The 56,864-nt window shown below is 70.8% G+C and carries 46 protein-coding genes, 2 tRNA genes and 1 riboswitch (2 of these 49 running past the window's edge); of the genes, 22 read left to right on the top strand and 26 right to left on the bottom strand.

Annotated elements, in window-relative coordinates:
- The 3 genes from purD to ACS5Q7_RS11775 all read right to left on the bottom strand — a co-directional run.
- Positions 1-1,124, bottom strand: partial view of a phosphoribosylamine--glycine ligase gene (gene purD, locus ACS5Q7_RS11765; RefSeq protein WP_478339496.1) — the 5' portion only. Its footprint begins 145 nt before the window's first position; 1,124 of the gene's 1,269 nt are visible here — the first part of the coding sequence; it begins with the start codon at positions 1,122-1,124; the stop codon falls past the left edge of the window.
- A gap of 96 nt (positions 1,125-1,220) precedes the next feature.
- Entirely contained in the window at positions 1,221-1,520 is a 300-nt protein-coding gene (locus ACS5Q7_RS11770; RefSeq protein ID WP_478339497.1) for a hypothetical protein, read from the bottom strand.
- A gap of 72 nt (positions 1,521-1,592) precedes the next feature.
- Complete coding sequence (locus ACS5Q7_RS11775) at positions 1,593-2,819, bottom strand: oxalate decarboxylase family bicupin (protein WP_478339498.1); 1,227 nt, start codon at positions 2,817-2,819, stop codon at positions 1,593-1,595.
- Between the two features lie 143 nt (positions 2,820-2,962).
- Between ACS5Q7_RS11775 and ACS5Q7_RS11780 the strand changes: the two genes are divergently transcribed.
- A complete protein-coding gene (locus ACS5Q7_RS11780; RefSeq protein WP_478339499.1) occupies positions 2,963-4,240 on the top strand; it encodes an efflux RND transporter periplasmic adaptor subunit in 1,278 nt (425 codons plus the stop codon).
- 6 nt (positions 4,241-4,246) lie between these two features.
- On the opposite strand, the gene ACS5Q7_RS11785 is transcribed toward ACS5Q7_RS11780, so the two are convergent.
- The 4 genes from ACS5Q7_RS11785 to ACS5Q7_RS11800 all read right to left on the bottom strand — a co-directional run bounded on the left by ACS5Q7_RS11785 (position 4,247) and on the right by ACS5Q7_RS11800 (position 9,138).
- Positions 4,247-5,182 (bottom strand): dihydrodipicolinate synthase family protein, encoded by a 936-nt coding sequence (locus ACS5Q7_RS11785; protein WP_478339500.1) that lies wholly within the window; start codon positions 5,180-5,182, stop codon positions 4,247-4,249.
- Positions 5,183-5,343: 161 nt separating this feature from the next.
- Positions 5,344-7,599: a xanthine dehydrogenase family protein molybdopterin-binding subunit gene (locus tag ACS5Q7_RS11790; protein ID WP_478339501.1), complete on the bottom strand. Its 2,256-nt coding sequence runs from the start codon at positions 7,597-7,599 to the stop codon at positions 5,344-5,346.
- A 10-nt stretch (positions 7,600-7,609) separates the two neighbouring features.
- Entirely contained in the window at positions 7,610-8,650 is a 1,041-nt protein-coding gene (locus ACS5Q7_RS11795) for an FAD binding domain-containing protein (RefSeq protein ID WP_478339502.1), read from the bottom strand.
- Positions 8,647-9,138 (bottom strand): (2Fe-2S)-binding protein, encoded by a 492-nt coding sequence (locus tag ACS5Q7_RS11800; protein WP_463849532.1) that lies wholly within the window; start codon positions 9,136-9,138, stop codon positions 8,647-8,649. The genes ACS5Q7_RS11795 and ACS5Q7_RS11800 overlap by 4 nt, the downstream gene beginning before the upstream one ends.
- A gap of 144 nt (positions 9,139-9,282) precedes the next feature.
- Between ACS5Q7_RS11800 and ACS5Q7_RS11805 the strand changes: the two genes are divergently transcribed.
- Together ACS5Q7_RS11805 and ACS5Q7_RS11810 are read left to right on the top strand one after the other, a co-directional pair.
- Positions 9,283-9,534, top strand: coding sequence for a type II toxin-antitoxin system ParD family antitoxin (locus tag ACS5Q7_RS11805; protein WP_478339503.1), 252 nt, complete (start codon positions 9,283-9,285; stop codon positions 9,532-9,534).
- Complete coding sequence (locus tag ACS5Q7_RS11810) at positions 9,531-9,845, top strand: type II toxin-antitoxin system RelE/ParE family toxin (protein ID WP_478339504.1); 315 nt, start codon at positions 9,531-9,533, stop codon at positions 9,843-9,845. Before ACS5Q7_RS11805 ends, ACS5Q7_RS11810 begins: the two co-directional genes overlap by 4 nt.
- 5 nt (positions 9,846-9,850) lie before the next feature.
- Here the strand turns inward: ACS5Q7_RS11810 and ACS5Q7_RS11815 are convergent, their stop codons facing one another.
- The gene (locus ACS5Q7_RS11815) at positions 9,851-10,111 is read right to left on the bottom strand and encodes a hypothetical protein (protein ID WP_478339505.1); all 261 of its coding nucleotides are present in this window, start codon (positions 10,109-10,111) and stop codon (positions 9,851-9,853) included.
- Positions 10,112-10,264: 153 nt separating this feature from the next.
- Here ACS5Q7_RS11815 and ACS5Q7_RS11820 point away from each other — a divergent pair, with 153 nt between their 5' ends.
- The 3 genes from ACS5Q7_RS11820 (at position 10,265) to ACS5Q7_RS11830 (ending at position 13,325) form a co-directional block, all read left to right on the top strand.
- Entirely contained in the window at positions 10,265-11,518 is a 1,254-nt protein-coding gene (locus ACS5Q7_RS11820) for a sensor histidine kinase (RefSeq protein WP_478339506.1), read from the top strand.
- A 200-nt stretch (positions 11,519-11,718) separates the two neighbouring features.
- Positions 11,719-12,129 (top strand): hypothetical protein, encoded by a 411-nt coding sequence (locus tag ACS5Q7_RS11825; protein ID WP_478339507.1) that lies wholly within the window; start codon positions 11,719-11,721, stop codon positions 12,127-12,129.
- Between the two features lie 44 nt (positions 12,130-12,173).
- Positions 12,174-13,325, top strand: coding sequence for a hypothetical protein (locus ACS5Q7_RS11830; protein WP_478339508.1), 1,152 nt, complete (start codon positions 12,174-12,176; stop codon positions 13,323-13,325).
- Between the two features lie 270 nt (positions 13,326-13,595).
- Here ACS5Q7_RS11830 and ACS5Q7_RS11835 read toward each other — a convergent pair whose 3' ends face one another.
- From ACS5Q7_RS11835 to ACS5Q7_RS11855, 5 genes are all read right to left on the bottom strand, one after another.
- The gene (locus ACS5Q7_RS11835; protein WP_478339509.1) at positions 13,596-15,239 is read right to left on the bottom strand and encodes a DEAD/DEAH box helicase; all 1,644 of its coding nucleotides are present in this window, start codon (positions 15,237-15,239) and stop codon (positions 13,596-13,598) included.
- On the bottom strand, positions 15,239-16,051 hold the full coding sequence (gene cobF, locus ACS5Q7_RS11840; protein ID WP_478339510.1) for a precorrin-6A synthase (deacetylating): 813 nt from the start codon (positions 16,049-16,051) through the stop codon (positions 15,239-15,241). The genes ACS5Q7_RS11835 and cobF overlap by 1 nt, the downstream gene beginning before the upstream one ends.
- Before the next feature lie 65 nt (positions 16,052-16,116).
- Positions 16,117-17,238: a DSD1 family PLP-dependent enzyme gene (locus tag ACS5Q7_RS11845; RefSeq protein ID WP_478339511.1), complete on the bottom strand. Its 1,122-nt coding sequence runs from the start codon at positions 17,236-17,238 to the stop codon at positions 16,117-16,119.
- A gap of 25 nt (positions 17,239-17,263) precedes the next feature.
- Positions 17,264-18,403 carry a threonine synthase gene (locus tag ACS5Q7_RS11850; RefSeq protein WP_478339512.1) on the bottom strand — a complete coding sequence of 380 codons (1,140 nt, stop codon included), beginning with the start codon at positions 18,401-18,403 and terminating at the stop codon, positions 17,264-17,266.
- Between the two features lie 192 nt (positions 18,404-18,595).
- Positions 18,596-19,855 carry a D-amino acid dehydrogenase gene (locus ACS5Q7_RS11855; protein WP_478339513.1) on the bottom strand — a complete coding sequence of 420 codons (1,260 nt, stop codon included), beginning with the start codon at positions 19,853-19,855 and terminating at the stop codon, positions 18,596-18,598.
- 183 nt (positions 19,856-20,038) lie between these two features.
- A riboswitch (glycine riboswitch) is annotated at positions 20,039-20,141 on the bottom strand.
- 134 nt (positions 20,142-20,275) lie between these two features.
- Between ACS5Q7_RS11855 and ACS5Q7_RS11860 the strand changes: the two genes are divergently transcribed.
- The gene (locus ACS5Q7_RS11860; protein WP_478339514.1) at positions 20,276-20,743 is read left to right on the top strand and encodes a DoxX family membrane protein; all 468 of its coding nucleotides are present in this window, start codon (positions 20,276-20,278) and stop codon (positions 20,741-20,743) included.
- Positions 20,744-20,746: 3 nt separating this feature from the next.
- Here the strand turns inward: ACS5Q7_RS11860 and ACS5Q7_RS11865 are convergent, their stop codons facing one another.
- Positions 20,747-21,355, bottom strand: coding sequence for a glutathione S-transferase (locus tag ACS5Q7_RS11865; RefSeq protein WP_478339515.1), 609 nt, complete (start codon positions 21,353-21,355; stop codon positions 20,747-20,749).
- A 227-nt stretch (positions 21,356-21,582) separates the two neighbouring features.
- Here ACS5Q7_RS11865 and ACS5Q7_RS11870 point away from each other — a divergent pair, with 227 nt between their 5' ends.
- Together ACS5Q7_RS11870 and ACS5Q7_RS11875 are read left to right on the top strand one after the other, a co-directional pair.
- Positions 21,583-22,212: a L,D-transpeptidase gene (locus ACS5Q7_RS11870; RefSeq protein WP_478339516.1), complete on the top strand. Its 630-nt coding sequence runs from the start codon at positions 21,583-21,585 to the stop codon at positions 22,210-22,212.
- A 132-nt stretch (positions 22,213-22,344) separates the two neighbouring features.
- Positions 22,345-22,575 carry a hypothetical protein gene (locus tag ACS5Q7_RS11875; protein WP_478339517.1) on the top strand — a complete coding sequence of 77 codons (231 nt, stop codon included), beginning with the start codon at positions 22,345-22,347 and terminating at the stop codon, positions 22,573-22,575.
- Positions 22,576-22,582: 7 nt separating this feature from the next.
- On the opposite strand, the gene ggt is transcribed toward ACS5Q7_RS11875, so the two are convergent.
- Complete coding sequence (ggt, locus tag ACS5Q7_RS11880) at positions 22,583-24,355, bottom strand: gamma-glutamyltransferase (protein ID WP_478339518.1); 1,773 nt, start codon at positions 24,353-24,355, stop codon at positions 22,583-22,585.
- Positions 24,356-24,412: 57 nt separating this feature from the next.
- Complete coding sequence (locus ACS5Q7_RS11885) at positions 24,413-25,423, bottom strand: 1-aminocyclopropane-1-carboxylate deaminase (RefSeq protein ID WP_478339519.1); 1,011 nt, start codon at positions 25,421-25,423, stop codon at positions 24,413-24,415.
- A gap of 142 nt (positions 25,424-25,565) precedes the next feature.
- On the opposite strand from ACS5Q7_RS11885, the gene ACS5Q7_RS11890 reads away from it, so the two are divergent.
- The 12 genes from ACS5Q7_RS11890 to ACS5Q7_RS11945 all read left to right on the top strand — a co-directional run bounded on the left by ACS5Q7_RS11890 (position 25,566) and on the right by ACS5Q7_RS11945 (position 39,041).
- Positions 25,566-26,045: an Lrp/AsnC family transcriptional regulator gene (locus ACS5Q7_RS11890; RefSeq protein ID WP_478339520.1), complete on the top strand. Its 480-nt coding sequence runs from the start codon at positions 25,566-25,568 to the stop codon at positions 26,043-26,045.
- Positions 26,046-26,338: 293 nt separating this feature from the next.
- Positions 26,339-27,268 (top strand): glycosyltransferase family protein, encoded by a 930-nt coding sequence (locus ACS5Q7_RS11895; RefSeq protein ID WP_478339521.1) that lies wholly within the window; start codon positions 26,339-26,341, stop codon positions 27,266-27,268.
- Positions 27,265-28,191 (top strand): glycosyltransferase family 2 protein, encoded by a 927-nt coding sequence (locus ACS5Q7_RS11900; protein WP_478339522.1) that lies wholly within the window; start codon positions 27,265-27,267, stop codon positions 28,189-28,191. Before ACS5Q7_RS11895 ends, ACS5Q7_RS11900 begins: the two co-directional genes overlap by 4 nt.
- Before the next feature lie 20 nt (positions 28,192-28,211).
- Positions 28,212-28,979: a glycosyltransferase family 2 protein gene (locus tag ACS5Q7_RS11905; protein WP_478339523.1), complete on the top strand. Its 768-nt coding sequence runs from the start codon at positions 28,212-28,214 to the stop codon at positions 28,977-28,979.
- On the top strand, positions 28,976-29,689 hold the full coding sequence (locus tag ACS5Q7_RS11910) for a TVP38/TMEM64 family protein (protein ID WP_478339524.1): 714 nt from the start codon (positions 28,976-28,978) through the stop codon (positions 29,687-29,689). Before ACS5Q7_RS11905 ends, ACS5Q7_RS11910 begins: the two co-directional genes overlap by 4 nt.
- Positions 29,689-31,110 (top strand): DUF2142 domain-containing protein, encoded by a 1,422-nt coding sequence (locus tag ACS5Q7_RS11915; RefSeq protein ID WP_478339750.1) that lies wholly within the window; start codon positions 29,689-29,691, stop codon positions 31,108-31,110. Before ACS5Q7_RS11910 ends, ACS5Q7_RS11915 begins: the two co-directional genes overlap by 1 nt.
- Before the next feature lie 59 nt (positions 31,111-31,169).
- Positions 31,170-31,613, top strand: a complete 444-nt coding sequence (locus ACS5Q7_RS11920; RefSeq protein ID WP_478339525.1) for a DUF4864 domain-containing protein — start codon at positions 31,170-31,172, stop codon at positions 31,611-31,613.
- 74 nt (positions 31,614-31,687) lie between these two features.
- Positions 31,688-33,100, top strand: coding sequence for a threonine synthase (thrC, locus tag ACS5Q7_RS11925; RefSeq protein ID WP_478339526.1), 1,413 nt, complete (start codon positions 31,688-31,690; stop codon positions 33,098-33,100).
- A 7-nt stretch (positions 33,101-33,107) separates the two neighbouring features.
- Complete coding sequence (locus tag ACS5Q7_RS11930; protein WP_478339527.1) at positions 33,108-34,400, top strand: M16 family metallopeptidase; 1,293 nt, start codon at positions 33,108-33,110, stop codon at positions 34,398-34,400.
- A 277-nt stretch (positions 34,401-34,677) separates the two neighbouring features.
- Positions 34,678-37,575: an EAL domain-containing protein gene (locus ACS5Q7_RS11935; RefSeq protein WP_478339528.1), complete on the top strand. Its 2,898-nt coding sequence runs from the start codon at positions 34,678-34,680 to the stop codon at positions 37,573-37,575.
- Between the two features lie 69 nt (positions 37,576-37,644).
- Positions 37,645-37,989, top strand: coding sequence for a hypothetical protein (locus ACS5Q7_RS11940; RefSeq protein WP_478339529.1), 345 nt, complete (start codon positions 37,645-37,647; stop codon positions 37,987-37,989).
- A 119-nt stretch (positions 37,990-38,108) separates the two neighbouring features.
- On the top strand, positions 38,109-39,041 hold the full coding sequence (locus tag ACS5Q7_RS11945; protein ID WP_478339530.1) for a ferredoxin reductase domain-containing protein: 933 nt from the start codon (positions 38,109-38,111) through the stop codon (positions 39,039-39,041).
- 148 nt (positions 39,042-39,189) lie between these two features.
- On the opposite strand, the gene ACS5Q7_RS11950 is transcribed toward ACS5Q7_RS11945, so the two are convergent.
- The 7 genes from ACS5Q7_RS11950 to ACS5Q7_RS11980 all read right to left on the bottom strand — a co-directional run bounded on the left by ACS5Q7_RS11950 (position 39,190) and on the right by ACS5Q7_RS11980 (position 55,267).
- Entirely contained in the window at positions 39,190-44,451 is a 5,262-nt protein-coding gene (locus ACS5Q7_RS11950; protein WP_478339531.1) for an alpha-2-macroglobulin family protein, read from the bottom strand.
- A 394-nt stretch (positions 44,452-44,845) separates the two neighbouring features.
- Entirely contained in the window at positions 44,846-46,873 is a 2,028-nt protein-coding gene (locus ACS5Q7_RS11955; RefSeq protein ID WP_478339532.1) for a protein meaA, read from the bottom strand.
- 283 nt (positions 46,874-47,156) lie between these two features.
- The gene (dnaE, locus tag ACS5Q7_RS11960) at positions 47,157-50,675 is read right to left on the bottom strand and encodes a DNA polymerase III subunit alpha (RefSeq protein ID WP_478339533.1); all 3,519 of its coding nucleotides are present in this window, start codon (positions 50,673-50,675) and stop codon (positions 47,157-47,159) included.
- 535 nt (positions 50,676-51,210) lie between these two features.
- A complete protein-coding gene (locus ACS5Q7_RS11965) occupies positions 51,211-51,924 on the bottom strand; it encodes an ABC transporter ATP-binding protein (RefSeq protein ID WP_478339534.1) in 714 nt (237 codons plus the stop codon).
- 10 nt (positions 51,925-51,934) lie between these two features.
- Positions 51,935-53,185 (bottom strand): lipoprotein-releasing ABC transporter permease subunit, encoded by a 1,251-nt coding sequence (locus ACS5Q7_RS11970; RefSeq protein ID WP_478339751.1) that lies wholly within the window; start codon positions 53,183-53,185, stop codon positions 51,935-51,937.
- 83 nt (positions 53,186-53,268) lie between these two features.
- Entirely contained in the window at positions 53,269-54,594 is a 1,326-nt protein-coding gene (gene proS, locus ACS5Q7_RS11975; RefSeq protein ID WP_478339535.1) for a proline--tRNA ligase, read from the bottom strand.
- A 475-nt stretch (positions 54,595-55,069) separates the two neighbouring features.
- Positions 55,070-55,267 (bottom strand): hypothetical protein, encoded by a 198-nt coding sequence (locus ACS5Q7_RS11980; RefSeq protein ID WP_478339536.1) that lies wholly within the window; start codon positions 55,265-55,267, stop codon positions 55,070-55,072.
- Between the two features lie 174 nt (positions 55,268-55,441).
- Between ACS5Q7_RS11980 and ACS5Q7_RS11985 the strand changes: the two genes are divergently transcribed.
- Positions 55,442-55,723, top strand: coding sequence for a hypothetical protein (locus ACS5Q7_RS11985; protein ID WP_478339537.1), 282 nt, complete (start codon positions 55,442-55,444; stop codon positions 55,721-55,723).
- 131 nt (positions 55,724-55,854) lie between these two features.
- Here the strand turns inward: ACS5Q7_RS11985 and ACS5Q7_RS11990 are convergent.
- From ACS5Q7_RS11990 to ACS5Q7_RS12000, 3 genes are all read right to left on the bottom strand, one after another.
- A tRNA-Asn gene (locus ACS5Q7_RS11990) sits at positions 55,855-55,930 on the bottom strand.
- A 171-nt stretch (positions 55,931-56,101) separates the two neighbouring features.
- Positions 56,102-56,175 (bottom strand) — tRNA-Cys (locus ACS5Q7_RS11995).
- A gap of 105 nt (positions 56,176-56,280) precedes the next feature.
- A protein-coding gene (locus tag ACS5Q7_RS12000; RefSeq protein ID WP_478339538.1) for an urease accessory protein UreD crosses the window boundary here: on the bottom strand, positions 56,281-56,864 show its 3' portion. Its footprint extends 265 nt past the window's final position; only the last 584 of its 849 coding nucleotides appear in the window; its start codon lies beyond the right edge, outside the window — the gene reads right to left on this strand; its stop codon occupies positions 56,281-56,283.

Consider the following 56,864-nt stretch of genomic DNA (forward strand, 5'->3'; position numbering starts at 1 on the left):
CCGCCATCGGCGAGGATCCGGTCGCCCTCGGCGCGGGTGCCCGCCTGGAAGACATGGACGCCCTCGCCCTCGGCGGCCTCGATGCCCCGGATCACCGAGCCGCGCACCACCGCGCCGGGATAGCCGGCGGCCGCCATCACCACGGTGAGGGCGGTGTGGCTCGGATCGGATTCCAGCGTCACGCCGGTCAGGTCGCCGTCGCAGGCCGAGAGCAGGGCGGGCACGAGGTCGGAGGCGAGGCGCGGCATCAGCACCTGCGCCTCGGGGTCGCCGAAGCGGGTGTTGTACTCGATGAGCTTCGGGCCGTCCTCGGTGAGCATCAGCCCGGCATAGAGGATGCCCGTGAAGGGGCAGCCCTTGGCGCGCATCCCGGCGAGCGTCGGATTGATGATCTCGGTCATCACCCGCGCCTCGATGGCGGGCGTCACCACCGTCGCCGGGGCGTAGGCGCCCATGCCGCCGGTATTGGGGCCGCGATCGCCGTCGAAGACGCGCTTGTGGTCCTGCGCGGTGCCGATCGGGATGGCGCGGGTGCCGTCGCACAGGGCGAAGAAGCTCGCCTCCTCGCCGAACAGGCATTCCTCCACCACCACCTCGGCGCCGGGCTCGGCGAAGAGGGCATTCAGCGCGTCCTCGGCCTGCTCGACGCTCTCGGCCACGGTGACGCCCTTGCCGGCGGCGAGGCCGTCCGCCTTCACCACGATGGGCGCGCCGCGCTCGCGGACATAGGCGAGGGCCGGGTCGAGGGCGGTGAAGCGCGCGAAGGCGGCGGTGGGGATGCCGTATTCGGCGCAGAGGTCCTTGGTGAAGCCCTTCGAGCCTTCGAGCCGCGCGGCGTCGCGGGTCGGGCCGAAGGCGCGGATGCCGGCCTCTTTCAGGTCGTCCACGAGGCCGGCCACGAGGGGCGCCTCCGGGCCGATCACCACGAGGCCGATCCGTTCGGCATGGCAGAAGGCGGCCACCGCCGCATGGTCGGCGACCTTGAGGTCCGGCAGGTTGGTGCCGTGGCGGGCCGTGCCGGGATTGCCGGGGGCGGTGAAGAGCTGGGCGCAGAGGGGGCTCTGCGAGAGGCGCCATGCGAGCGCATGCTCGCGGCCGCCGGAACCGATCAGGAGGATTTTCATGTGCGAGCCATCATCGCACCCGGTTCTGAACCGATCGCGCCGGCGAGGGAAGGGAAAATCGCGACTTGTCCCGTCCCGCGCCGGACAGGCCCGGCCTCAGCAGCCGGTGCAGATGCTGGTGTTGAGGCCGTGCCGTGCCTTGAACGATCCATGGCCCCGCCGAACGAGCGGGTAGCCGCCGGTGAACGGGGCGGGCGGCGCGAACTGGACGTTGCGCTGTGCCTGTATGCTGGCGATGCTGGACTCCGCGCTGCTCCGAAGGTTCAGGGTGCGGAACTGGCTCTGCAGGGCGAAGGACTCGTTGGCGGCGTTGGGGTTCGATTGCTGGACCTGCGCGAGGGCCGGTCCGGCCATGAGGCCGAGACAGGCGGCGCCGAGGATGAGGCGGAGGCGCATGGGAGTCTCCCGTGAAGACCGTGCGTTCATGCAGGGACGACGCCGCCGCGTCGCCCCCGGTTCCGGGGCGCGTCAACCGGGCACGACCGGGTGCTTCTGCGTGGGCAGGCCATCGATCTGCGCCCGGTCCATCTTCGTGTGCGCCTGAACCAAGGCGTGCGGGGTGAGCGCCATCCACTGGGTGAGCGAGACGTCAGCGTAGCGCGGGCTCTTGAACATTTCCAGGAAGGTCAGCGTCTCGCTGCCGGTGTTCTCGATGTAGTGGCCCATGGCGAACGGGACATAGCCGACATCGCCCGCCTGATAATCGAAGGTGCGCGCCTTCGATTCCGAGCCGAACACCGTCATGCGGCCCTTGCCCGACAGGTAGTACTGCCACTCGTCGCCGTTCGGGTGCCAGTGCAGTTCGCGCATCCCGCCCGGCTCGATCTCGACCAGCGCCGCCGCGATGGTGGCCGAGGCGGGGAAGTTCGACGTATCGGTGATGCGCACCGTGCCACCCTTGGTGCGGATCGGCTCCTGCGCCAGCATCCGGTGGCTGAACGACTTCGGGATCGGCCCCGCGCCGCCGAGCTTGTCGTCGGCCAAGGGGCCGGGCTTCGGGCCGGGGAAGATGTAAAGCTCTTTCTCAGGAATCCCGTCGAACGCATTCTCCGGCAAACCGAAATTCTTTGCGAGGATGTCGCGCGGGGTATGCGCCAGCCAGTCGGTGATGAGGAAGGTCGAATCCTCCGAGAAGCCGCCATCGTCGAAGACGAGCAGGAACTCGCACCCGTCCTCCGGCCCGTCCAGGCCCTGGATCGAGTGGGGAATGCCGGAGGGGAAGTACCAGAGGTCGCCTTCGCCCACGTCGTCGGCGAAGGTGCGCCCGTCCTGGTCGATGGCGGTGATCCGGGCGCGGCCCTTGATCATGTAGGCCCACTCGGCCTCCTTGTGCCAGTGCATCTCCCGCACGGCATTGGCCTTGAGGCGCATGTTGACGCCCGCCATCGCCTTCGAGACCGGCAATTCGCGGATCGTCGTCTGGCGCGCCCAGCCGCCGTTCTCCAGCCGCATGTGGCTGTCGGCGAAGGACCATTTCAGGTTCGGCATGGTGCCGTGGTCCGTGGCGGGCGGGGCGACCGTGTAGGGGTCCTCGGCCTCCCGTGGCCCATTCTTCGGCCCGAGGATGTTCGCGCCCTTGCCCCCGCGCTCCGGCACGGGCGTTGCGGGGGAGGGCGCCTGCGCGCCGGCCGGGCCGGCGGCCAGGGCGGTTCCGGCCGCGGCGGCGATGAGGCCGCGTCGGGACAGGTTGGTCATGGAATATCCGTCATTGTTCTGCGGGAGGCCCCGGAAACGGCCGAGCGCCCGGCCTGGTTCGGCGCCGGGGAAATTCGTCGCGGACACCGCGTGGAAACACGCCTGCCCTATCTATGCATCTTGGATTCAAACCGGCGGGAACGATGGCGGACCAGGGGGCAGCCGGGGGAGGGGCAGCCGGAGCCGGGACAGGAACTTGGCGCGGCACGTCGTGGCTCGTCCTCATCGCCCTCGCCGGGGCGGGCTTCGTCGGCTACCGGACGTGGTCCGAGCCGTCCCGGGCGGACGTGCGGCCGGACGCAGCGCCGCGCGGCCCCGTGAGCCTGCGGGTCGCAACCGCCAAGCGGGCGGGCGACAGCCTCGACCTCACCCAGACCGGCACGACCCAGGCCTTCGACATCGCGAGCCTCTATCCGCGCGCCACCGGCTACATCGCCGAGCGGCGGATCGATATCGGCTCGCGGGTGCGAAAGGGTGATCTGCTGTACCGGATCAGCGCCCCGGACCTCGACCAGCAATTGGCGCAGGCGCAATCGCAGGTCGTGCAGTTGCAGGCCGCGCTGACCCAGACCCAGGCGATGGTCGATCAGGCCGAGGCGAACCGGCACCTCGCCGACGTCACCAACAAGCGCACCTCGACGCTCGCCGGCACGGGGGTCGCCACGGCGCAGAACGCCGACACGGCGCGGGCGGGGGTGCTGACGCAGGCCGCCAACCTCGCCGCCGCCAAGGCCAACGTGAAGGTTGCCGAAGCGAATATCGCGGCGCAGGAGGCGCAGGTCGCCCGGCTGAAGGTGCTGACCGGCTTCGAGGAGATCCGCGCGCCCTTCGACGGGGTCATCACGGCGCGCACCGTGGATGTCGGCGACGCCGTGACCGCCGACACCAACACCGGAACGCCGCTGGCCACCCTGGCGCGGGACGACGTGCTGCGCATGGCGGTCAACGTGCCGCTCTACGCCGCCGACGGCGTGCGCGACGGGCTCCCGGCCCGGATCGAGGTGGCGCAGATCCCCGGGAAGGTCTTTCCGGGCACGGTCTCGCGCTCCTCCTCGGCGCTGCTCTACGCCTCGCGGATCCTCGTGACGCAGATCGACATCCCGAACCCGACCCACGACTTGCAGCCCGGCCTGTACATCACGGCGACGCTCTCGATCCCGCGGCCCGCCCCCGTGGTGAGCGTGCCGAACGATTGCCTGATCTTCGACCAGCACGGCACGCGGGTGGCGGTGCTGGAGCCCACGGGCCACGAGGCCTTCGTGGTGCGGATGCGCCCGGTGACGATCGTCCGCCAGGGCGACAGCGGCCTCGAACTGAATGCCGGGCTGGAGGGCGGCGAGCAGGTCGTCGTCGCTCCGCCCGCGTCGCTGCGCGACGGCGACCCGGCCAAGCCCCGCCAGGAGCGCAAGGCCGGGACCTGAGCCCGCCTAGCGCGGCAGCCGCGCCCGCTCGTCCGTCCGTGCGAGCCGCGCGAGCAGGAACTCGACCTCCTCCTTCGCCACCGCGCTGAGCGCCTGCGATGGCTTGCGCTGCGCGTCCGAGGCGAAGATACCCCGGCGCATGAACACGTATTTGCGCACGGCCAGCCCCAGCGGACCCTGCTGCTGCTCGTAGCGCAGGTAGGGCAGGTGCGCGTCGAACAGGTCGTGCGCCTCGTCCCGGCGGCCCGCCTTGGTGAGGCGCACCACGTCCACCAGCATCTCCGGGAAGGCATAGCCGGTGTTGGCACCGTCGACCCCGCGCTCGGCCTCGAAATCGAGGAACAGGCCGCCATTGCCGACCAGGATCGCGATGCGCCGCATCGCGCCCTCCGCCTCGAACCCGCGCAGGGTCGAGACCTTCTCCAGCCCCGGCCAATCCTCGTGCTTGAGCATCACGCAAGTTGGGTTCTCGGTGACGATCCGGCGGATCACGGCGGGCGTCATCACCACCGAAAAGGTGAGCGGATAATCCTGAAGCACGAAGGGAACATCCGGCCCTAACGCCTCGGCCGCATTGCGAAAATAGCCGGCGACCAGATCGTCGGTGCGGAGCGTGTTGGGTGGCGCGACCATGACGCCAGCCGCGCCGATCGCCATCACCTCGTGGGCGAGGGAGCGCATGGCCGCGAAGCCCGGTGCCGTCACGCCGACGATGACCGGCCGCTTGGTCCGCCCGATCACCCGCCGGGCGACGGCGATGCCCTCGGCATGGTCGAGCTTCCCGGCCTCGCCGAGTTGCCCGAGGATCGTCAGCCCATCGACCCCCACGCCCTCGAAGTAGTCGACCATCCGGTCGAGGGACGTTTCGTCGATCCGCCCGTCCGGGTGGAACGGCGTCGGCGCGATCGGCACGACGCCGCTGATGTCGCTGGTGAGGGGCATGAGACGCAAGCCTTCCGGGGGCACGGAGGAGAGGTCTTAGCAGGCCTCCGACCGTCTTTGCGAGCAACGCGAAGCAATCCAGGGACACGGATCGTCCGGAGACGGCCCGCTAACCCTGGATTGCTTCACTCCGTTCGCAATGACGGGGGAGGGGGCGCCCCCTACCCCAACAGCTTGTCGAGGGTGATCGGGATGTCCCGCACCCGGATGCCGGTGGCGTGCCACACCGCGTTGGCGATGGCGCCCGCCGTGCCGGTGATGCCGATCTCGCCGACACCCTTCACGCCGAGCGTGTTCACCACCGAATCCTGCTCGGGGATGAGGATCGCCTCCATCGGCGGAATGTCGGCGTTCACTGGCACGTGGTACTCGGCGAGGTTGTCGTTGAGGAACCGGCCGGTGCGCGGGTCCATCTCCGCCTTCTCGTGCAGGGCGAAGGAGATGCCCCAGATCATGCCGCCGTAATACTGGCTGCGCACGAGGTGAGGGTTGATGATCCGGCCCGCCGCGAAGGCGCCGACGAGGCGGCTCACCCGCACCTGCCCGAGATCGGGATCGACCTTCACCTCCGCGAAGACCGCCCCGTGGGCGTGCATCGCGTAGGATTTCTGCGCGGCGGCATCCGCCCCGGCCTTGCCCTTGCCCTCGATCTTCGCCCGACCGGCCCGGTTGAGGATCGCGGAGAAGGTTTCGCTCCGGCTCGGATCGTCCCGGCGGGTGAGGCGACCGCCCGCAGCGGTCACGCCCGCATTGCCCGCGCCGAACAGCGGCGAGGCCTGGTCGTTCACCGCCAGCTCGGTGAGCTGGCCGATCACGTCCTGCGCCGCCGCGTGGATCGCGTTGCCGGCGGTGGCGGTGTGGCCCGAGCCGCCCGCGATGCCGGCATTCGGCAGATCGGAGGAGCCCATGTTGAAGGTCAGTTCCTCCATGCCGAGGCCGAGACCGTCGGCGGCGATCTGCGCCAGCGCCGTCCAGGCGCCCTGGCCCATGTCGAGGGCGCCGATCTCCACCGTGCCGGAGCCGTCGGCCCGGATCTCGGCCCGCGCCATGCCTTCGAAGATCATCGCGGGGAAGGTCGCGGTGCCGACGCCGGCGCCGACGAGGAACCCGTCCTTGTCACGGGTCTGGCGGGGCTTCAGCGGGCGCCCGGCCCAGCCGAAGGCCTGCGCGCCCTGGGCGTAGCATTCCCGTAGGGCCTTCGAGGAGAAGGGCTTGCCGGAGAACGGCTCGACCTCGGCATAGTTGGCCAGCCGGAACTCCAGCGGGTCCATGTTGAGGTCGAAGGCCAGCTCATCGAGTGCGCTCTCGATGGCGACGCTGCCCGACGCCTCGCCGGGGCCGCGCATGAAGAGCGGCGTGCCGGTATCGAGCCGCACCGCTTCGTGGCGGATGGCGGTGGCCTTGCTGGCGTAGAGGGTGGTCGTCACCCGGCCCGCCGGCTCGAAGAAGTCGTCGAAGCTGGAGGAGGCGGTGAGGATGTGGTGGTCGAGCGCCGTGAGCTTGCCGGCCTCGTCCGCGCCGAGGCGCAGGGTCTGCCGGGTCGGCCCGCGATGGCCCATCGGCCCGTACATCTGCGAGCGGGTCGGTACGAGCTTCACCGGCTTGCCGGTGAGCCGCGCCGCCATGCAGGCCAGCACCTGCGGGCCCGCCGGCACACCCTTCGAGCCGAAGCCGCCGCCGAGATAGGGGCTGTCGATATGGATGTCGGTGGGCTTGATGCCGAAGAGCCCCGCGAGCCGCCCCTGCGCGATGGCGAGCCCCTGCGTCGGCATGAACAGGTGGAGCTTGTCGCCGTCCCAGCTCGCCACCGCCGCGTGCGGCTCCATGGCGTTGTGGTACTGGGCGGGCGTCTCGTAGGTGCCGGTGAAGGTCTTCGAGGCCGAAGCGAGGCCCGCCTCGACGTCGCCGTCGACCTGCTCCGGCGGGGCGCCGACGCCGACCGAATCCGGGGTGAACACCTCGCCGGCATCGAGGCCGATGCGCGGGGCTTCCTCCTCGTAGGTCGGGGCGAGCAGGCGCGCGCCCTCGGTCGCCGCCTCCAGCGTCTCCGCGATCACCACGGCGATGGGCTGGTTGGCGTAGCGGACCTTGTCGTTCTGCAGCACGTCGATCCGGAAGGTGAAGGGCACGTCCTTCAGGTCCGGGTCCTTGGAGAGCTTCGGCGCGTTCTCCGGCGTCATCACCTTGACGACGCCGGGATGGGCCTCGGCCGCCGCGACGTCGAGGCTCTTCACCCGGCCGCGGGCGATCTTCGCCACGCAGAGGGCCGCGTGTAGGGTGCCCGGCGGCAGGTTGTCGGCGGCGAAGCGCGCTTGGCCCTTCACCTTCAAGGGACCGTCCCGGCGGGTGAGGGGCTGGCCGATGCTCGATCCGTGGCGGACCGGTTCGATGGTCGAAGGCTCTTGGGTCGAGGTCATGATGCGATCCTCAGACGATGCCGAAGGGGGAGGCGGGAAGCGCCGGGAGACGCGCGGGCGTTCCGGCAGCCGCCAGGGTGAGGGCCCGCACCGCCACTCGGCGGGCGAGTTCGATCTTGAAGGCGTTGGCCTCACCGGTCGGCTTGGCGCCGTCGAGCGCGATCCGCGCGGCCTCGGCGTAAGCCTCGGGGGAGGGCGCCTTCCCGGCGAGCGAGGCTTCCGCTTCCGTGACCCGCCAGGGCTTCAGGGCGAGTCCGCCGAAGGCGAGGCGGGCCTGCCCGATCTTGCCGCCGTCGAGGATCATGGCGGCGGCGGCCGAGACGACCGCGAAGGCGTAGGAGGTGCGGTCGCGGACCTTGAGATAGCGGGCGTTGCCCGCGAACCGTGCCGCCTCGGCGGGGAGGGTGAGGGCGGTGATCAGCTCGCCCGGCTCCAGCACCGTCTCCCGCTCCGGGTGGTCGCCCGGGAGCAGCTGGAACTCGGTGAGCTTGACGCTGCGCGTGCCCCCCTGCCCCTCGATCTCGACGGAGGCGTCCAGAGCCGCCAGCGGCACGCAGAAGTCGGAAGGGTGGGTGGCGATGCACTGCTCGCTCCAGCCCTGGACGGCGTGGATGCGGGTCGCGTGGCCGAGCGCCGCGCAGCCGGAGCCCGGCTGGCGCTTGTTGCAGGGGGACACTGCGTCGGTGAAGTACTGGCAGCGGGTCCGCTGCATCAGGTTGCCGCCCACCGTCGCCGCGTTGCGCAACTGCGCCGAGGCGCCGGCGAGCAAGGCTTCGGCCACCATCGGGTAGGTCTTGGCCACGTGCGGATCGTCGGCGACGTCGCTGTTGCGGACCAGCGCACCGATGCGCAGGGAGCCGTCCGGCTTGGCTTCGATCCCCGACAGGCCGGGGAGGCGGGTGATGTCGATGACCCGCTCGGGGTTGGTGACGCCGCCCTTCATCAGGTCGACGAGGTTGGTGCCGGCGGCAAGGAAGGCGGCGCCGGGCTGGCGGCCGGCGGCGAGGGCGTCGGCGACGGTCGCGGCGCGGGTGTAATCGAACAGAATCACGCGGCGTCCTCCCGTTGCTCCATGCGGCCGCTGGCGTCCTTCACGGCCTCCAGGATGCCGGCATAGGCGCCGCAGCGGCAGATGTTGCCGCTCATCCCCTCGCGGATGCGCTCGGGGTCGGTCCCCGCCTTGCCCTCGCGAATGAGGCCGACGGCGCTCATGATCTGGCCCGGCGTGCAGAAGCCGCACTGGAACCCGTCATGGGCGATGAAGGCGGCCTGGACCGGATGGAGGGCGTCGCCCTCGGACAGGCCCTCGATGGTGAGCACCTCGGCGCCGTCGAGGCTCACGGCGAGCTGCAGGCAGGAATTGATCCGCTTCCCGTCCACCAGGACAGTGCAGGCGCCGCATTGGCCCCGGTCGCAGCCCTTCTTCGCGCCGGTCAGGCCGAGGCGCTCGCGTAGGAGGTCGAGGAGGGTGATGCGGGGATCGTCGAGGTCGATGGCATGCGGCTTCCCGTTCAGGGTAAGCCTGATGGGTATCGTCATGATGCGGATCCGCTGGCCTGCAGGCTGGAACCGTTACAGGTAGAAAAGCCAGCCGAGCCGGCGAGCCCGCTTGTCCGAGGAATGTGCGTTAGATCACCGGAGGGGGGATCTGATACGATCCCGGAGGGTAGGGGAGATCGATCCATGGATGTCCTGATCGGGGAACGCTGGGAAGGGTTCATCGCCCGCGTCGTCCGGGACGGTCGCTACGGTTCCGCCAGCGACGTCGTCCGCGAGGGGTTGCGCCTCGTGGAAGAGCAGGAGGCCAAGCTCCAGGCACTGCGGACGACCCTCGACGCCGCCATCGCGGCCGGCGGCGCCTTCGACGATTCGGAGATCGACGCGGCGCTCGCGGCCAAAGCCGAAGAGCTAGAGGCCCGCGGTCACCGGGGATGAGGCGCCTCGTCTATCTGGCGGCCGCACGCGGCGACCTCCTCGACATCCTCGTCTCGGTCACGGAGATCAGCGGAAGCGTCGCCACGGGCCGGCGCTACGTCGAGGGGATCAGGGCGCAATGCCGCAAGCTCGCGGCCCTGCCGGGCCTCATCGGCCGGCCGAGGCCGGAACTGCGCCCCGACATCCGCAGCGCGGCCCATCGGTCCTACGTGATCTATTTCCGCTACGTCGGCGAGACGTTCGAGGTGGTCAGCGTCCTGCACGCCCGGCGCGACGTTACCTCGGTGTTCCGGTCGCGCGAAGGAGCCTGACGCGCTCAGCGCCCCACCGCCCCGCGCAGCGCCTTCACCATGGTCTCGACCGCCTCCTGCGCCTCGTCACCGAGTTCGATCTCGGTCTCGCCGGCCTGGGCGAGGCCGCGCTCGGTGAGTTCCTCGACGCCCTTCGGGTCGGCCTCGTGGCCGGCGCCGTCCTTGCGGATGACGGAGGTCACGCGCTCGCCGCTCACCAGCCGGTGATAGGCCGCGAAGGCCAGGATCGAGAGTGCGTGGTCGGACAAGCCCTTCACATCGGCCATCGTGGTCGGGATCCCCGGTCGTTTGATCGAACCGGCTGAACGTCCGCCCCGGCTCGCGGGTCCCGGCCAGGACGAAACGCCGCGTGGCGCGTGAGTTCGCGGCCGTTCCGCGATATCGCTCGCGCCCCGCCCTGCTGCTACCGTCACGCTGTCATGTCCGCGCGCCCCGAAGAGCCCCGTATCGAAGCCACGCCGGAGGCCGTCCCGCCTCTCCCGACTCCCGTCGATATCGAGGCGAGGCTGCGCCAGCAGGCGATCCTGTCCGAGTTCGGCGTCGAGGCCCTGCGCGGCAAGGATTTCGACCTGCTGCTCCAGCGGGCCACCGAATTGTGCGCGGAAGGCATGGGCGCCGAGTACTGCAAGGCGCTGGAATATCTGCGCCGGGAGGACACGCTTCTCGTGCGGGCGGGGGTCGGCTGGAAGCCCGACGTGATCGGCCGCGCCACGGTGGGGGCCGATCTGGCCTCGCCCGCCGGCTTCGCCCTCAAGACCGGGCGGCCGGTGATCTCCAATCATCTCGCCGCCGAGACGCGGTTCCGCACGCCGCAGCTCATGGCCGACCACGGCATCCGCCGGGCGATCAACGTGCTGATCGAGAACCGCGACGGCGCCTTCGGCGTGCTCGAGGTGGACGACAGCCGCGAGGGCATGTTCGAGGAGGCGGACATCGCCTTCATGCAGGGCTTCGCCAACCTCCTCGGCAGCGCCATCGAGCGCCACCGCACCGAGGAATTGCTGCGCGCGTCCCTCGCCCGGCAGGACCTGCTCGCCCGCGAGATGAGCCACCGGGTGAAGAACAGCCTCGCCATCGTCGCGAGCCTGCTCGCCCTCCAGGCGCGCTCGGCCGAGGGCGAGCCCGCCGTGCTCGCCGCTCTGCAGGACGCCCGCAGCCGGGTGGAGGCCATCGCCACCGTCCATGACCAGTTGTGGCGCCAGGGCGATATCGCGGATCGCGACGGGGCAGGGGAGGCGGTGCCCGGCGAGATCGACCTCGCCACCTTCCTCGACAAGCTGATCCTCAACCTCGCGAGCGGCGCCCCGAGCCACCGCCTGACCTGCGAGGCCCTGCCGCAGAAGCTCTCGGCCGACCTCGCCATCCCCATCGGGCTTCTGGTGAACGAGCTTGTGACCAACGCCCTGAAATACGCCTACCCGATCGACCGCTTTCCCTCCGGCGGCGACATTCGCGTGCGGGCCGGGCGGGAGGCCGAGACGCTCACCGTCGAGGTGGCCGATGACGGGATCGGCCTGCCGGACGGGTTCGAGATCGGCCGCGCCTCGAAGAGCCTCGGGATGCGGGTCGTCGGGAGCCTCGCGCGGCAGCTCGGCGGCACGCTGAACCTGCCGCCGACGGGGCAGGGGACGACCTTCAGGCTGGTCGTGCCGCTGGAGAAGGGGATCGGCTGATTCGCGCCGGCTTCCGCCTCGTAGGCCATGTGGGGATTGTAAATTAAACTACTGGTCGTGTTGCGCTTTTCGCCTCGCGTCGAGATGGCGATTTTCACGCTTTTTTCGTGCCGGGGAGGGGACTTGGGCGCGCGGAATCTGGCGGCGCCCCGATGCGGGCGGTATCGGAGGGCCTCCCGTCCGAAGAGGCATCGCGCATCATGATCCGGCTCGCCGCCGCCCTCGCCACGACGTTCGGCGCGATCCCGGCCGACCCACCTCCCCCGCCGGCCCAGACCGTCTTCAACCTCGAGCGGACGGTCCCGCGCGAGGAGGCGCGCGCCATCGCGTTCTATTCGTCGCTGTTTCCCGATTGCACGTCGCAGGGGCCGGTGGTGATCCGCCTGCTGTCGCCGCCGCGCCACGGGAAGGCCACGATCGAGGCCGCCCAATCCTTCCCGCAATACATCGCGTCCTCGCCGCTGGCGGAGTGCAACGCCCACAAGGTGCCGGGCCAGCGGATCGTCTACCAGGGCGAGGAGGGATACGAGGGGTTGGATTCGTTCCGCATCCTGGTCATCAACGCCGACGGCTCCGGCTACGAATCCGAGATCAAGGTATCCGTGCGCTAGCGGTCCCGCACTGGACAACACATCCCGGACACCCGAAGGACGCGGTGAGACACGCGGAACGGATGACCGGGATGGACCATGCGGCGGCCGCCTCCCTCGCGGAGCGGCTTCACGGCTTCCGCAGCCTGGGGGACAATTGCGAGTTCGGCTTCGTGCAGCGGTACGGGGGCGTCGAGCCCTCCGGCCTGCTGCGCTTCGCCTACACCCCGATGGAGGATCTGATCCGGGGCCTGCGTTGCGGCTTCGCGGATCTCGGCGCGCCCGGTGATCTCCACCTCTCGGTGAGCCAGGGCGGCGCCTATTACTGCCACAGCCGGGCCTACAACATCTGGGCCAATACCGGGCAGGCGCCGGGCTCCGTGGAGCCGGAGGCGCTGCTCGCGCGGGAATACGGCCGCCTCGCCCATCTGAAGCGCAAGATGCTCGACGAGCTGGCCGAGGGCGCGACGATCCTCGTGCGCAAGGTCGCCGACGACGAGCCGGACGGCGACTTCGCGCGCCTCGCCGAGGCCGTCTGGGCGCACGGACCCTCGACCCTGCTCAAGGTCACGCAGGCCGGACCGGGCTGGCGGCCGGAGCCGGTGCGGCGGGTCGGGGAACGCCTGATCGAGGGGAGGGTGCGCCGCTTCGCTCCGACGGAGCAGGCCTGGGAGGTGGATCTGGAGCCCTGGATGCACCTCGTGGACGAGGCCTGGGCGCTGGTGCGGGGCGGGGCGCGCACGCACCTGGGGGCGGGGGCCTTCCCGCAGGCCCTGCCCCTGCCCGGCGGGCTGCGGCGCCATGCCGGACGGCGGCCCGAGGCCGGCTTCAACGGCTTCACCCGCACGGTCGACCCGGCCGTCTTCGACCCGCACGGGATCTACGTGTTCTCGGGCTGGGTCTGGATCCCGGCGGAGTTCGGGGGCGCGCGCATCCTCGCCGCCGCCGGCTATGCGCGCCTCGCCGGTCGCGACGCCGACCTCACCCGGCGCGAATGCTGGCAGCCCGTCTGGGCCTCGGGCCGCCTCACCCATGCCCAGCGCGAGCCGGTGGGTCTCGCCATGATCGGCAGCGACCGCGACGTGTTCTGGTCGGCGGGGGGACGCTTCAGCCGGGGCCCGATCCCGGAGCAGGGCCCCGCGCCGCACCTGCCGCCACCGCCCAGACCCTTCAGCGCAAGGGACATCCTCGCAAGGCTGCAAGCCCGCTTGGCCTAGGCCGGCAATACCCATCCAAAGTTCGCATAAGATATATTATGGAACTAGAATGGGGGGGTGATCTGCGGGGAGGGGTATGGTCGAAACCATTAACCATAACCTCTCCGGTCATTGCGAGTCATTGCGAGCGGGCGCGAAGCAATCCATGCAGCGGGACGCTTCAGGACGTGGCGCATCGCTGGATTGCTTCGCTGCGCTCGCAATGACGACGGCGCGCTTAATGGGCGAGGGCGGTCGGAGCCGCTGGTCAAAGCCCCCTGCCCCGTGGCGTCACGCGGCGCGGTCGGCCAGCCGATGGGTGTCGGTGACGATGCGCCCGTCGGCTGCCCGGCAGGACAATTCGCGGGACAACGCCTTCTCCGTCACCCGCACGGAGGCCGGCGCTTCGAGGGCGTCGGCGCCGTCGAGGAAACCCGCCGCGTCGAGGGGCGCGTCGCGGCCGCCGCCGAGGCCGCGCCACCACAGCACCGCCTTCTCGCGCTCGTAGCCCCGCCCCTCGGGGCGGAGGTGGATCCGCCAGGAGCCTGCCGCCCAGGTCAGGACCAGATCGAGCCCGCCGGATGCCGGTTCGATGCGCCATTCGCGCACCGGATGCCAAGCGCCGTCCGCCTTCGCCACGGGGGCGAGGGCGGTCTCCGAGAGGATCGCCAGTTCGTCCTCGGCGCTCGCCTCGTGGCCGGGCTCGCGCTCGGCCTCCGGCTCGATCCAGCAGGTCTCGCAGGTGGAGGCGTTGAGGGCGATCAGGGCGCCGCAGCCGGGGCAGGGCTTGGCGCGCAAGCCCCCTGCCCCACCGCGCACCGCCTCGGCCGTGCGGATCGTCACGGCGTCCACCGGGCCGTGCATCCGCACCAGCCCGGCATAGTCGAGGATCAGCGCGTCGTCCTTGCCCGGCGCCCGGCGCAAGGCCCGCCCGACCTGCTGCACGTAGAGGCCGGTGCTGCGCGTCGGACGGAGCAGGGCCACGAGGTCGACCTCCGGCGCGTTGAAGCCGGTGCCGAGCACGCCCACCGAGGCGAGACAGCGGATCTTTCCGGCCCTGAACCGCGCGACGATCCGGTCGCGCTCGCGCTTGGGCGTGCCGCCCTCGACCGTCTCGCAGGAATAGCCCTCCTCCCGCACGGCGTCGCGCACGGCGGCGGCGTGGGCGAGCCCGGCGCAGAAGGCGAGCCAGGAGCGGCGTCCGCTCCCGTACTCCACCAGTTCGGACACGGCGGCCCTGGTGATCCAGTCGCGGTTGACGGCGGCTTCCAGCTCACTGGGGATGTAATCGCCCCCGCGCCGGCCGACGCCGGTGACGTCGAGCTGCGTCAGCGTCGCCTTGGAGACGAGGGGCGCGAGGTAGCCCCGGCGGATCAGATCGCCCGTGTCGGATTCGTAGGCGATGCCGGAGAAGAGCCGGCCCGGCCCCTCGTCGAGGCGCCCGGAATCGAGCCGGTACGGGGTCGCGGTGAAGCCGACGACGCGCATCGCCGGGGTGAGGGCGGACAGCCCCGCGAGGAAGCGGCCGTAGCGGGTCTCGGCCGAACGCGGGATCAGGTGCGCCTCGTCCACCACGACGAGATCGCGGGGGCCGATCGCGTCGAGCCTATCGGCGACGGATTGGATCGAGCAGACCAGCACCTGCGCGCCGGCCTCCCGCCGCCCGAGCCCGGCGGAGAACACGCCGGCCGGCGCCTCCGGCCAGTGGCGCTGCAATTCGGCGAGGTTCTGCGCGACGAGTTCGCGGCTATGGGTGACGATGACGACGCGGGTGAGGGGGTTCTCCTCCAGCGCCTCCCGCGCCAGGGCGGCGATGACGAGGGACTTCCCCGCCCCGGTGGGCAGCACGACGAGTTGGCCCGCCTCCCCTCCCCGCGCCCAGGCGGCATCGAGGGCGTCGAGGCTCGCCCGCTGATACTCCCGCAGGCGCAGCATCACGGGTTCCCGAAGGGCGAGCCCTTCGGCGGGTGCAGGGCGGAGCCCTGCGGATGCCGCGACAGCAGGTAGATATCCATGATCCACCCATGCCGCGCCCGGGCGTCGGCCCGCAGACGGCGGATCTCGTCCCCGACATCACCGAGCCGCCCGGCGACGAGGATTTCATCGGCGCTGCCGAGGTAAGCCCCCCAATGGATGGTCAGGTCGGAGTCGAGGTGCCCGAAGGCCGGATCGCCGTCGAGCATCACGATGACGCTCTCGGCGCCCTCCGGCCAGCCCGAGGCGAGGCGCCGGCCGGTGGTGATCGCGATCGTTCCGCCGATGGCGTTCAGCGGCACCGCGTGGCGGGCGCACAGCACCTGCACGCTGGAAATGCCGGGAATCACCTCGCAGGCGAGGGCGAGGCGGCCCCGCGCGGCGATCCGCTCGAGGATGCGCAGGGTGCTGTCGTAGAGCGCCGGATCGCCCCAGACGAGAAGCGCACCGACCTCCCCTGCCCCGAGGCCGGCGAAGGCCTCCTCCAGTCGTTCGGCGCGGGCGGCGTGCCACGCCTCCACGGTGGCGGCGTAGTCGGCCGGGTTCCGCTCGCGGGGCGGGTCGTCCACGGTCACGAAGCGATAGGGCCGGGCGATATGCGCCGCGCAGATCCGCCGCCGGACCTCCACGAGGTCGGCGGTCTCGGCGCGCTTGTCGAGGACGAACACCGCCGCGACGTCGGACAGCGCCCGCGCCGCCTGCAAGGTCAGGTGTTCGGGATCGCCGGTGCCGATGCCGACGACGCGGATCGTTCTCGTCAGGGTCTCGCTCATGCCGGCGCGCTGACTAGCGCGCCGCGCCGGCCTTGGCGAGGATCGTCCGCGCGAAGGTGTCCCTCCTACAGGAGAGCCCCCCGCGCCGTGACCGGCCACAGGGCCTCGACGCGGCCGTTGCGGACGCCCACCAGCCAGTCGTGGACGTTGACGGTCGGGTCGCAATGGCCGGGGATCAGGCGCAGCCGGTCGTTCAGCCGGAGCACGTTGCCGGGATCGGCGATCACCCCGTGCTCGTCGGAGGCCTTCAGGTACTCGACGTCGCTGCGGCCGAACACGATCGGCATCCCGCTGTCAACGCTCTGCGCCTTGAGGCCGGCATCGCAGATCGCGACATCCCGCTTCGCCTTGCTCATCACCGAGGTGAGGATGAACAGGCTGTTCTCGAACTCCGAGATCGGCTTGTCGCCGGCATCGCGGACGCGCTGGTAATCGGCGTCCATGAAGACGTAGGAGCCGCATTGCAGCTCGTTGTAGACGCCGCTCGCCCCCTCCATCTCGAAGCTGCCGGTGCCCGCCCCCGCGACGATGGCGCAGGACAGGCCCTCGGCCTTCAGGAGATCGACGGTGCGCTTGGTGTCGTCGATGGCCTTCTGGATCAGATCCTGGCGCTCGTTGTGGGCACGGACATGCTGGGCCTTGCCCTGGTAGGCCTGGAGCCCGGCGAATGTCAGGCCCGGCCGGTCGGCGATGCGGCGGGCGATGGCGACCGCCGGCTCGCCCGGCGCGACGCCGCAGCGGCCCGCGCCGACATCGATCTCCACGAGGCATTCGAGGGTGACGCCGTACTTCACCGCCGCCGCCGAGAGGTCGTCGACGTTGCCGAGGTCGTCGACGCAGACCAGCACCCGGGCGCGGGTGGCGAGTGCCGCCAGCCGCTCGATCTTCTTCGGCGCGACAACCTGGTTCGAGACCAGCACGTCGCGGATGCCCGCACTCACCAGCGCCTCGGCCTCGCTGACCTTCTGGCAGCACACGCCGCAGGCCCCGCCCCGCTCGATCTGGATCATCGCGATGTCGGAGGACTTGTGCGTCTTGGCGTGCGCCCGGTGGCGCAGGCCCTTCTCCTTCATGTAGCGGCCGAGCTTCTCGACGTTGCGCTCGAAGGCGTCGAGATCGACCACGAGGCAGGGGGTGTCGACCTCATCGACAGGCATGCCGATGGCGGCGGGGAGCGTGTTGGCCATGGGGTTCCTCCTTTGTTGATGTGTCTCAGGCTCGGGCGTCGAGCAGGTCGGCGATGCGGGGCGTGGCCTTGATGCCGGTGCCGGTGAGGACGACGACGCTCGTCTCGTCGGCGCGGATGGCGCCGCGTTCGGTCAGGTCGCTCAGCGCCGCCGCCGCCATGGCGCAGGTCGGCTCGACATAGAGGCCTGAGCGGGCGAGCTCATGCAGCGCCGCCTCGATGGCCGCCTCGGACACCGCGACGGTGCCGCCGCCGGAGCGGCGCAGGGCCGCCAGCACCTCCCGTCCGCGCACCGGCCGGGCGATGGAGGCGCCCTCGGCGAGCGTCGGGCGCGGGTCGATGGGCAGGGCATCCTCCGCTCCCGCTGCGAAGCCGGCATGGAGCGGCGCGCAATGGGCCGGCTGCACCGCGTAGAGGCGCGGCAGACGCTCGATCTCGCCCCGGCGCAGCAATTCGCCAAAGCCGATATCGCAGCCGAGGATGTTGCTGCCCGCCCCACAGGGGATGATAACCGAATCCGGCGCGTGGAAGCCCAGATCCTCCCACAGCTCATAGGCCAGGGTCTTGGTGCCCTGAAGGAAATGCGCCTGCCAGTTATGGCTGGCGTAGAAGATCGACTCGGCCCGGGCGACGGCCGCGTCGGCGGTGTCCTGCCGGGTGCCGGGGATCAGTTCGATATCGGCGCCGGCCGCGCGCATCTGCACGGTCTTGGCCGGCGAGGTCGAGGCCGGCACGAGGATCTTCGCCCGCATCCCGGCGGCGGCGGCATAGGTCGCCACCGCCGCGCCGCCGTTGCCGGAGGAATCTTCCAGCACGGCGTCGATCCCTTGCTGCCGCAGGATCGAGAGCATCACCGAGGCGCCCCGGTCCTTGAAGCTGCCCGAGGGGGCGAACCATTCGAGCTTGAAATGCGCGTGCCCACCCCGCCAGGGCCGGCGGACGAGGGGGGTGCAGCCCTCGCCCAGGCTGATCGGATCGGAGACCGCCACCGGCAGGGCGCCGGCATAGCGCCAGAGCGAGCGCGCGGCGGTGTCGATCCCGTCCCGCCCGATGCCGGGCAGGTCGGTGATCATCAGCGGTCGCCCCGCTTCCGAGCGCCAGCGCGGCGTGTCGATGGGGTAGGTCGTCCCGTCGATGGGATCGACATAGGCGGGTGTCGTGGTCATGGCGCCTCCCAGCGGCGACCGTAGCGCCGCGCGAACATTATTCAAAATTACGAACTCACTCCGTGGCCCCCGCCGTCATTGCGGGCGCCTGCGAAGCAATCCAGGGAAGCGGGACGTCTTCGAACGTGGCGGATCCCTGGATTGCTTCGCTTCGCCCGCAACGGCGGCGCGGTTCGGGGGAGCGACCCTGCCTCACGCCGCGAGGGGCAGGCCCGCCGTGTCCGGCGTGTGCTCGGCCGCGACGGCCTCGGCCACGAGTTCGGCGGTGGCGCCGGAGAGGGTCCAGCCGAGATGGCCGTGGCCGGTGTTGTAGAACACCCCTGCCCGGCGCCCGCGCCCGACCTTCGGCAGCATGTTCGGCATCATCGGCCGCAGGCCGCTCCAGGCCACCACCCGGTCCGTGTCGATTCCGGGGAACTGCTCGCGGGTCCAGTCCACCAGGGGCTGGATGCGGTCGTGGCGGATGTCGCGGTTGAAGCCGTTGAATTCGGCGGTGCCCGCCACGCGGAAGCGGTCCTCGCCGAGCCGGCTGGTGACGATCTTCGTGGCCTCGTCGAGGATGCTCACCTGCGGCGCCGCCGCCTGGGCCTCCGGCGTGTAGAGGTTCACGGTGATCGAGTAGCCCTTCACGGGATAGATGTTCACCCGGTCGCCCAGCATCGCCGCGAAATGGCGGCTCGCCGTGCCGGCGCAGATCACCACCGCGTCGAAGAGCTCCTCGCGGGCCTCGCCCTTGCCGGCCTCGCGCCAGCCGACGACGTGGCCCCCCTCCCCGCCCGGCGCGACCGAGGCGACGTCGGCGTCGTGGACGAAGCGCACGCCCCTGCGGGCGCAGGCGGCGGCGAGCCCCCGCGTGAATTTGTGGATGTCGCCCGTGGCGTCGGAGGGGGTGAAGAACCCGCCGTAATAGGTGCCCGCCAGCGTCGGCTCGATGGCGCGGATCTCGTCGGGCGTGACGGCGTGGCGCTCCAGCCCGCCCTCGCGGAGGAGGGCGTTCACCCCTTCCGCCTTCCGGAAGGCGGCCTCGTCCCGGTAGAAATGCAGGATGCCGCGGGTCTTGAGGTCGAAGTCGATCCCCTCGGCGCGGGCCATGGCGAACAGGGCCTCCCGCGCCTTGATCGCGAGCCGCACCGTCTCGACGGTGTTCTCCCGATAATGGGCGATCTCGCGGACGAACTCGGCCATCCACGACAGCTTGTGCCAGGACGGGGCCGGATTCATCAGCAGCGGCGCGTCGCGGCGGGTCATCCAGCGCAGGCCCTGGATCACCGTCGAGACCTTGTTCCACACCTCGGCATTGCAGGCCGAGAGCTGGCCGCCATTGGCGAAGGAGGTCTCCATCGCGGCGTAGCGGTTGCGGTCGAGGACGGTGACGCGATACCCCCGCGTGGCGAGGGCATAGGCTGTCGTCACGCCGGTGATGCCGGCGCCGATCACGGCGACATGGGTCATGGGTTTGGGACTCCGGGCCATCTGGACGCATGGGACCGGCCTCGTGTGAAGCCGGTCGGTCGCGCCCCATCTGTCCCGGTGCCTGAGAGTTTGATCCGGCGCCGCCTTGGCAGGGCGGTGAGCACGGACGTCCCCTTCGGCGGGTGCCAGCGGACGAATCCGCCGCACCGCTCTCCAGATTGCCCCGACGACACGGTTCCTGGTGCCTGAGAGTTTCCGGGGCGGTTGCTCCGTCGGCGCCGGGCGGCCTCTGTCGGGCCGTCCCGGTCTCTCCCGCATCGTCGTGTTGGGCCCTGCGACATTAGCGCAGGCGACCCCTTCCGCCCAAGCCCGTTTTCGGGGCATCGCGCCCGACTTCCTTGCAATCGGCGCCGCCTGTCACACCTGCCCCCACGACGCCGTCATGGAGCCCAAGACCGGATGCCAGCCCTGAGCCTCGCCATCGCCTTCGGCACCCGCCTGCTCCTCGTCCTGCTGTTCCTGCCCTTCAGCGCCCTCGACAAGATCGTGAACTTCAAGGGCGCGGTCGGTCAGGCGAAGCAGGCGGTGCACGCCACCGCTCCGGCCGTGGTGCTGATCCTCCTCGGGCTCACCGTCGAGATCGGCATGTCGGCCTGCATCCTGACGGGGGCGTTCGACCGCGCCGCCGCCTTCGTGATGGCCGGCTATTGCGGCGTCACGGCCCTCCTGTGGAAGCAGTTCTGGACGCCGGGCGACTTCTGGTCCGGCGGCAAGGGGCGCGAGTTGTTCTGGGACTTCCTGAAGAACTTCGCGCTCGCCGGGGGCTTCCTGCTCATCACCTTCGGCACGGGGGCGAGCACGGTGGAAAATTTCTTCGCCGACCCGCTCGCCTCCTCGCACCCGTATGAAATGTCGTCGCCGCGCTGAGCCTCAGCCCTGCGGCGGCACCGTCGCCGTCATGGACGGGCGGCCCTCGAACACGGCGTACCACGCCGCCGTCGCGGGGCGACCGTCGCGCCACGCGAGGTCGGGGAAGCGGAAATCGAGGTAGCCAAGGGCGCAGGCGATGGCGACCGTGCCGATGTCGAGCACCGGCATGTCGGCGACGATGGCCTCGATCCGGTCGAGCCCGGCCGTGATCTTGGCGATCTGGCCGGCATCCCAATCCTGCCAGCGCAGGGGCTCGGGGCGCATCACGCGCTCGTAGCGGGTGAGGAGCGCCGCATCGAGCATCCCGTCCGCCAGGGCCTGCCGGGTCAGGGCGTCCCAGCGCTCGGCGCCCTCGGGGAAGAGGTGCGCGCCCTCGGAGCGCATGTCGAGGTATTCGCAGATCACCCGGCTGTCGAACAGGCAGGTGCCGTCCGCGAGGATCAGGGCCGGCACCTTACCCAGCGGGTTGTGGGGGGCGACGTCGGGCGCGCCGGCCACGGGCGAGGTGCCGGCGGTCACGACCTCGATCTCGCCGGCCTGGCCGGTCTCGTGGGCCAGCACCAGCACTTTGCGGGCATAGGGTGAGGCGGGGGAATAGAGGAGCTTCATCGGCCTGTCCCAGATCTGACGGTCGAGGGCACAACGCACCGTTCCGGCCGGGAAATCCAGCCCGGCGCGGCGTCTCTCCGCGACATTCACCGATCAGGCGGCGGAGGAAGGCGGCGCAGGCGCACGGAAGTCTTACTACGCGCACCGGGAACCGGAGCGCCGCAAGGGCGTAGCTTGGCTGAATGCCTCGCGGTCTTCCGCCAACGTGGCGTCTTGGGGATACATCGATGCGCATCCGATCCGCCGCCCTCCTCACCGCCCTGCTCCTTGCCCTCGGCGCCGTCCCGGCCCGGGCCGACGTGGTCATCACCGTCGACAAGGACGCGCAGCGCATGTCCGTCGCCGTCGATGGGGTCCAGCGCTATTCCTGGCCGGTCTCGACCGGCGCTGCCGGCTACGACACGCCCTCGGGGAGCTTCCGCCCGTTCCGCATGGAGCGCACGCACTTCTCCAAGGAGTTCGATGACGCGCCGATGCCCTACGCGACGTTCTTCACCAACCAGGGCCATGCCATCCACGGCACGAACCATGTCCGCAGCCTCGGCCGCGCTGTCTCGCACGGCTGCGTGCGCCTGTCGGTGCGCAACGCCGCGACCCTGTTCACCCTGGTGAAGGCGGAAGGGATGAATCACACCCAGGTGCGGATCGAGGGCGAGGGCGCCGCCATGGCAGAGGGCGCCCCCCGGACCCGCACGGTCGCGCGCGGCCGGGGCGATGGATATGGCGTCGACTCGTTCGACGACGACCAGACCGGCGCCCGCACCGTCTACTACGCGGTGCCCGCCCGGCGCCCGGTCGCCATCGACCCGCGCGGGATCGACGGCTACGGCCCCGCCGGCTTCTACGACGGCTACTGAGGGCCCAATCTTCGCGGGAATCCTCGCGCGTTAACTCATCTTCTAAGCGAAGCGTTTACGGGCGGTCGCGATGGTGTCCCCGCACCTCGGCCGCCCGTGGCGCGACGGTGGAAGAAGGGGGACGATTCGATGATGCGGCTCGCTGCATTCTCCACCGCGTGCCTCATGCTGGCGACGCCGGTTTGGGCGAGCACCGCCGAGGGCGTGGTCTCGACCCGGGGTCCGCGCCTCGACGCATGGCTGCGCGGCATCGAGCCCGGCACGACCGGCTCGGTTCAGCCCGCCCCCGTCGCGCCGGCCAAGCCCTCCTGCCCGCCCGAGCGACGGGTCGGCACGGGCGCGGGCTTCTGCCTCATCAACTGAATCCGGCTCACTCGCCGATCGCCGCCCCCGCCGGGCGGCGGTTGTCGTTGGCGCCGTAGAGCAGGCCCGGCCGCATGTCCTGCGTGCGGGAGGCATCGTTCCCGGAAGATTCCGCTGCCGCCTCCGCCGGCACCGCGCCGCTCGTGGCTATGAGTTCCTGCGCGCCCCACGGCACCTGCACCTGCACGCTGTGGCCCATGCCCTTGAGGATCGCGAGGGTGTCCGCCGAGAGGGCGAAGGGCTCGGCGTAGACCGTGTCCGGCAGCCATTGATGGTGGATGCGCGGGGCGTCGACCGCCTCCTGCGGCTGCATCCGGAAGTCGAGCATGTTCATGATCGCCTGCGCGTTGATCGTGATGATCCGCGAGCCGCCGGGCGAGCCCACCACCATCACCGGCTTGCCGTCCCGCAGGACGATGGTCGGCGCCATGGAGGAGAGCGGGCGCTTGCCCGGCGCGATGGCGTTGGCATTGCCCTGGACGAGGCCGAACAGGTTCGGCACCCCGACCTTCGTGGTGAAGTCGTCCATCTCGTTGTTGAGGAAGAAGCCCGTGCCCGGCGCCATCGCCCCGGAGCCGAAATACCCGTTGATCGTGTAGGTCAGCGAGACCGCGTTGCCCGCCCTGTCGAGGACGGAGATGTGCGTGGTCTCCGGCCGCTCGCGGGACGGCAGCAGCGCGGGATCAGGGCGGATCTCGGACGAGGGCGTCGCCCGGTCGAGGCGGATCCCCTCGCGCAGGGTGCGGGCGTAGTCCGGCGAGATCAGCCGCGCCACCGGGTTGTCCACGAAGGCGGGGTCGCCGAGCGTCGCGTTGCGGTCGGCATAGGCCCGCCGCATCGCCTCGACCATCAGGTGCACGGTCCGCGCCGAATTGAAGCCCGAGGCGGCGATGTCGTAGCCGTCGAGGATCGTCAGCATCTCGCACAGCGTCGTGCCCCCCGAGGAGGGCGGCGGTGCCGAGAGGATCGTCGCCCCCCGGTAGGTGCACGAGAGCGGCTTGTCGTCCGTGACGGTGTAGTCCGCAAAATCCTGCGCGGTGAGAATCCCGCCCCCCGCCGAGGAGGCCGCCTCGACGGCGCGGGGGATCTCGCCCCGGTAGAAGGCCGCCTGCCCGCCCTCGGCGATGGCCTCTAGGGTCTTGCCGAGGGCGGATTGGACCAGCCTGTCCCCCGGCCGGAACGGCGAGCCGTCCGGCCGTAGGAAGATCTTGGCCACGGCCGGGTCGCGGGCGAACTTCTTCGTGCCGGTCTCGAGGATGTCGGTGTCGCCCCGCGTCAGCACGAAGCCGTCCTTCGCGAGCGCGATAGCGGGGGCCATGATCCTGGCGAGGGGGAGCGTGCCGTAGCGCGAGAGCGCGGTGGTCAGGCCGAGCACCGTGCCGGGGACGCCGGCCGCCTTCCAGCCGCGCAGGGTCGAGAACGGCACGAGGTTGCCGTCCGCGCCGAGATACATGTCGCGGCTGGCGCCGCCGGGGGCCTTCTCGCGGAAGTTGACGAAGCGGCTGCGCCCTTGCGCCGTGTGCAGCACCAGGAAGCCGCCGCCCCCGAGATTGCCGCAGCATGGGTTCACCACCGCCTCGGCGAAGGCCACCGCCACCGCCGCGTCGACGGCGTTGCCCCCCGCCCTGAGGATGTCCGCCCCGACCTGCGAGGCGAGCGCCTGGGACGAGACGACCATGCCGTTCTCGGCCTCGACCGCCGGGGCCGAGGCCGCCCGCGCGAGGCCGGGCAGCGCCAGGGCGCAGGCGACGAGAAGGACGATCCGCAGGCTTCTTCGCATTCCAGGCTTCCGATCCCAACCTTTGCCAGCTGGGATCTAGGCCGGGATGCGCCGGAATCAGCCGTTGCGGAAGGTGTAGCTGTAGCCGTTCAGCGCCGGGGCGCCGCCGAGATGGGCGTAGAGCACCTTCGAGCCCTTGGGGAAGAAGCCCTTCTGGATGAGGTCGATCATGCCCTGCATCGACTTCCCCTCGTAGACCGGGTCGGTGATCATGCCCTCGAGCCGGGCCGAAAGGCGGATCGCCTCCACGGTCTCCTTCGAAGGCACGCCGTAGACCGGGTAGGCGTAGTCTTCGTTGATGACCACGTCCTCGTCCTCGACGCGGGCGGCGCCGATCAGTTCGGCGGTGTTGCGGGCGATGTCGAGCACCTGGGCGCGGGTCTGCGCCGGGGTGTAGGAGGCGTCGATGCCGATGACGTTGCGGGCGCGCCCGTCCGCGCCGAAGCCGACCACCATGCCGGCATGTGTCGAGCCCGTCACCGTGCAGACCACGATGTAGTCGAAGCGCAGGCCCATCTGCTTCTCCTGGGCGCGCACCTCCTCGGCGAAGCCGACATAGCCGAGGCCGCCGTACTTGTGCACCGAGGCGCCGGCCGGGATCGCATAGGGCTTGCCGCCCTCGGCCTCGACCTCGGCCAGCGCCCGCTTCCACGAATCGCGGATGCCGATGTCGAACCCGTCATCCACGAGCTGGGCCTGCGCGCCCATCAGGCGCGAGAGCAGGATGTTGCCGACGCGGTCGTACACGGCATCCTCATGCGGCACCCAGGCTTCCTGGATCAGCCGGCACTTGAGGCCGAGCTTGGCCGCCACCGCCGCCACCATGCGGGTGTGGTTCGATTGCACGCCGCCGATGGAGACCAGGGTGTCCGCGCCCGATTTCAGCACATCCGGCACGATGTATTCGAGCTTGCGCAGCTTGTTGCCGCCATAGGCGAGGCCGGAATTGCAATCCTCGCGCTTGGCGTAGATCTCGACCGCGTTGCCGAGATGGGCCGAGAGCCGCTTCAGCGGCTCGATCGGCGTCGGGCCGAAGGTGAGGGGATAGCGCTCGAACTGTTCCAGCATCGGGTCTGTCTCGGGGTCGTGGACGCGCAGCCAAGGTAGCAAACCCCGAACGGAAGGTGCTCTCGATCTTCGCGCCGCGATGTGGTTGAGATTTTACTGGAGCGCCCTCACCTGCTGCAAACGACCGTGAAACCGCGTTGAAATGAAAGAATCCACCGATCCATCTGCGCTCGACCGCACCGATCTCAAGATCCTGCGCCTGCTCCAATCCGATGGGCGGATGGGCAATGCCGAAATCGCCAAGCGGGTGAACACCAGCGCCGCCACCTGCCACCGCCGGCTTCAGGCGCTGTTCTCCGGCGGCGTGGTGCGGGCGGTGCGGGCGCTCATCGACCCCGCGCGGGTGGGGCGCGGTACCCTCGTCATCGTCGGCGTGGTGCTCGACCGCTCGACCCCGGAAGCCTTCTCGGCCTTCGAGACCGCCGTGGGCGGGATCCCCACCGTCCTCGATTGCCACCTCGTGGCCGGGGACTTCGACTACTTCCTCAAGATCCGGGTCTCGGACATGGCGGATTTCAACCGCCTGCACAGCACGACCCTGCTCGGCCTGCCGGGCGTCCGCCAGTTGCGGACCTTCTTCGTGATGAAGGAAGTCATCGACAACGCGCCGCTCCAAATCTGATGCCGTTGGCTTGTCGACGCCTCGGTTCCCGGCCGTCTTTGCGAGCGTCAGCGAAGTAATCCAGCTGGCACGGCCTCGTTGGGATAAGGCGCGGTCTGGATTGCTTCGGCTCCGCCGCGCAACGACGGTGCTGTGCCGGACGCGGTTCGGGCCCTGACCATCGCCAGTTGACGTGGGCATTATTCCCACTAGACCTCGCTTCCGCTGCATGGCGTTGCCCCGGCCTCATGAAAACCGCATTGGAATCGTCACCAGCCCAGCCTGGAACATCGCTTGTCCGGATGAAGCCGCCCATGCCGCCCCCGCACCCGGAGACGGCGACCGCCGCCCCCGCGCCGGGGCTCGCGCGGATCGCCGCCGGGATCACCCTCTTCCACCCGACGCCAGCCCAGGTCGCGGCCCTGCCCTCGCGCCTGCCCGACGGCCTCCGGGCGCGGCTCGCCTATGCCAACTCCCCCCTCGACGGGGAGGCGCGGGACACGCTGGCGCGGGCGGGCTTCACCCTCCTCGGCGACGGCACGAATCGCGGCATCGCGGAGGCCCTGAACCGCCTCGCGGCGGCGGCCCAGGCGGCGGGGGCGGAATGCCTCTACCTCCTCGATCAGGACGCCGCCGCCGCCCCTGACCTGCCGGGGGCGCTTCTGGCGGGGCGGGATCGCCTGCGGGCACAGGGCCTCGCCCCGGCGGTCATCGGCCCCGCCGCTTCGGCCGCGCCGGGCCATAAGGCGCCCGCCTACCCGGCGAGGGCCGGCGAGGCCGCCGTAGCGGGCCTGAGCCCCGTGCAGTTCGTGGCGACCTCCGGCACGCTCCTCGACCTCGCCGCCTTCGCGCGCACCGGCCCGTTCCGGGCGGATTTCTTCATCGACGCGGTCGAGCTCGAATGGTGCTTTCGCGCCTGGAGCCTCGGCCACGGCACCTATTGCGACCCGTCCGTCTCCCTGCCCCACCGGGTCGGAGGCGGGACGATCCGGCGGCTCGGCCTCACGATGCCGCGCCAACCCCTGTTCCGCATGGCGACCTACCTCAGGAACAACGTCTACGCGTGGCGCCTGCCGCACCTGCCGCTCTCGTGGAAGCTCGCTCAAGGGCTCTACCTGCCCCTCCAGGCCTTCCTCTACTGGGCCGATTCCGGCTGGCGCCCCGCCGTGCTCGGCCGCCTCGCGGGCGCGGCGCGGGACGGGCTGATGGGCCGCCTTGGCCCCCCTCGGGATCTGCCGCGATGAGCGATCTCGACGTGGTGATCGTCAACTGGAACGGCGGCGCTCTGCTGCGCGATTGCCTCGCCGGGCTCGCCGCCTCGGAGGGCGCGGACCGCCTCGCCGTGACCGTGGTGGACAACGCCTCCACCGACGCGTCCCTCGACCACCTGCCCGCCCTGCCCTTCCCGTTCCGGGTGATCCGCAATGGGGACAATCTCGGCTTCGGCCGCGCCTGCAACCAGGGCGCGGCGGCGGGCACGGCCCCGGCGATCCTGTTCCTGAACCCCGACGCGCGGGTCGAGCCCGACGCCCTGCCCCGCGCTCGCGCCGCGCTGCTCGGGGAGCCGGGATGGGGCATCGTCGGCGCGCGACTCGTCGAACCGGACGGGCAGAATGCCCGCTCCTGCGCCCGCGCCCCCCGCCCGCTGGCGATGCTCGGCCGGGCCTTCGCCCTGGACCGGATCGGCCTCGTGCCCCCGCATTTCCTGCGCGATTGGGACCACGGGCAGGACCGCGCCGTCGATCAGGTGATGGGCGCCTTCCTGATGATCCGGCGCGACCTGTTCGTCGCGCTCGGCGGCTTCGACGAGCGCTTCTTCGTCTATTACGAGGATGTCGACCTATGCCTGCGGGCGCGGCAGGCGGGCTACGCCGTGCGCCACCTCGCCGGCCCCGCTGCCCGCCATCTCGGCCAGGGCACCACCCGGCAGGCCAAGGCGCGGCGCCTTTTCTACATCCTGCGCAGCGAGATCCTCTATGCCGCCAAGCACCACGGACGGCTCGCCGCACTCGGCCTGACCGCCGCCGCCTTCTGCGGGCAGATCCCCCTGCGCCTCGCCCAGGCGCTCGCCCGCCGCTCCGTCACCGAAGCCGGCGAGGTGCTTCGCGCCGCCGGCCTCCTCGCCGCCGCCCTGCCCGAGATCGCCCCGGCGATCCTCCGGGCCTGACCCGTTCGAAGACCCTGCCGATGCTCCACGGACACCGAATCGCCGTCGTCCTGCCCGCCTACAACGCGGCGGCGACCCTCGAGCGCACCCACCGCGAGATCCCCTTCGACATCGTCGACGACGTGATCCTCATCGACGACGCCAGCCGGGACGCAACGGTGGCGGTGGCCGAGCGGCTGGGCATCCACACGGTGCGCCACGCCAAGAACCTCGGCTACGGCGGCAACCAGAAGACCTGCTACCGCACCGCCCTGGATCGCGGCGCCGACGTGGTGGTGATGCTCCACCCGGATTATCAATACGCCCCGCGCCTCGTGACCGCGATGGCCTCCATGATCGTCTCCGGCGAGTACGACGCGGTGCTGGCCTCGCGCATCCTCGGCAACGGCGCGCTCAAGGGCGGGATGCCGCTCTACAAGTACATCGCCAACCGGGGGCTCACCCTCGTGCAGAACTGGCTGATGGGCCACAAGCTCTCCGAGTACCATTCGGGCTACCGGGCCTGGAGCCGCAGGGTGCTCGAAGCCCTGCCCCTCGACCGCTGCTCGGACGATTTCGTCTTCGACAACGAGATGCTGGCGCTCGCCATGCACCAGGAGTTCCGCATCGGCGAGATCTCCTGCCCGACGCGGTATTTCGACGACGCCTCGTCCATCAATTTCCGGCGCTCCTGCATCTACGGGCTCGGCGTCCTGCGCACGAGCCTCGCCTACCGCCTGCACCACGCTGGCCTGAAGGCGGACCCGCTCTTCGCGGACGCCCCCGCCCCCGTGGAGGCGCGTCCGTGAGGCGCCCCCCGCTCCGCCGCCTCGCCGGCCTCGCGCTGCTCGCGGGGCTCGCCGCCGCGCCGCTGGCGGTGGGCGTCCTCGCCCCCGACGCCGCCGAGCGGCTGACCGCCTCGCTGCGGGGCCTCGGCCCGGCGGGGCCGGCGATCATCCTCGCGGTTCAGGCGCTGGTCGCCGCCTCGGGGATCGTGCCGGCTTCCGGCGTCGGCATCGCGGCGGGGGCGCTCCTCGGGCCGGTCGAGGGCTTCTGCGTCGCGGCCCTCGGCACCCTGGCGGGGGCGCTCATCACCTTCGGCCTCGCGCGCTCGATGCTCGGCGCCCGCGCGCTGGCCCGGTTCGGCGGACGGCGGCTCGCCGCCCTCGACGGCGCCCTCAAGGCCGAGGGCTGGCGCCTCGTCTGCCTGATCCGCCTCTCGCCGATCATGCCCTTCGCGCCGACGAGCCTCGCCCTCGGGGCGAGCGCGGTGCCTTTACGCGACTACGCCCTCGGCACGCTCGCCGCCCTTCCGGCCCTGTTCGCCTACGTCGCCCTCGGGGCGCTGGGGCGCGGGGGCGGCCATCTCCTCTCCGGCGCCGGGCCGGCGGAATGGCTGCGCCTCGGCATGCTCTGCGCGGGGGCGATCGCCACCGTGCTGCTGATGCTGCGCCTGCGCCGGATCCTGGGCGACGCTCTTCCGCCGGAGAGCCTGGCGGACGGGGACATCCCCGCGTGATGCGCCTGCCCTCCGGCCCAAAATTCTGGTGCCTCGCCTATCTGGTCCTGTGCGCCCCGGTCTGCATCGCCCTCGCGCTGATCGTCCCGCCGGGCGAGGTCGCCGACGAAGGCTCCCATCTCGCCCGCGCCGCCGCCCTGATCCAGGGCGACATGGTCGGCCATCGCGAGAGCGTGCGCTATTCCGACGGCTCGACCCATCTGGCGGCGGGGGTGCGCATCGACCCGGTCTGGGAGCGGATCGGCCGCTCCCGTCCCAAGGATTTCGGCGGCGCCATCTCGGCGGTCGAGAGCGAGCCCGACGCGCGCGGCCGGATCTTCGTGCCGCTCTATACGGTCGGCACCTATCCGCCCTTCCTCTACGTGCCCGGCGCGGCGGGGCTCGGCATCGGACGCGTCCTCGGCCTCGCGCCGGAGGTCGGCTTCTATCTCGGCCGGCTCGGCAATGCGACGGCGACTCTGGCGATCGCGCTCGCCGCCCTGGCATTCGCCCATCGCGGGCGGGTCGCCCTGTTCGCCGTCCACGCCCTGCCGATGACCCTGTCGCTGGCGGCCTCGTTCAACCAGGACGCTCCGATCATCGCCCTCGCGGCGCTGGCCGCCGCGCTGCTCACCCCCCGGCCACTGACAGGGACGGGCGCCCGATGGCGGCTCTCCGGGGCGATCCTCAGCCTCGCCCTCGTCGCGCTGGCCAAGCCCCCGTACGCCGCGCTCGCCGCCATGCTGCTGGTGCCCCTGCCCCCCAGGGGCGAGTGGATGCGCCACGCCGCCCGACGCCTCGCGGCGGCGTTCCTCGCCGTGCTGCCCGCCATCCTCTGGACGGCGGCGGCGACCACCTATGTCGCGACGCCCGTGCCCCGCGCCGCCTACAAGGCCGGGCCGCTCTGGTCCGGCCCCCGCCCGGCGACCTTCACCGCCACCGATCCGAAGGCGCAGGCGCAGGTCCTGCTGGAAAAACCCGCCCGGATCGCCACCCTGCCGGGGCATTTCCTCGGCACGGTCAAGCACCTGACCATCCTGTACAAGGGCGCCATCGGCATCTTCGGCTGGCTCGACAGGCCGCTGCCGGGCGTCCTCTACGGGCTCTGGGCCGTAGCCCTGCTCGTGCCGCTCGTCCTGCTGCGGCAGGGTACCCCGCCCCCTTGGGCCGAGCGGCTGATCCTGCCGACGGCGGCCGTCGCCTGCCTGTGGCTGGTGGTGATCTCGCAATACCTCACCTGGACGAATGTCGGCGAGAACCGGATCGACGGCCCGCAGGGGCGCTACCTCCTGCCCCTCGTGCCGATGCTCGTCCTCGCCTTCGCCCGTACCCGGCGGGAGGAGGCCGGCGGGCGCTGGCCGGCGCTGCTCCCCGTGGCGGCGGCGGCGGTCGATGTCGTCGCCCTGCCGCTGGCGGCCCTGGCGATGACGATCCCCGCCTGACGCTTGCCGGGATCGCGCAGCCGCCTACAATTCATGGTTGCTCCCCGGAGTGACCAGCCATGCGCGCCCTGTCCTGCCTCCTTCTTCTTCTGGGATGCCTCGGGTCCGAGCTGTTTCTGGGATGCCTCGGGTCCGAGGCTTGGGCCGGCGAGGCGGAACAGGCGGCGGCCCGCGCGGTCATCAGCCGGCAGGCCGAGGCCTTCGGCCGGGACGACGCCTCGACGGCCTATGCCCAGGCGGCCCCGGCGATCCGCGACATCTTCCCGAACCCGGACCTGTTCCTCGGGATGGTGCGCAACCAGTACCAGCCGGTCTACCGCCACCGCAGCTTCGTCTTCGGCACCGCCCGCGACGTCGGCGAGACCTCGGTGAGCCAAACGGTGGCGATCCAGGACGAGAACGGCACCGACTGGACGGCGGAGTACACCCTGGACCGCCAGCCCGACGGCGAATGGCGCATCACCGGCTGCCGCCTCATCAAGGCGCCGGGGATCAGCGCGTGAGGGATCGCATGCGATCCGGTTTCGACACGCAAGCCCGCATCGTGTAGAGGGACCGCCTTCCCACGGAGGCCCCTGTGCTCCACGTCTCGACCCGCGGCGAGGCCGCGCCGCTCTCGTTCTCGGATGCGCTGCTCGCCGGATTAGCCCGCGATGGCGGGCTCTACGTGCCCCAGACCTGGCCGCGAATCAGCCGCGACGAGATCGCCGCGCTGGCCGGCAAGCCCTATGCCGAGGCCGCCAAGCGCGTGCTGCGCCCGCTGGTGGACGGCGAGATCGCCGATGCCGACCTCGACCGGATGATCGACGACGCCTACGCGACCTTTCGGCACCCGGCGATCTGCCCAATCACCCAGCTCGACGACAACCTGTTCCTGCTGGAGCTCTTCCACGGCCCGACGCTCGCGTTCAAGGACGTGGCGATGCAGCTGCTCGGCCGGCTGATGGACCACGTCCTGCGCCAGCGCCGCAGCCGGGCGACCATCGTCGGCGCCACCTCCGGCGACACCGGCTCGGCCGCCGTCGAGGCGTTCCGGGGGCTCGATCAGGTCGACGTGTTCATCCTCTACCCGCACGGGCGGGTCTCGGAGGTGCAGCGGCGGCAGATGACCTCCGTGGACGCCCCGAACGTCCACGCGCTGGCCATCGACGGCACGTTCGACGATTGCCAGAACATCGTCAAAGCCCTGTTCCAGCACGGCGATTTCGCCGACGAGGTGCGGCTCTCCGGCGTGAACTCGATCAACTGGGCCCGCGTGGCGGCGCAGGTGGTCTATTACTTCACCAGCGCCGTGGCGCTCGGCGCCCCGCATCGCGAGGTCTCCTTCGCGGTGCCCACCGGCAATTTCGGCGACATCCTCGCCGGCTGGGTCGCCAAGAAGATGGGACTGCCGATCAAGCGCCTGATGATCGGCACCAACGCCAACGACATCCTCGTGCGCACCCTGGAGCACGGCGCCTACGAGTTGCGCGGCGTCGAGCCCACCACCTCGCCCTCCATGGACATCCAGATCTCCTCGAATTTCGAGCGGCTGCTGTTCGAGGCCCTCGGCCGGGATGCGTCGAGCCTGTCGCGGCTGATGGCCGGGCTGAAGCAATCGGGCGGGTTCCACCTCGACGACGCGGTGCTCGCAAAGGTCCGCGACGAGTTCGACGCCCATGCGGTGCCGGAGAGCGCCGTGATGGAGGAGATCGCCTTCAGCCACGCGGCGACCGGCGTGACCCTCGATCCGCACAGCGCCATCGGCGTGAACGCGGGCCGGCGCCTGCTGGAGAAGGACCCGGCGACGCCGGTCGTGGCGCTGGCCACCGCCCATCCGGCGAAGTTCCCCGATGCGGTCGCCAAGGCGACCGGCGGCCGGCGCCCCGCCCTGCCCCCGCATCTCGCCGACCTGATGGACCGGCCCGAGCGCCTGACCCGCGTCGCCAACGACCAGGGAGCCATCGAGCGCCTCATCCGCGAGCGCGCCCGCATCACGAAGGGCGGCTGAGCCACCGATGAACCAGCATTTCTCGACGCACGCCGCCTCCCCGACCCTCCGCGTCACCCGCCTGCCCAACGGGGTGAGCGTGGTGACGGAGCCGATGCCGGGGGTGGCGACCGCGAGCCTCGGCGTCTGGGTCGGGGCGGGCTCCCGCCACGAGCGCCCCGCCGAGAGCGGCCTGTCCCATCTCATCGAGCACATGGCCTTCAAGGGCACCGCCCGGCGCACGGCGCGAGGCATCGCCGAGGAGATCGAGAATGTCGGCGGCGAGATCAACGCCGCCACCTCCACCGAGACGACGAGCTACACCGCCCGCGTCCTCGGCGAGGATACCAGCCTCGCCCTCGACGTGATCGGCGATATCCTGACGAGCGCCACCTTCGACGAGGGCGAACTCGCCCGCGAGAAGGGCGTGATCCTGCAGGAATACGCGGCGATCGAGGACACGCCGGACGACGTCGTCTACGACGCCTTCACCGAGGCCGCCTTCCCCGGCCAGCCGGTGGGGCGCCCGATCATCGGACGGCCGGAGACGATCCAGAGCTTCGACGAGGCGGGCATCCGCGCCTACCTCGCCCGCGAATACACCCCGGACCGCCTCGTGGTGGCGGGGGCGGGCTGCGTCGAGCACGAGGCCATCGTGGCGGCGGCCGAGCAGCATTTCGGGGGCATGAAGGCCGTCGAGGCGCCGCCGATGGAGCCCGGCCGCTACGGCGGCGGCGAGCGGCGGATGAAGCGCAAGCTCGAACAGGCCAACCTCGTGATCGGCCTGCCCGGCTTGTCCTTCCGCGACGAGGGCTATTACGCCCTGCACATGTTCGCGCAGGTGCTCGGCGGCGGCCTGACCTCGCGCCTGTGGCACGAGGTGCGCGAGACGCGCGGCCTCGCCTACGAGATCCAGGCCTTCCACTGGCCCTTCTCCGATTGCGGCCTGTTCGGCATCGGCGCGGGCACCGCCGGCTCGGACGTGGCCGAACTCGTGGCCGTGACGCTCGAAGCCACCACCCGCGCCGCCCGCGACCTCGACGAGACCGAGATCGCCCGCGCCAAGGCGCAGTTGAAGGTCTCGCTGCTCTCGGCGCTGGAGACGCCGGGCGGTCGGATCGAGCGCAACGCCCGCCAGATCCTCGCCTGGGGCCGGGTGATCCCCGCCGCCGAGGTGATCGCCAAGGTCGATGCGGTGACGGTGGAGGACGTGCGCACGGTGGCCGCGACGATGCTCGCCGGCCAGCCGACCCTCGCCGCCATCGGGCCCATCGCGGGATTGCCGAGCCTGGAGCGGATCGCGAAGGGCCTGCGGGCCTGACCGACAGATCCCTATCACCCGCCTCATCCTGAGGTGCCGCGCAGCGGCCTCGAAGAAGGGCTCCAGAAGTCGGTGCGATCCCTGGAGCCCTCCTTCGAGGCCCGCCCCCGGCGGGCACCTCAGGATGAGGGCAAGGGTTGGAAACAGAGGGCGGCCAAGGGGCCTTCAACTTGATTTGGCCGCAAAGGGGCGCGATCCGCGAACGGTGGACCGGCGCGCCCTCGGCCTTGCCGGGCCTTCTCGTCGCCTTTACCAATCGAGGCCGCCTGGGCGGCCGATGCAGACACCCCCGGCCGGACACGTCAGCCCCTTGCGCATCCTCGCCCTCCTCCTGATCCTGGTCGGCGGCCTCGTCTCGGTCGGCCCCGCCCGCGCCGTGGAGGCGGTCAGGGTCGGCCTCGACCAGCCGGTGATCGACCTGACAGGCGCCATCGAGCGCTACCGGTCGGACGGCGACCTCGTTCAGATCTCCACCGCCGCCGGCAAGGACGGCATCAAGCGGCGCATCGTCGTGAAGGCCCGCGATGCGGGCGCCCGGCCCGACTGGATCGCCTTCGCACTCACGAACGACACCGACGAGCAGATCGACCGCATCCTCATCGCCCCGCATTTCCGGCTGGTCGGCTCCGGGGTGATCTGGCCCGATCTCGGCGGCTCGCGCATCGCCGCCATCACCGCGAGCCAGGGCATCCGCCCCGAGCGCGACGAGAACCCGGACGCGGACCAGTTCACCATCACCCTCGATCCCGGCACGACGGTCACCTACGTCGCTGAGCTGCGCAACGCGAACGTGCCGCAACTCCACCTGTGGGATCAGGACGCGTACCGCCGGAAGACGGCGGGCCTGACGCTCTACAAGGGCATCATCATCGGCATCAGCGGGCTGCTGGCCCTGTTCCTCACCATCGTCTTCGTGGTGAAGGGCGCGATCATCTTCCCCGCCGCCGCCGCGCTGGCATGGTCGGTGCTCGCCTATGCCTGCATCGATTTCGGCTTCTTGCAGCGGGTCTTCCCCGTCACCGAGCTGGCCGAGCGGGTCTATCGCGCTTCCGCCGAGGCGGTGCTCGGCGCGACGCTGCTGGTGTTCCTGTTCGCCTATCTGAACCTCGCCCGATGGCATGTGCGCTACAGCCACGTCGCCTTCTTCTGGCTCGCCTTCCTCGCGGGCCTCGTCGGGCTCGCGGTGTTCGATCCGCCCGTGGCGGCGGGTGTGGCGCGCATCTCCATCGCGGCGGTGGCCGGCATCGGCCTGCTGCTGATCCTCTACCTCTCCGTCCACAACGGCTACGACCGGGCGATCCTGCTGGTGCCGACCTGGCTCCTGCTGATGATCTGGGTGACGGCGGCGGGCTTCGCGGTGACGGGCCAGATCGGCAGCGATCTCGTCCAGCCGGCGCTCATCGGCGGCCTCGTGCTGATCGTGATGCTGATCGGCTTCACGGTGCTGCAGCACGCCTTCGCGGGCAGCGGACTCTCCCATGCCCTCGTCTCCGACACGGAGCGCCGGGCGCTCGCCCTGACCGGCGCGGGCGACGTGGTGTTCGATTGGGACGTGCCCGCCGACAAGATCTTCGCCGGCCCCGAGATCGAGGCGCAGCTCGGCCTGTCGCGCGGGGCGCTGGAAGGCCCAGCCGCGAACTGGCTCGGCGCCCTGCATCCGTTCGACGTGGAGCGCTACTCGGCGGCCCTCGACACGGTGATCGAGGAGCGACGCGGCCGCATCGTCCACGATTTCCGCCTGCGCTCGGCCGCCGGCAGCTATTTCTGGTACCGGCTGAAGGCCCGGCCGGTGATCGGCGCCGACGGCGAGGTGATCCGCGTGGTCGGCACCATCGCCGACGTCACCGAGGTGAAGACCGCCGAGGAGCGCCTGCTCCACGATGCCGTGCACGACAGCCTGACCGGCTTGCCGAACCGCGAGCTGTTCGGGGACCGCCTGGACGCGGCCCTGGCCTTCGCCGGCCAGGACCCGCGGCTGAAGCCGACGATCCTCGTCCTCGACATCGACCGCTTCACCGGCATCAACGACGCGATCGGCCTCTCGGCGGGCGATTCGATCCTGCTCACCCTGTCCCGGCGGCTCGGCCGGCTGCTGCGCCCGCAGGACACCCTGGCCCGCCTCGCGGGCGACGAGTTCGCGGTGATCCTGCTCTCCGAGCGCGACCCGGACCGGATCCTCGCCTTCGCCAGCATGATCCAGCGGGCCATCGCCACGCCGATCACCTATGCCGACCGGGAGATCTTCCTCACCGTCTCCATCGGGCTCGCCCTCTACGAGGGTGGCCAGAAGCGCGACGAGGTTCTGAAGAACGCCGAGGTCGCGATGATCCAGGCCAAGCGCCAGGGCGGCGACCGGATCGAGGTGTTCCGCGCCCACATGCGCGCCGAGCGCTCCGACCGGCTGATGCTCGAAGGCGACCTGCGCAAGGCCATCGAGCGCAACGAGATGCGGGTGCTGTTCAACCCCGTGGTGCGCCTCGACGACCGCACCGTGGCGGGGTTCGAGACGGTGCTGCGCTGGGACCACCCGAAGCTCGGGCGCATCCCGGCCGCCACCTTCCTGCCGCTGGCCGAGGAATGCGGCCTCATCGTCAACCTCGGCATCTTCGCCCTGGAGCGCACCGCGCTGGAGCTCGCGGCGTGGCAGCGTTCGCTCGAAGTCGAGCCGCCGATCTTCGCGGCCTGCAACCTGTCCTCGCGCCAGCTGCTGCGCCACGACCTCCTGCACGATGTGAAGACGGTACTCGCCCGCTCCGGCGCCCTGCCCGGCTCCCTGAAGCTCGAATTCAGCGAGAGCCTCGTGATGGAGAACCCGGAATACGCGGCGCAGATGCTCTCGCGCATCCACGACCTTGGGGCGGGCCTGTGCCTGTCCAATTTCGGCACGGGCTACTCGGCGCTCTCCTATCTGCAGCGCTTCCCGTTCGACACGATCAAGGTCGACCGCGACTTCGTCCGCCAGATCGGCTCGGGCCAGACGGCGATCCTGCGCTCCATCGTGAAGATGGCGAGCGAATTGAACCTCTCCATCGTCGCCGAGGGCTGCGAATCGGAGGCCGACGCCGTGGCGCTGGCCGAACTCGGCTGCGAATACGCCCTCGGCCCGGCCTTCGGCGAGCCGATGACCATGCTCCAGGCCCGCCAGATCGTCGGCGCCGCGCCGGAGGCGGCGTAGGTCCGGTTAAGCCCGCCTTAACCACGTTCACGCAGAGTCATCCACAGGTCGCGTGTGGGGGATGAGCGGATGGCCGAGACGGCGAGGCGTTTTCAAACGGCGGGCAGCCCGGATCTCGTGCGCCGCATGATCGCCCGGCCGGTGCGGCTCGCACACCAGGCGCGCACCCGCCTGCCGCAGCGCGAGACCGCCGCCGCCCCGGCACCGGTCATGGCCCGCGCCGAGGCCACCATCGCCCGCCTCGAAGCCGAGCTCGGGGTGATGAAGGCGGTGGTGCGCGTGCAGCGCCAGGAGATCGAATCCCTGCGGGCGCAGCGCAAGCTGCTCACGGAATCCTCGCCCGATGACGACGTGCGGGCGACGCGCGAGCGCTGGGCCGAACTCGTTGATTCGCTGCTGATCCGCGCCCGCTGAAGGCTCCGGCGGGCGCTTGCCCGTCCGTTCCCGTCCAGGATGAACCAGTGTCGCACGATGTCCGCGGGAACGCCGACCCTTTCCTTTTCCATCGTGTCCTGAAAAGCGAGGGTTCCGCCATGCGCGCGCGCTGCTCGCTCGTCGTCAACGGCCGTGCCGTCCGCTGCTCGCCCGGCGACACGCCTCTCGAAGCCGCCGTGGCCGAGGGGATGATCGCGCCGGTCCCCGGCCTGCACGGGACGCATCTCCTCGGCCAGGGCGCCGCCCCGGCCGCCCGCCGCAGCCAGGGCCGCCGCGCCCGCGAGGCCCCCGCACCCTTCGCGGAGGTGCCGGAAATCCGCCAAGCCGAACTCGCCCCGGCTCCCGCGCCGCAGGAGCGCGCCCGCCAGTCCCTGAAAGGGACCGTGACGCAGGTGCGTCGCCTCGGCCCCGGCATCGTCGAGGTCGTCGCCACCCTGACCCGCCGTCCGCTCCACGAGCCCGGCCAGCATTACGCGGTGAGCCTGCCCGGCCTGCCGACCCGGAACCTGTGCCCGACGCTCCGCGTCGACGGCGCGGCCGAAATCAACGAGGCGGTGTTCCACCTGAACCGCGAGGCCGAGGGCGATGCCCTCGATGCCCTGGCCATCGGCGGGGAGGTCAAGCTCAAGGGCCCGATGGGGCGCAGCCACTATCGGCCGGGCGGCGGGCGGCTGGTGCTGGCCGCCTCGGAGGCCGGGTTCGGGCCGATCTGGGCCATCGCCCGGGCCGCGCGCTACATCGAGCCGGGCCGCGACATGGCGCTCGCCATCGGCGCCCGCGATGCCCTCGACCTCTACATGCGCGAGAGCCTCGACTGGCTGCGCGCCACCGGGGTGGGGCGGATCGTGCTCTGCGCCGAGCGGGGCCGCCAGCGCCCGCCGGACGTGCGCCCCGGCCCCGTGGGCGCCCATCTTCCGCAATTGCGGGCCACCGACGTGATCCACGTGGCCGGCGACATCGGCACGGTCGGCGCCGTGCAGGCGCTGGCCGGCGCGGTCGGGGCGCGCTGCTACCCAATCGTGGTGGAGTAACCCGGCGAATCCGTTCGTCCCTGACTGCCAACCCCTTCGTTGCGAGCGCAGCGAAGCAATCCAGGGATCCGCGTCATCCTGGGAGGTCCCGCTGCCCTGGATTGCGTCGCTCCGCTCGCAAGGACGGAAGGGGCGTGGGTGAGTCCGCCTACCGTCCCTCCCCCACCGTCAGGCTCCCCGTGCCCGTCCGCCCGTAGCGGGCGGGGCGGTACATGTCCTCGACGCTGGCGCCGGGATGGACGTAGGTCCCCGGCGAGACCGCCCGCACCGCATAGGCCACGGAGAACACGGCCGGCTGGCTCGGCTCGCGGGTATAGGCCGCCACGAAGCGGTCGTCCCGGAACTCCGTATGGACCGGCTGCACGTCGGACTTCGCGAAGGCGAGGCCCTTGAGGGCGTCCGCGTCGAGGAGTTTCGGGTTGTCGATCTCCAGCCCGGCGGGGAGCCGGTCCACGAGGAGGAGGCGCGCCGCCTCGGCCTTGGCCTCCGTCACCGTGAGCACCACCACAAGGCGGTCGTTCTGCCGGATGCCGGTGGCGGGATCGACCACGCTGCCGTCGAGCCGGTGCAGGCTGCGCTCCACCGTGTAGCCGCGGGACTCGGCGGGCTCGGGATTCATCGGATTGCCGGACACGCCGAGCGACACCTGGACCGGCGCCGCCCCCGTGTTCACGAGCACGCGCCCCGCCCCCGCCAGATCCGTCTCGCGGAACGAGCGGGCGAGCGCCCCCTGCTGGGCCGCCCCGTCGAGGGTGAAGGACAGGCCCTTCGCCTCGTCCGCCAGCCCCTGCGCGGCGAGCACCATCCAGGCGTTCTCCTGCGTGCTGGTCGGGCGTCCGTCGGCGCGCTCCTGGCCCAGAGCCGCGCTCGCGGGGGCGAGGGCGCCGTGGGTGAGGCCGGTCTCGGCGGCGAGCGCGATCAGCCCGGCCCCGTCGCGCAGGCGCGAGCCGTAATCGGCCCGGTAGGTGCCCCTGTCCCGCTCCGCCGCGAGCGAGGAAACCGCCGCCTCCATCACCCGCGCCGCCCGGCCCCGGTCCCCGAGGAGCGCCAGGGCGGCGGCGAGCTGCGCCCGGCCGAGCGCCGTGCGGAAGTCGCCGAGGCGGGAATCGGCGAGGTAGCGCAGGTCGCCCATCACCGGGCGGCCGTTGCGGGCGAGCACATAGGCCGCGTAGGCGAGGTCGGCGCCGCCATCGCGGACCTCGCTCGCGTTGGCGACCGCGTTGCGCAGCCGGTCCAGGGCGAGCGCGAACGGCCCCTGCGGCACGGCGAACTTGCGCTCGCGGGCACGGGTGAGGAAGTCCGCGACGTAGGCATCGAGCCACAGGTCGTTCGAGCCCTCCGCCGACCACAGGCCGAAATCACCGCTCGAATCCTGGCGCGAGAGCACCCGCTCGATGGCCTCGCGCACCCGACCGTCCACGTCCGGATCGAGGGCGAGCTGGTCGAGGCTCGCGAGCCGGTTCACGTAGAGCAGCGGCATCGCCCGGCTCACCACCTGCTCCGAGCAGCCATAGGGATAGCGGTCGAGGGCCTGGAGCAGGGCCGGCACGTCGACGCCGGGCAGCATCGAGGCCGCAAGGGACACGCGCCCGGTGCCGGGGATCACGTCGGCCAGGAGGTCGGCTGAGACCGTCAGGCTCTCCCCCGGCGCGAGATTGCGAACCTGCCGTCGCAGCAGCGCCCCGGTGCCGGGGGCGATGCCGAGGCTGAGGCTGCGCGAGAGGGGCGCGGCCAGCCCCGGCCCGGACAGCGCGACATCGAGCCGGGCGACGCCCGGCCCCGCCGCCGTGAGCGGCACGGCGAACCGGGCCTGTCCGTTGGTGGCAAGGCGCAGCGTGGTGCGCAGGGCCTGCGCCCCCACGAGGACCGGCCCCGAGGGCACGATGTCGGCCACGTACTCGCCCGCCGGCCCCTCGACATTGTCGAGGGCGACGAACAGGCGCGAACGGTCGCCGATGTCGAGGAAGCGCGGCAGGGTGGCGCTCACCACCACGGGGTCGCGGATCGTGACATCGGCCTGCGCCTGCCCGACGCGGGTGCCGCTCCAGGCCGTGACCATCACCCGGCCGGTGCCGTTGAAGGCGGGCACGGGGAAGGTGACGCTGGCCGTGCCGTCCGGCCCGACCTTCACCACGCCGGAGAACAGAGCCAGCGGCGCCTCGGTCGGCGGCGCGTCGGCGAGTTCCGCCCCGCCCGCGTCGCCGCCGGAGCGGATCGCCCCGGCGCTGCCCTGCATCCCGTCGATCAGGTAGCCGTAGACGTCGCGGAATTCCGGCCCCAGCGCCCGCTGGCCGAGGAAGTAGCGGGTCGGGTCCGGGGCGGCGTAGCGGGTCAGGTTGAGGATGCCGACATCGACAATCGCCACCGTGACCCGCGCCTCCTCGCCGGGGGCGAGACCCGCGAGCGTCACAGGCAGGGTCAGGTCCTGCCGGGGCCGCACCTTCTCCGGCGCGGCGACGGAGACGGTGAGGGCGCGCCTGTCGCGATCAACCGAGAACCACGCGAGGCCGAGCGCCCGCCCCGGCTGGCGCCGCGCCGCCTGATCCAGAGGCCGGTAGGTGGTCGCGACGAGGTAGGCGCCCGCGCCCCATTCCGCCTTCACGGGCAGGCGGATCGTGGTGCCGCCCTCCGGCACGCTCACCTCGCGGATCTCGTGGACCCGGTCGCTCACCACCATCACGCTCGCCTGGCCCGCGAATTTCGGCCCGAGCTTGGCGCTCATCGTTTCGCCCACCGCGTAGGCCGCCTTGTCGAGGGTGAGGTCGAGGAGGTCGGGGGCCTGCGCCGTCTCCGAGCCCGCCCAGCCGACCTCGAAGCCGAGGCTCGCCGCCGCCTCGGCGAGGCCGGGCGCCGTCACGTCGAGGCGGTAGGCGCCGAGGCCGACCGGCGCCGCGATGCGGCCCATCGCGTCGGCGGTGAGGTCCAGCGTACCGCTGGCGATCCGCTTGGTGGTCTTGGCCGCCTCAAAGGACCAGCGCCCGTCCGCGCGGTACCATTGATAGGTTTTTTCGACCTTGTTAAGCGTCCAGGTCACGCCGGACTTCGGCAGCCGGCGCCCCTCGGGATCGGCCATCACCACGTCGAAGGCTGCGAGGTCACCCTCCTTGAGATCGGAGAAGCCCTTGCGCAGGGCGAGCACCGGGCCGGAGGGCAGGATCGGCAGCGTCACGCTGCGGGAGAGTGCCCGCCCGCCGGGCTCGCCCACCGCGAGGGTGATCTTCGCCTCCAGCGGACGCGGGGCGACCACCTCCGGCACCGGCACGGCGACGCTCGCCGCGCCCTGCGCATCGGTGGTGGCGTGGGCGGAGAGTTCCCGCGTCGTCGCCTCCACCGCCTCGTCGTCGAGGCCCACCGTGAATCCGTCGAGGCCCTTGATGCCGCTCGTCGCGGCGGCCTGCACGGTGACGCTGCCCGACACGTCGAGCCCCGCCCCCGGCGCGCCGTAGAGGTAGCGCGCGGCCACCGCCACCTGCGCCGGCTCGCCCCGCTTCAGGCTCGGGACGGCGGGGGTGAGGGTCACGTCCAGCCGCTCGGGGACGTAATCTTCGAGGAGGAAGCTCGCCTCCCCCACCGGGGGCGCCTTCGGATCGGTATAGGCCGCAATCCGCCACGTTCCGTGCATCGCCCCCGAGAGCAGCGGCAGGGGATAGGCCCGCCCGCCGAGCCCCTGGTCGGCCACCGAGACCCGGCGGTATTCCACGCCATCGGGGCGCTTCACGACGAGGGTGAGGGGCAGGTTGGGCACGGCGTTGCCGCGCGCGTCCCGCAGGAGGGCGGCGACCTGCACCGTCTCGCCGGAGCGGTAGACCCCGCGCTCGGTGAACAGATAGGCATCGAGCCCGCCGCCCTCGGCGCGGCCCTTCACGCCCCGGTCGGTGAGGTCGAAGGCGCCCTGGTCGAGGTCGAGGAAGCCGTAATCGTCGCCGAGTTGCGCCACGACGAGGCTCGGAGCGGTGCCGCCCTCGCCCCGGCTCAAGCCCGCCTCGAAGGCGGCGTGGCCCTGCGCGTCGGTCTTGCGGGTCGCCAGCACCTCGTTGTCGCGGGCGACGAGGCGGATCTCGGCCCCCTCCGTCGCCTTGGCCGTACCGAGCGAGCGCAGCACCACGTGGACGCCGTCCCGCCCCTTGGTCGCCGTCAGGCCGAGGTCGGAGACGACGAACCATTGCGTCGCTTGGGTTTCGTAGCTCTCCTCGTCCGGTGAGGCCGTGCCGGAGGGCCGGGCGATCATCACGTACACGCCGGGTTCGAGCTTCCCCACCGCCTGCAGCACGGGGAAGGCGGTGACGCTCTCCTGGTTGATCTCGGCCTTGGCGGTGTCGAGGCTGCCCTTCCAGACGCGCACGCCCTTCTGCGCGGCGATGCCCTTGGCGGTCGATCCGCTGAGCTGGCCGAGGAAATCCTCCGAGCGCAGGGTCGGCAGCAGGCCCCGGTCGCCGATGCGCAGCACCTCGATATCGAGCTTCGGCGCGTTCACCGCGACGACGGGAATGCCCGCCTGCCCCGTGCGCGGCAGGACGTAGTTGCGGCCGGTGAATCGCGCCTGGGGGGCGCGGTCGCGAACATAGATCTCGTAATCGGCGGCCTTGAGCAGGGTCTCGCCGACCGACGAGGGCAGGCCGGGGCGCAGCACCACCGCGTAGCGGGTACCGTGCTTCAGCCCATCGACGCAGACCTGCGACCCCTCTCCCGTCACCGCCGCCGAGGCGCTGCCGGAGACCGCGACGAAGGGCGCGAAATCCGCCTTCGGCGCCACCGGCTCCGAGAAGGTGAAGCACAGGCGCGGGGCGGCGGCATCGGAATCGACGGTGTAGTTGAGGATGCGGAAGCCGTGCTCCGCGCGAAGCGCCTCATAAGTCGCGCGAATTGCGGCATCGTCGGCGAGCGCGAGGCTTACGGCATAGGCATCGAGGGCCGGGCGCCATTCCTCCTGATCGGCGGCGTTGGCGCCGAGCAGTGCCAGGGCGGCGGCGGCATCCGGCGCGGAGCGGGCGCGCTCGTAGGCCCGGTAGGCGGCGGCCAGCGCCTGACCGCGCAGGCGCGTGCGGCCCTGGTAATCGTTCTCCTCCGTCTCGCCCGCCGCCGCTTCCGCCGCGCGAGCATAGGCGCGCCAATTGGCCGGATCGCCGGGATCGGCCGCGATTGCGGCGGCCAGGGGCGCCAGGGCTTCAGTGGGCTTGTCGGCTTCGAGCAGCCCCTCGCCCTTGCGGCGGGACAGCGCGGCGGGGGCGAGCGAGCCGCCGGCCTCGGCCTTCAGCGTGGCTTCAAGGCGGATCGCATCGCTGGCGAGGCCGGGCCGGGTGAAGCTGCGCGCGAAGGCGGCCGGTGTTGGCTTGGTCTGCGCGACCGCCGGCGCCGCCAGGAGCAGCGCGGCGAGGCCGCCCGCGACCGCTTGGATCCACCACCGCGCCATGGGCCCCTCCCCCGCCGCCGCGACGCGAATCGCGGCGGTATCGCGAAGCGGAGATTACAGGGCGGGCGGAGGAAGGGAACCGGCGGGTCGCGTCTTGAACGAGGGGGCCGACGAAAGCCCCATCCGTCCTTGCGAGCGAGAGCGAAGCAACAACGGCAGAGTGCTCGGTAAAACGGTCGCGCCGCGCTGCACCCCCTCTCCCCGCTTGCGGGGAGAGGGCCGCGACGACCTCGTCGTCGGCGCGGCGAGGCGGCAGCCGGGGGTGAGGGGGCGGGACGGACAAGGCTCCTCCGGCAAGCCCCCTCACCGCCGCTCCGGCTGCGCCTCCGCTTCCCGCCGACACGACAAGGTGTCGGCTGGCCTCTCCCCGCAGGCGGGGAGAGGGGGTTCCCCCTCAGTAAACCTGCGCCGGCTCCTCCTGCGGGCGGTTCGTCTGGCCGTCCAGGGTCTTCTCGATGACCTTGGCGAGGCCGATCATGATCTGGTCGATGGCGTAGTCCTTCGGCGTGTAGACCGCCCGCACGCCCATGTTCTTCAGGACCAGCTCGTCGTCCGGCGAGATGATGCCGCCGACGACCACCGGGATGTGGTCGAGCCCGGCTTCGCGCATCTTGGCCCGCACCTCCCGCACCAGCGGGACGTGGCTCCCCGACAGGATCGACAGGCCGACCACGTGAGCGCCCGTCTCCTTCGCCTTGGCGACGATCTCGGAGGGCGTCTGGCGGATGCCGTCATAGGTCACGTCGAACCCGACATCGCGGGCGCGGAGCGCGATCTGCTCGGCGCCGTTCGAATGGCCGTCGAGGCCGGGCTTGCCGACCACGAGCTTCGGCTGCTCGCCCAGGCGCTCGCCGAGGTCGGCGATGAGGAGGCGCGCCTCCTCGGCCGCTCCCGCCGAGACGGTCTCCCGCGTGACGCCGGTCGGCGCCCGGTACTCGCCGAACACCCCGCGCAGGCAGGAGCCCCACTCGCCGGTCGTCACGCCGGCCTTCGCCGCCGCGATGGAGGCCGGCATGATGTTGGCCCCCGAGCGCGCCGCCTCCTCCAGGCCGGCGAGCGCCGCCCGCACCGCCGCCGCGTCGCGGGTCTCGCGCCACGTCTTGATGCGGCCCGCCGCCTCCATCTCCACCGTCTCGGAGACGGAGAAGATCGCCCCCTCTCCGGCCGTCAGCGGCGAGGGCTCGCCATGCTGGTACTTGTTGACGCCGACCACGATCTGGTCGCCCGCCTCGATGGCCGAGATGCGCTTGGCGTTCGATTCCACCAGGGCGCGCTTCAGGGCGCCGGTCTCCACCGCCGCCACCGCGCCGCCGATGCCGCCGATCCGCTCCAGTTCGGCGCGGGTCTGGTTCTTCAGTTCCTCGACCTTCGCCTCGATGACGTGGGAGCCGTCGAAGATGTCGTCGTATTCCAGCAGATCGGTCTCGAAGGCCAGGATCTGCTGCATCCGCATGGACCATTGCTGATCCCACGGGCGCGGCAGGCCGAGCGCCTCGTTCCAGGCCGGCAATTGCACGGCGCGGGCGCGGGCGCGCTTCGACAGGGTGACGGCCAGCATCTCGATGAGGATGCGGTGGACGTTGTTCTCGGGCTGCTGCTCGGTCAGCCCCAGCGAGTTCACCTGCACGCCATAGCGGAAGATGCGCTTCTTCGGATCGTCGATGCCGTAGCGTTCCTGGGCGATCTCATCCCAGAGTTCCGAGAATGCCCGCATCTTGCAGATCTCGGTGACGAAGCGCAGGCCGGCGTTCACGAAGAACGAGATGCGCCCGAACACTTCCGGGAAGCTCGCCTCGTCGAAGGCGGGATCGTCGCGCACCGTGTCGAGGACGGCGATGGCGATGGCCAGGGCGTAGGACAGCTCCTGGACCGGCGTCGCCCCCGCCTCCTGCAGGTGGTAGGAGCAGACGTTCATCGGGTTCCACTTCGGCACCTCCTTGGTCGTGAACAGGATCACGTCCTTGGTGAGCCGAAGCGACGGCGCCGGCGGGAACACGTAGGTGCCCCGCGACAGGTATTCCTTGATGATGTCGTTCTGGGTGGTGCCCTGGAGGGCGCTCAACGGCGCGCCCTGCTCCTCGGCGACGGCGAGGTAGAGGGCGAGCAGCCACGGCGCCGTGGCGTTGATCGTCATGGAGGTGTTCATCTGCGCGAGCGGGATGTCCTGGAAAAGGGTCCGCATGTCGCCGAGATGCGCGATCGAGACGCCGACCTTGCCGACCTCCCCGCGCGAGAGTTCATGGTCGGGGTCGTAGCCGGTCTGGGTCGGCAGGTCGAAGGCGACCGACAGGCCGGTCTGGCCCTTGGCGAGGTTGCCCCGGTAGAGCTTGTTCGACTCGGCCGCCGTCGAGTGGCCCGCATAGGTGCGGATGATCCACGGCTTGTCGCGCTTCACCTCGGCGATTCCGGCGCTCGCGCCCATTCCACCCACTCCGTGCCGACTTCTGAATGCCGCGCTGAGAGCGCCGCTTGCGGCGCAGCGTAGCCGAGCCTCACGTCGCCGTCATCCATGGTGGGTTGCACGAAAAATCGGGGTTGACGGTGAAGGGAATTTGAGGCCGCGCCCCGCCGCCCACGGTGTCGAGCATGTAAGGATCGAGGTTTCGAAAGGACGAGTCCTTTCGCGGGTGCAGGGCGGAGCCCTGCTTGTCCAGGGGCTTAGCCCCTGGACCCCATCAAAGGGCTGGCCCTTTGAAAACCCCGGTTCAACTCACCTCCACTTGCGCCACCCCTGGCATGGCGCGGAGCATGCCCGCCAGCTGCGGCGTCGCCTGGTAGCGGCCGGGCAGGCGGATCTCCACCTCGCGCTCGCCGCCATCGAGGCGCAGCACCAGCGACACTTCCCCCTCCCCCCGCATGGTCAGGCGGCTCTGCACCGCCTGGATGCCGCGCGGGTCTTCCAGGTGGATGCGCATGCCCTTCTGGAACCGGGCGACCGCCGCATCCAGCGGCTCGGCGGTCATGATCCGGGCGCGGACCTCCTCGCCCTCCAGGTTCGCCTGCAACTGGAGCACCAGCGGGCGGCCGGGCTCCAGGATGTCGCGGTACTGGCCGAGGCCCTCGGAGAAGATGATCGCCTCGAAATGCGCCGTCCGGTCGGACAGCGTGACGATACCCATCTTGTTGCCGGTCTTGGTGCGCCGCTCGGCCCGGTCCAGCACCGAGGCCGCGACCCGGCCGACGCTCGTCGTGCCCGCCCGCACCGCCCGGCAGAACTCCGTCCAGCTCTGAACCCGCAGCTTGTCGAGGAGGTCGCCATACTCATCGAGCGGGTGGCCCGAGATGAAGAATCCGATCGCCGCGTATTCGCGCTTCAGCGTATCGGCCATGGGCCACAACTCGTGGGGCGGGATGCGCAGGGAGACGTCCGCCGAGGCCACGCCGCCGAACATGTCCGCGACGCCGGTCGTCTCGGCCTCCGCCGCGCTGGCAGCGAGCCGCATCATCGGCTCGACCGCCGCGAAGGCCCGCGCCCGGTCGGGCTCGATGCCATCGAGCGCCCCGGCCTGGACGAGGCTTTCCATCGTCCGCTTGTTGACGAGGCGCGGGTTGAGCCGCCGCGCGAGGTCGGAGAGGTCGGTGAAGGGCTTGTCGCCCCGCGCCTCGACCAGGGCGCGCACCGCCTCGCGGCCGACGCCCTTGATGGCCGCTAGCGCGTAGAAGATCTTGCCGTCGCGCACCTCGAACACCTCGCCAGAGGCGTTGATCGAGGGCGGCTCGACGGTGATCTTCAGGCGCTGCGCGTCCTGGCGGAATTCGGCGATCTTGTCGGTGTTGTCGATGTCCAGCGTCATGGCGGCGGCCAGGAACTCGACCGGATGGTTCGCCTTCAGATAGGCCGTCTGGTAGGTCAGCAGCGCGTAGGCCGCCGCGTGGCTCTTGTTGAAGCCGTAATCGGCGAACTTCGCCAACAGGTCGAAGATCTCGTTGGCCTTGGCCTTGGTGAGGCCCGCCGCCTCGCAGCCCTTCACGAAGCGCTCGCGCTGGGCGTCCATCTCCGCGCGGATCTTCTTGCCCATGGCGCGGCGGAGCATGTCGGCCTCGCCGAGCGAGTAGCCGGCCAGGACCTTGGCGATCTCCATCACCTGTTCCTGGTAGACGATGATGCCGAAGGTCTCCCGCAGCATCGGCTCCAGCTTGGGGTCCGGGTACCACGAGGCCTCGTTGCCGGCATCGCGCCCGAGCTTGCGCTCGCAATAGACGGGGATGTTGGCCATTGGGCCCGGACGGTACAGGGCCACCAGGGCGATGATGTCCTCGAACCGGTCGGCCTGCATCTCGCAGAGCGCCTTGCGCATCCCGGCCGATTCCACCTGGAACACGCCGACCGTCTCGCCGCGCTTCATCGGCTCGTAGGTCTTGGGATCGTCGAGCGGCAGCGAGGCCAGATCGATCTCGATGCCGCGCTGCTTCAAGAGATCGGTGCAGCACCGCAGCATCGTGAGCGTCTTGAGGCCCAGGAAGTCGAACTTCACGAGGCCCGCCTGCTCCACCCACTTCATGTTGAACTGGGTGACGCGCATCCCCGTCTTCGGGTCGCGGTAGAGGGGAACCAGCTCTTCCAGCGGCCTGTCGCCGATCACCACGCCGGCGGCGTGGGTCGAGGCGTGGCGGTGGAGCCCTTCGAGCTTCTTGGCGATGTCGATGAGGCGGCCGACGATGGGCTCCTCCTCCATCGCCTGCTGCAACTTCGGCTCACCCTCGATGGCCTGGGCCAGGGTGACGGGGTTGGCCGGGTTCTGCGGCACGAGCTTGGTGAGCTTGTCGACCTGCCCGTAGGGCATCTCCAGCACGCGGCCGACATCGCGCAGCACGCCGCGCGCCAGCAGCGTACCGAAGGTGATGATCTGCCCCACCTGCCGCTCGCCGTAGCGCTCCTGCACGTAGCGGATCACGCGCTCGCGGCCCTCGACGCAGAAGTCGATGTCGAAATCCGGCATCGAGACGCGCTCGGGGTTCAGGAACCGCTCGAAGAGCAGGCCGAAGCGCAGCGGGTCGAGGTCGGTGATGAGGAGCGACCACGCCACCAGCGAGCCGGCGCCGGAGCCGCGCCCCGGCCCCACCGGGATGTCGTGCTCCTTCGCCCACTTGATGAAGTCCGACACGATCAGGAAGTAGCCGGGGAACTTCATCTTGACGATGACGTCGAGTTCGAAGGCGAGCCGCTTGCGGTAATCGTCTTCCGTGAAGCCCGGCGCGGTGCCGTGCTGTTGCAGGCGCAGTTCGAGCCCGGCCTCGGCCTGACGGCGCAGCTCGGTCGGCTCGTCGGCGGCGATGGCCTCCGCCACGGCGCCGGAGGCCTCCGCCAGGGCTTCGGCCATCGGCGCGGCCTCGCCCCCGGCGAACCGGGAAAAGTTCGGCAGGATCGGCTTGCGGGTCCGCGCGCGGACGGCGCAGCGCATGGCGATCTCGACCGTGGAGGTCAGGGCATCGGGCAGATCGTGGAACAGGGCCGCCATCTCGGCCCTGGTCTTGAAATTGTGGCGCGGCGTCAGCTTGCGGCGGCGGTCGTCCGAGACGATCCGGCCGTCGGCGATGGCGAGCAGCGCGTCGTGGGCGTCGTAATCGTCGGATTTGGCGAAGAACGTCTCGTTCGCCGCCGCGACGCCGAGGCCCTTCCGGTCCGCGAGGTGGAGAAGCGCCGCCTCGATCCGCCCCTCTTCGGGCAGGCCGTGGCGCTGGATCTCGACATACAGGTTGTCCTCGCCGAAGGCCCGGCGCAGGCTTTCCAGCCGGCTCGCGGCGAGTTCCGGGCGCCCGGCGCGCAGCGCCGCGTCGAGGGGGCCGCCGGCCCCGCCGGTCAGGGCGATGATCCCGCTGGCGTGGTCCGCCAGCGTGGCGGCGGCCACGCGCGGCGCCTCGCCCAGCGGCGTATCGAAATAGGCCCGGCTCGCCAGCCGCAGGAGGTTGGCGTAGCCCTCCTCGTCCTGCGCCAGCAGCACCACGCCGTGGTAGGTCGGCAGGGTCCGGGCATGGGGGTCCGCCGCCTCGAAGGCCACGGAGAGCTGCACGCCCGCGATGGGCTGGAGCCCGTCCTTGGCCGCCTTCTCGGAGAATTCTAGCGCGCCGAACAGGTTGTTGGTGTCCGTCAGCGCCAGGGCGGGCTGCCGGTCGGACACGGCGGCCTTCACGAGGTCGCCGACCTTCACGGCGCCTTCCAGCAGGGAATAGGACGAGTGGACGTGGAGGTGGACGAAGCCCACTTCCTTCAAGTGACGTGTCATGTCCGGCCTTGTTCGGGGGCCGTGGAGGATCGGCCCTGCCCGCCCCGGAGTCGACCGCCCGGACGCCACTGAGCCCAGTTATCCACCGCGCGAGGCCCGTATTCCCCGGCACTGTGGCAAGCCGGTGAAAAGCGGGGACATCCTGTGGACAACCGCTCCCGGTGGGAACTTTCGTGCAGGTGGAAGCCCATCCTCAACGGATCGGTGCGAGGGCTACCGCCCAGGCGCCGAACGCCCCGAACAGAATGCCGAACGCCATGAACTCCACCATCCCGGTCAGGATCGCCCGCTTCAGCATCATCGCCGCCTCCCGTCTTGGTTGAGGCAGTATGTTCTTGTTTTGTTCTTTTTGAAATAGAGATCTGCACGGGACGCTGTCGGCGTCCGAAGATGGTCAATAAAGGGTTGTTACGCGCCCCTGGCCCGCCCCGCCTTCCGTCATTGCGAGCGCAGCGAAGCAATCCAGGGACGCGCCACGGTCGGAAGCGGCCCTCGCGCCCCTGGATTGCTTCGTTCCTCGCAATGACGGAGGGCGTTAGTCCAGCGGCGTGATCATCCCGTCGCGGATCGTCACCCGCCGGTCCATGCGGGCGGCGAGGTCGAGGTTGTGGGTCGCGACCAGGGCGGCCAGCCCCGAGGCGCGCACCAGCGACATCAACACCGAGAAGACATGCCCGGCGGTGCCGGGGTCGAGGTTGCCGGTGGGCTCGTCGGCGAGCAGCAGGCGCGGCCCGTTGGCGACCGCGCGGGCGATGGCGACGCGCTGCTGCTCGCCGCCGGAGAGTTCGGCCGGGCGATGCGAGAGCCGCGCCTGAAGCCCGAGGAACGTCAGGAGCTCCGAGGCCCGCGACTTCGCCTCGCCGCGCTTCAGGCCCCGGATGAGCTGGGGCATCATCACGTTCTCCAGCGCGGAGAATTCCGGCAGGAGGTGATGGAACTGGTAGACGAAGCCCATCTCCTCCCGGCGCAGGCGGGTGCGCTCGGCATCGGCCATCGCCGATGTCGGGCGCCCGCCGATATAGACCTCGCCGCCATCCGGCCGTTCGAGAAGCCCGGCGAGGTGGAGCAGCGTCGACTTGCCGGCGCCGGAGGGGGCGACGAGGGCGACGAGTTCCCCCGGCCAGATCGCGAGATCGGTCCCGCGCAGGATTTCGAGGGCGCCCTCGGCCTGGGCGTAGCGCCGCTCGACCTGCGCGAAGAACAGCGCCGGCACCGGCGGGGCATCGGCTGGCTGGGGGCCAGAGCTCATGATGATGGCCTCAGCCGTAGCGCAGGGCCTGCACCGGATCGAGCCGGGCGGCGCGCCACGAGGGATACAGGGTGGCGGCGAGCGACAGGAGCAGCGTGGTCACGACCACCGCCGTGATCTCGCGCGGGTTCATCTCGGCGGGGATCTCGGCGAGGAAGCGCACCGTCGGATCCCAGGCGCCGGGGAAGAGGAAGCGCTGGATCGGCTTGATGTTCACGGTGATCAAGATGCCGAGCACCAGCCCCGAGAGGGTTCCCACCACGCCGATCAGCGCGCCGTTGATAAGGAAGACCCGCATCACCGTCCCCGGCGTCGCGCCCATGGTCCGCAGGATCGCGATGTCGCTCGACTTGTCCCGCACCAGCAGGATCAGGCCGGAAACGATGTTCAGCGTCGCCACCACCACGATCAGGCTGAGGATCAGGAACATCACGTTCCGCTCGACTTCGAGGGCCCCGAAGAACGTCCGGTTGCGCTGGCGCCAATCGGTGAGAAGCAGGGGCCGTTCGGCCGCCATCTCCAGGGGCTCGCGCATGTCGCCGACATGGTCGGGGTCTTCGACGTAGATCTCGATCAGCGAGACGTCGCCCTCGCGGTTGAAGAAGGTCTGCGCCTCGGTGAGCGGCATGAACACGAAGGTCTGGTCGAACTCGGTCATGCCAACCTCGAACACCGCCTTCACCGTGTAGCTCTTGGTGCGCGGCGCCGTGCCGAACGGGGTCGAGGCGCCCTTGGGCGTCGAGAGGGTGATCGTGTCCCCGGCCTGCAGGCCGAGGGAATCGGCGAGCCGCTTGCCGATCAGCACCCCGGTCCCGTCATCGAAGCCTTCCAGCGTGCCGCCCCGGACGGAGGTGGTGACGGCGGCCAGGGCATCGAGATCCTGCGCCCGCACCCCGCGCACCAGCACGCCCGAGCCGCCATATTGCGAGGAGGCGAAGGCCTGCCCCTCCACCAGCGGCACCGCCGCCTTCACCCCCGCGACCTTCGACAGACGGTCGGACAGATCCTGCCAATCGGTGAAGGAGCGGTCGATGGGCGTCGCGAAGAGATGGCCGTTGATGCCGACGATCTTCGAGAGCAGTTCGGCCCGGAAACCGTTCATCACCGAGAGCACGATGATGAGCGTGGCCACGCCCAGCGCGATGCCGAGCACCGAGAAGAACGCCACCACCGAGACGCCGCCGCCCCGGCGGCGGGCGCGGAGGTAGCGGCCGGCGAGCAGCCATTCGAACGGCGCGAAGGGCGGCGTGCCCGCCTTCATGTTCGCGGCGAAGCCGGAGGCCCAATCCGCCGCGCGGCCCCTCACCTGGTCGAAGATCGGTGCGAGCCCCGCCATCGGGCCGCCTAGACGCGCTTGAGGCGTGCCAGCAGGTCGATCGCCGGAAGGCTCTCCCGCTCGCCGCCCGCGCGCCGCTTCAGCTCGATCTTGCCTTCGGCGAGACCCTTCGGCCCGACGATCACCTGCCAGGGCAGGCCGATCAGGTCGGCGGTGGCGAACTTGGCGCCCGGCCGCTCGTCGCGGTCGTCGTAGAGCACGGAGAGGCCGGCGGCCTCCAGCTCACCCTGGATCTGCGCGCAGGCGGCATCGGTGCCGGCGTCGCCGACCTTGAGGTTGATGAGGGCCACATCGAACGGGGCGACCGCGTCCGGCCAGATGATCCCGGCCTCGTCGTGGGACGCCTCGATGATCGCGGCGACCAGCCGGCTCGGGCCGATGCCGTAGGAGCCCATATGGACCGGCCGCTCGATCCCGTCCGGCCCGGCGACCTTGGCGCCCATCGGCTCGGAATACTTGGTGCCGAAATAGAAGATGTGCCCGACCTCGATCCCGCGCGCCGCCAGTCGGCTCTCCTCCGGCACCTCGGCGAAGGCGGCCTCCTCGTGCATCTCCTCCGTCGCGGCGTAGCGCGAGGTCCAGGCATCCACGAGGCCCTGCAGGCCGGCGACATCCTCGAAATCCACCGTCTCCGGCGGGATCTCCATGTCGAGATAGGCGCGGTCGCAGAACACCGCGCTCTCGCCGGTCTGGGCGAGGATGATGAACTCGTGCGAGAGGTCGCCGCCGATCGGGCCGGTGTCGGCGCGCATCGGGATCGCCTGCAGGCCGAGGCCGGCGAAGGTGCGCAGGTAGGCGACGAACATCTTGTTGTAGGCGTGCCGGGCGCCCGCCTGGTCGAAGTCGAAGGAATAGGCGTCCTTCATCAGGAACTCGCGGGAGCGCATCGTGCCGAAGCGCGGCCGCACCTCGTCCCGGAACTTCCACGAGATCTGGTAGAGGTTCTTCGGCAGGTCCTTGTAGGAGCGCACGCTCGCCCGGAAGATCTCGGTGACCATCTCCTCGGCGGTGGGGCCGTAGAGCATCTCGCGCTCGTGCCGGTCCTTCAGGCGCAGCATTTCCTTGCCGTAGGCGTCGTACCGGCCGGATTCGCGCCACAGCTCGGCCGATTGCACCGTCGGCATCAGGATCTCGACGGCGCCCGAGCGGTCCTGCTCCCGGCGGATCACGTCGCACACCTTATTGAGCACCCGCAGGCCGAGCGGCAGCCACGCATAGATGCCGGCCGATTCCTGGCGCACCAATCCGGCGCGCAGCATCAGGCGGTGGGAGACGATCTCGGCTTCCTTGGGCGTCTCGCGCAAGGTCGGGAGGAAGTAGCGGGAGAGACGCATCGATCGCTTCGAACGGGAGCCTTGCGGGGCTCAACCGGCCCCGGCGCGGGGCACACAACACGTCACTGTGGCAAAATACAAGCGGATCGTGGGTCCGGCGAAGGATCGCTGCGGTTTCCTCATGTGAAGGAGCGCAACCGGCGGGCGAATACCCGGTTCCCCGATGCCGGCAAAAAAGCGCAGATTTTTTCTCCACCCCCGGTGACAGCACGCATTGTTGTTCCTATAAGCGTGTCGCGATGTTTGCGACGCCCGAGAGGGCCGGCGCAGGGTCCGAGTCTCGGGAGGAAAAACCGGCCACCACGCAAACAATGCGTCGGGTTAATCAAGGCCGAAAGACTGCCATTTCTAAAAGCAAGGCCTCGTGGCCTTGCTTTTTTGTTTGCGCGGTGCCCCACCATGCCATGCGGAGCCAACTATCGGCTTCCGTCATGGCCACGCTTATTTCAACCGCACCCTGTATCGGCGGGCAGCCTCAGCGGATGCCGGCCTCCGCGAGCTCACGGCGCCAGCAGGCGGCGGAGATCTGCGCGCCCTTCTCCGTGGAGAAGGCATAGGGCGAGTGGCGCAGGGTCGTGCCGTCCGGCCGGCGGATGATCCAGCGGAAGCTCGGAGAGGCCCCCGTGCAGGGCACGATCTCGACGGTATGGGTGTGATCGACGGCTGTGCTCATGCCGCACTAACGTTCGCAACCGCGAGATGGCTCCGCGATGCGTTCTGCTGACCCGCCCTGTGGCACGGATACCACAACGACTGGTTGATCTGACCCAGTAAGGATAAGCTGCCACACTCTGCCCGAACCTGGCCCGCATGGATCGATGGACTGAGGAACAGGAGCGGCGAGCCGATGAACAAGCGCACCCAGCAGGCGGACGAGGCGACGATCGTGGCCTTCCCGGCCCGCCTTGCCCCGACGGTCGCCGACGAGGCGGTCGCATCGGTGATCGAGGTGTTGCAGGATCAGCTGGCCCTGGCGCGCGAGGGCAAGCTGCGCTCGGTGGCGGTGGTCTCGGTCTCATCGGACGGCGAGGCGATCGGCACGCAATGGTCCTGCCGCAAGGGCGACCTCACCAGCCTGATCGGCAAGCTGACCGTCCTCACCCACGACATGATGGCCTCGCGCGAGTAGGCGCGAGACAGGGCGCTTCGCCCTTCGGGGCAAGGCGCCCGTAAACAGTCGAGTTCAAGCACAAATGCGACGCCTGGGCCTTCAAATGGACCGGGCGTTCAATCTTGCTTGCGATGTGCGAGAGAGCGGAATGGCTCCCCGAGCAGGACTCGAACCTGCGACAAGGCGATTAACAGTCGCCTGCTCTACCAACTGAGCTATCGGGGATCGCGGGGGTGTCTCTACACAGCGCTGGCGGACCGCGCAAGCCCTGTTTGCCGGGATAAGTGTCGGCGCATCGCCCGTGGCCGAACGGCAACGCCGCGCGTTCGGCTCAAGCGCCGAAAGCCCCGGCCTTGCGGACGGGGCTGCATCGACAGCGGCGATGGGAGAAAAGAATGGAGGCCTCGGAGGGAATCGAACCCCCGTACAAGGATTTGCAGTCCTCTGCGTAACCACTCCGCCACGAGGCCATCCTGATCGCGGCGCAACACCGCGCGGGGCCTGGCGGATGGCCCCGGAGGCCGCGTCTCTAGCAGAGGTCGGCCCCGGCAGGCAACGGGCGAGACGCGCCCAATTCAGGTCTGCCACACCCGCGGCATCGGCAGGCCGCGATAGGCCGCCGTGAACCGGGCGACGCGCTCGCGCAACGGCCCCACCGCAGGCCCCAGCATCCGCACGGCCAAGTGCCCGTTCCAGGCGCTCGCCGCCGCCTCGATCCCCTCCCCCGTCCGCTCCAGCCCGGCGAGGAGCGCGCGGGCCTCCTCCAGCCGGGGCTCGGCGCCGGGGGAGGCGTCGAGCAGGGTCGCCGCCGCGCCGGCGCCACCGCCGATGGCGGGGCGGGCCAGCAGGTCCGTGACAGGCCCTTCGAGGAGCGCCGTGTCGGCATAGGCGAGGCGCCCGCCCCGCCGCACCCGCCACGCATCGGCGAACAGCCCCTGCCCGATCCGCTCCCGCCGAGCCGCACGGCCGAAGGCGACGATCTCCACCGCGAGCAGCCCGGCATCGGCCGCGAGGTCCACCTCGAAGCGGCGGCGCAGCCGCGCGTGGTCGAACAGGATCGTCTCCTGCGGCAGCCACGCCAGCCGCGCACCCGCCCCGATCCGCACCTGGTTGTCGATGACGCTCTCCGGGCCGTCGGAGCGGTAGATCTTTTCCGCCG

Source organism: Methylobacterium sp. Gmos3 (assembly GCF_056430985.1).

Coding starts and splice junctions, on each gene's coding strand:
- ACS5Q7_RS11770 (WP_478339497.1), bottom strand. CDS start 1,520: ATGCGCCTCCGCCTCATCCTCGGCGCCGCCTGTCTCGGCCTCATGGCC.
- ACS5Q7_RS11775 (WP_478339498.1), bottom strand. CDS start 2,819: ATGACCAACCTGTCCCGACGCGGCCTCATCGCCGCCGCGGCCGGAACC.
- ACS5Q7_RS11780 (WP_478339499.1), top strand. CDS start 2,963: ATGGCGGACCAGGGGGCAGCCGGGGGAGGGGCAGCCGGAGCCGGGACA.
- ACS5Q7_RS11785 (WP_478339500.1), bottom strand. CDS start 5,182: ATGCCCCTCACCAGCGACATCAGCGGCGTCGTGCCGATCGCGCCGACG.
- ACS5Q7_RS11790 (WP_478339501.1), bottom strand. CDS start 7,599: ATGACCTCGACCCAAGAGCCTTCGACCATCGAACCGGTCCGCCACGGA.
- ACS5Q7_RS11800 (WP_463849532.1), bottom strand. CDS start 9,138: ATGACGATACCCATCAGGCTTACCCTGAACGGGAAGCCGCATGCCATC.
- ACS5Q7_RS11805 (WP_478339503.1), top strand. CDS start 9,283: ATGGATGTCCTGATCGGGGAACGCTGGGAAGGGTTCATCGCCCGCGTC.
- ACS5Q7_RS11810 (WP_478339504.1), top strand. CDS start 9,531: ATGAGGCGCCTCGTCTATCTGGCGGCCGCACGCGGCGACCTCCTCGAC.
- ACS5Q7_RS11815 (WP_478339505.1), bottom strand. CDS start 10,111: ATGGCCGATGTGAAGGGCTTGTCCGACCACGCACTCTCGATCCTGGCC.
- ACS5Q7_RS11820 (WP_478339506.1), top strand. CDS start 10,265: ATGTCCGCGCGCCCCGAAGAGCCCCGTATCGAAGCCACGCCGGAGGCC.
- ACS5Q7_RS11825 (WP_478339507.1), top strand. CDS start 11,719: ATGATCCGGCTCGCCGCCGCCCTCGCCACGACGTTCGGCGCGATCCCG.
- ACS5Q7_RS11835 (WP_478339509.1), bottom strand. CDS start 15,239: ATGCTGCGCCTGCGGGAGTATCAGCGGGCGAGCCTCGACGCCCTCGAT.
- cobF (WP_478339510.1), bottom strand. CDS start 16,051: ATGAGCGAGACCCTGACGAGAACGATCCGCGTCGTCGGCATCGGCACC.
- ACS5Q7_RS11845 (WP_478339511.1), bottom strand. CDS start 17,238: ATGGCCAACACGCTCCCCGCCGCCATCGGCATGCCTGTCGATGAGGTC.
- ACS5Q7_RS11850 (WP_478339512.1), bottom strand. CDS start 18,403: ATGACCACGACACCCGCCTATGTCGATCCCATCGACGGGACGACCTAC.
- ACS5Q7_RS11855 (WP_478339513.1), bottom strand. CDS start 19,855: ATGACCCATGTCGCCGTGATCGGCGCCGGCATCACCGGCGTGACGACA.
- ACS5Q7_RS11860 (WP_478339514.1), top strand. CDS start 20,276: ATGCCAGCCCTGAGCCTCGCCATCGCCTTCGGCACCCGCCTGCTCCTC.
- ACS5Q7_RS11865 (WP_478339515.1), bottom strand. CDS start 21,355: ATGAAGCTCCTCTATTCCCCCGCCTCACCCTATGCCCGCAAAGTGCTG.
- ACS5Q7_RS11870 (WP_478339516.1), top strand. CDS start 21,583: ATGCGCATCCGATCCGCCGCCCTCCTCACCGCCCTGCTCCTTGCCCTC.
- ACS5Q7_RS11875 (WP_478339517.1), top strand. CDS start 22,345: ATGCGGCTCGCTGCATTCTCCACCGCGTGCCTCATGCTGGCGACGCCG.
- ggt (WP_478339518.1), bottom strand. CDS start 24,355: ATGCGAAGAAGCCTGCGGATCGTCCTTCTCGTCGCCTGCGCCCTGGCG.
- ACS5Q7_RS11885 (WP_478339519.1), bottom strand. CDS start 25,423: ATGCTGGAACAGTTCGAGCGCTATCCCCTCACCTTCGGCCCGACGCCG.
- ACS5Q7_RS11890 (WP_478339520.1), top strand. CDS start 25,566: ATGAAAGAATCCACCGATCCATCTGCGCTCGACCGCACCGATCTCAAG.
- ACS5Q7_RS11895 (WP_478339521.1), top strand. CDS start 26,339: ATGCCGCCCCCGCACCCGGAGACGGCGACCGCCGCCCCCGCGCCGGGG.
- ACS5Q7_RS11900 (WP_478339522.1), top strand. CDS start 27,265: ATGAGCGATCTCGACGTGGTGATCGTCAACTGGAACGGCGGCGCTCTG.
- ACS5Q7_RS11905 (WP_478339523.1), top strand. CDS start 28,212: ATGCTCCACGGACACCGAATCGCCGTCGTCCTGCCCGCCTACAACGCG.
- ACS5Q7_RS11915 (WP_478339750.1), top strand. CDS start 29,689: ATGCGCCTGCCCTCCGGCCCAAAATTCTGGTGCCTCGCCTATCTGGTC.
- ACS5Q7_RS11920 (WP_478339525.1), top strand. CDS start 31,170: ATGCGCGCCCTGTCCTGCCTCCTTCTTCTTCTGGGATGCCTCGGGTCC.
- ACS5Q7_RS11930 (WP_478339527.1), top strand. CDS start 33,108: ATGAACCAGCATTTCTCGACGCACGCCGCCTCCCCGACCCTCCGCGTC.
- ACS5Q7_RS11935 (WP_478339528.1), top strand. CDS start 34,678: ATGCAGACACCCCCGGCCGGACACGTCAGCCCCTTGCGCATCCTCGCC.
- ACS5Q7_RS11940 (WP_478339529.1), top strand. CDS start 37,645: ATGGCCGAGACGGCGAGGCGTTTTCAAACGGCGGGCAGCCCGGATCTC.
- ACS5Q7_RS11945 (WP_478339530.1), top strand. CDS start 38,109: ATGCGCGCGCGCTGCTCGCTCGTCGTCAACGGCCGTGCCGTCCGCTGC.
- ACS5Q7_RS11950 (WP_478339531.1), bottom strand. CDS start 44,451: ATGGCGCGGTGGTGGATCCAAGCGGTCGCGGGCGGCCTCGCCGCGCTG.
- ACS5Q7_RS11955 (WP_478339532.1), bottom strand. CDS start 46,873: ATGGGCGCGAGCGCCGGAATCGCCGAGGTGAAGCGCGACAAGCCGTGG.
- dnaE (WP_478339533.1), bottom strand. CDS start 50,675: ATGACACGTCACTTGAAGGAAGTGGGCTTCGTCCACCTCCACGTCCAC.
- ACS5Q7_RS11965 (WP_478339534.1), bottom strand. CDS start 51,924: ATGAGCTCTGGCCCCCAGCCAGCCGATGCCCCGCCGGTGCCGGCGCTG.
- ACS5Q7_RS11970 (WP_478339751.1), bottom strand. CDS start 53,185: ATGAAGGCGGGCACGCCGCCCTTCGCGCCGTTCGAATGGCTGCTCGCC.
- proS (WP_478339535.1), bottom strand. CDS start 54,594: ATGCGTCTCTCCCGCTACTTCCTCCCGACCTTGCGCGAGACGCCCAAG.
- ACS5Q7_RS11980 (WP_478339536.1), bottom strand. CDS start 55,267: ATGAGCACAGCCGTCGATCACACCCATACCGTCGAGATCGTGCCCTGC.
- ACS5Q7_RS11985 (WP_478339537.1), top strand. CDS start 55,442: ATGAACAAGCGCACCCAGCAGGCGGACGAGGCGACGATCGTGGCCTTC.